Raw genomic sequence first — 53,560 nt, 5'->3', positions numbered from 1 at the left:
GCGTTCAGCGACCCCGCCCGCGCAGCCATTCGAGCGCCAGCAGAAGGCTGGTCGTGAACACGATCAGCAGCGTCGCGACAGCGGCAATGGTGGGCGAGATGTTCTCGCGAATGCCGGTGAACATCTGGCGCGGCAGCGTGACCTGGTCGGGCCCGGCCAGGAAGAGCGTGACCACCACCTCGTCGAACGAGGTGGCAAAGGCGAACAGCGCACCCGAGATCACGCCCGGCGCGATGACGGGCAGCGTGATGCGCATGAAGGTCCTGAACGGTGTTTCGCCCAGGCTCAGGGAGGCACGCACCAGGTTGTGGTTGAAGCCCGCCAGTGTCGCCAGCACGGTGGTCAGCACGAAGGGGGCGCCCAGCGCGGCATGCACGACGATCAGGCCCAAGTAGCTGTCGGCCAGGCCGATGGGCGCAAAGTAGAGGTACGTCGCCACGCCCACCACCACGATCGGGATCACCATCGGCGAGATCAGCACGCTCATGAGCAGGCCCTTGAAGGCGAAGTTCGCGCGCGAAAGGCCCACCGCAGCCAGCGTCCCCAGCACGGTGGCGAGCACCGTCGCGGCAGGCGCGACGATGAAGCTGTTGCGTGCTGCGCGCGCCCATTCCGGCGCTTCGAGCAGGTTGCGGTACCACTTGAGCGACCAGCCGCGGATCGGGTAGGCCAGGAAGGAGCTGTCGGAAAAGGACAGCGGGATCACGACAAGGATCGGCGTCAGCAGGAAGGCGAGCACCGCCACGCAGCCGGCGCGCACTGCCCACCAGCCGAGCTTGTCGGCGAAGGTGGCGTAGGCGGGGAATTCGGGAAGCTTCGGCATACCTGTCTTTCGTGCGCTCAGCCCAGGCTCAGGTCGGCCTTGGCGATGCGGCGGTACACGGCATAGAGCACCAGCGTGGCAGCGAGCAGCAGTGCGCCGAGCGCGCAGGCCATGCCCCAGTTGACCTCGACATTGGTGTAGCGCGCGATGTAGTAGCTCAGCATCTGGTCGTCGGCCCCACCCAGGAGTGCCGGTGTCACGTAGTAGCCGATCGCCAGAATGAAGACCAGCAGCGCGCCGGCGCCGATGCCCGGGTAGGTCTGGGGCACGTAGATGCGGAAGAAGGCCGCCAGCGGCGGGCTGCCCAGCGAGACGGCCGCGCGCAGATAGGTCGGCGGCACGCTTTTCATGACGCTGTACAGCGGCAGGATCATGAAGGGCAGCAGGATGTGCACCATCGAGATGATCACGCCGGTGCGATTGAACAGCAGCGCCAGCGGGTGGTCGGTCAGCCCGATGCCCATGAGGCCGCGGTTGACCAGTCCCTCGGACTGCAGCAGCACGATCCAGGCGGCCACACGCACCAGGATGGAGGTCCAGAAGGGCACCAGCACCAGGATCATCAGCATGTTGGCCTTGCGCGCCGAGAGCGTCGACAGCCACCACGCGAGCGGATAGGCGAGCAGCAGGCAGAAGAAGGTGACCACGGCGCTGATCTCGAAGGTGCGCAAGAGGATGCCGCCGAAGGCGCGCTGGTCCGGCGGCATGCGCTCGACGCTGCCCGACGCGTCGCGCCGCAGGTCGACCGAGGCCAGCAGGTAGTCGGGCGTCCAGCGCGAGCCGTTCTTGGCGATGGCCTGCCAGTAGGGCGCCTCGCCCCATCGCGGGTCGATGCTCAGAAGACGCGCCTTGATTTCATCCGGCGTGCCGGCGATCGGCAGCGCGCGGTAGGCGCTCATCACGAGCGAGCGGGCGCCGGCGATCTCGGTATTGAGCCGGCGTGCGAGCGCCCCCGCATCGGCGCTGTCGGGCAGCTGGCCGAGGTCGGCCGCGATCGCGGCATAGGCCGGCGCTGCGGGCGCTTCGTGGCGATTCCAGCCGTCGAGCGCGCGCACCGTGCGGGGCAGGGCGTTGGCCACTTCCGGGTTTTCGACCGCGCGCTGCAGCAGCGCCACGATCGGCACCAGCAGCGTCAGCAGCAGGAACAGCAGCAGCGGCAGCGTGAGTGCGAACGCCCGCCACTTGCGGCGCGCCTCGGCGCGCGCCAGGGCGCGCCGAAGCTCTCGTGGCGGAGCCTCCGCAGGGAGGTGGGAGGCGAGCGTTGCCGCGTGCATGGCCGCTTACTGCGTCGCCCACGCGGCGAAGCGCTTCTCGAGCGCCTCGCCCTGGTCGGACCAGAAGGCGACGCTGAACTGGATGGCTTCCTTGGCATTGGCTGCCGAGGTCGGCAGGTCATCCAGCACCTTCCTGTCGAGCGACGCCAGCGCCTTGATGTTGGTCGGGCCGTAGGCGATGTTCTGCGCGTAGACGGCCTGCGCTGCGGGCTGCATGGCGAACTGGATGAACTTGAGCGAAGCCTCCTTGTTGGGCGCGCCCTTGGGAATGACCCAGTAGTCGAGGTCGTAGATACCGCCCGGCCAGAAGATCTTCAGCTTGCGGCCTTCGCGATTGGCGGCGTCGATGCGGCCGTTGAAGACTGTGGTCAGCACCACGTCGCCGGCGACCAGGAACTGCGGCGGTTGCGCGCCGGCTTCCCACCACTGGATGTTCGGCTTGAGTTCGGTGAGTTTCTTGAAAGCGCGGTCGGCACCGTCCTTGGTAGCCAGCACCTTGTAGACATCGGCCGGCTTCACGCCGTCGGCCATGAGCGCGAACTCGAGGTTGTAGCGCGCGCCCTTGCGCATGCCGCGCTTGCCCGGGATTTTTTTCACGTCCCAGAAATCGGCCCAGGAGGTGGGGGCCGTCTTCAGCTTCTCGCCGTCGTAGGCCATGACGGTGGACCACACGAACACGCCGACGCCGCATTCGGTAACGGCCGCCGGCAGAAAGTCCGCCTTGTTGCCGATCTTCGTGTAGTCGAGCTTCTCGAACAGGCCTTCGTCGCATCCGCGTGCCGCGTCGGGCGATTCGACCTCCACCACGTCCCAGGTGACCTTCCTGGTCTCGACCATGGCCTTGATCTTGGCCTGCTCTCCGTTGTATTCGACCGGAATGACCTTGGTGCCGGTCTTCTCGTAGGGCTCGTAGTAGGCCTTCTTCTGGGCATTGGCGTTGGCGCCGCCGAAATTGACGACGGTGATCTGCTGCTGCGCAAGTGCCGGCAAGGCGAGCGCGGCGGCGACGATGAGGGCGAGGCGGGTCTTTTTCATGGAAGAGCGATTCCTTGTGGGTTGGCGGTGACGAGAAAGGGGATGCGGAGGCGCTCAAGCCGCATAGATGCGCACATGGTCGACCGGAAATCTGAGCGAGACCCGATCGCCGCTTTGCGGTGGTGCGGCGCCCTGCAGGCCGCTGAGCGGCAGCTTGATCGTGGCGTCCGCCTGGTCGCCGCCGATGCTGCACAGCAGCCGCAGGTGGTCGCCGAAGTAGATGACGCGAGCCACCTCGGCCGCGAGCACGTCGGGGCCCGATGGCTCGCCCTGCCGCTGCAGGACCACGCGCTCCGGGCGGATGCAGGCCTCGACCTTGGCGCCCGAGGCCGCGCCGCTCACGTTCAGGCCGGCCAGCACCCGGCCGTTGGGCAGCGCCATTTCGGCGCGGCTGCCGGCACTGCGCAGCACGCCCTTGAGCACTGTGTTGTCGCCGACGAAGCCGGCCACGAAGCGGTTGGCGGGCGCCTCGTAGAGCTGCTCCACCGAGTCGAGCTGCTGGATCACGCCCTCGTTGAACACCGCGACGCGGTCGCTCATGGTGAGGGCCTCGCCCTGGTCGTGCGTCACGTAGACGAAGGTGACGCCGAGCTGGCGATGCAGTTCCTTCAGCTCGATCTGCATGTGCTCGCGCAACTGCTTGTCGAGTGCGCCGAGCGGCTCGTCCATCAGCACCAGCTGCGGCTCGAACACCAGGGCCCGCGCCAGCGCCACGCGCTGCTGCTGGCCGCCGGAAAGCTGCGCGGGCAGGCGGTCGCCCATGCCGCGCAGCTGCACCATCTCGAGCGCGCGCTGCACCCGGCGCTGCTGCTCGTCCTTCGGCACCTTGCGCACCGTGAGCGGATAGGCCACGTTCTGGCCCACGCTCAGGTGCGGGAACAAGGCGTAGTTCTGGAACACCATGCCGAAGTGCCGCTTGTGCGGCGGCGTCCCGGTGATCTGCCGGCCATCGAGCAGGATGTCGCCGGAAGTCGGCGACTCGAAGCCCGCCAGCATCATCAGCGTGGTGGTCTTGCCCGACCCGGAGGGCCCGAGCAGGCTCAGGAACTCGCCGCGGTGGATGTCCAGATCGAGCTGGCGCACCACCAGGTGTTCGCCGTCGTAGGTTTTCCGGACGCGCTGGAAGCGCACCAGAGGTTCTTGGGTCATGGCGGTGTTCAAGGATGATTCGATCAACGCAGCGCGGCGAAGCTGTCCGCCAGGATCGCCAGGCCTTCGTCCACTAGCAAGTCGGATGCCGTGAGCGGCACCAGCACGCGAATCACGTTGCCGTAGCTGCCGCACGACAGCAGGATCAGCCCGCGCCGTGCCGCCTCCGCGACGACCTTGCGGGTCAGGGCGGCGTCGGGATGGCAGGTGTCGCCGTGCTCGAACAGCTCGATGGCGACCATCGCGCCGAGTCCGCGCACGTCGCCGATCGCCGGCACCTCGGCCGCGATGCGGTGCAGGCCGGCTTTCAGGCGCTCGCCCAGGGTTTTGCTGCGCGCCAGGAGCTGCTCGTCGTCGAACACCTTGAGCACCGCAAGCGCCGCGGCGCAGCCGATCGGGCTGCCGGCGTAGGTGCCGCCCAAGCCGCCGGGCGCGGGCGCATCCATGACCTCGGCGCGGCCCACCACGCCGGAGATCGGGAAGCCGCCTGCCATCGACTTGGCGGTGGTGATCAGGTCGGGTGCCACCGGCCATTGCTCGCTGGCGAACCAGGTGCCGGTGCGGCCGGCGCCGGTCTGCACCTCGTCCGCGATGAGCAGGATGCCGTAGCGGTCGGCCAGCGCGCGCAGGCCTTCGATGAAATCGCCGGGCGCCACATAGAAGCCGCCTTCGCCCTGCACCGGCTCGAGGATGAAGGCCGCCACGCGTTCGGGCTCGATGTCGTTCTTGAACAGCAGCTCGATCGAGTGCAGGGCGTCGTCGACGCTCACGCCGTGCAGCGCGTTCGGATACAACGCATGGAACACCTCGCCCGGGAACGGTCCGAAGCCGAGCTTGTAGGGAGCCACCTTGCCGGTCAAGCCGAGCGTCATCATGGTGCGCCCGTGGTAGCCGCCGGTGAAGGCGATGATGCCCGGCCGCCGGGTGAAGGCGCGTGCGATCTTGACGGCGTTTTCCACCGCCTCGGCGCCGGTGCTCAGGAAGATCGACTTCTTCGCGAAATCGCCCGGCGCCAGCATGTTCAGGCGCTCGGCCAGCTCGACATAGGGCTCGTAGGCCAGCACCTGAAAGCAGGTGTGCGAATAGAGATCGAGCTGCGCCTTGACGGCTGCACCGATCTCCGGGTGGCAGTGCCCGGTGTTGAGCACCGCGATACCGCCGGCGAAATCGATGTAGCGGCGGCCCTCGACGTCCCAGATCTCTGCGTTGCTGCCGCGGCTGACGAAGATGTCATGGGCCTGGCCGACCCCGCGGGCGACGGCCGCGGTGCGGCGTGCCATGAGGGCGACGTTGCTGAGATGGGGTTCTCGCTGCATGGATACGACCTGTGCCTGGATGAGGAATGGCGGCACTCTAGGTCTCGCTAGCCGGCGCGGCCATGTACAGCCGGGGCGCTCGTCCGGCGGACTGTACTGGTCTTGTATCCTGTACATACTTTCCTCCATATGGTGCAGATCGGTCCACCGAGGCACACCCGATGCTCATTCTTCGCCCCGAACTTCCGACACCTCTGGTCAGCCAGATCGTGGAAGGGCTGCGCGCGCTGATCGGCACCCAGAAACTCAAGGCCGACGCCAAGCTGCCGTCGATCCGGGCCTTTGCCGCCGCTCATGGCGTCAGCGTCTTCACCGTGGTGGAGGCCTACGACCGGTTGGTCGCGCAGGGGCTGCTGGTGTCGCGCGCCAACGCGGGCTTCTTCGTCAAGCGACGCAGCGAGGAGGGCGTCGCCGGTGCGGCCGGCACGCCGCGCGCCGACCCGCGCTTCGACGCCCGGTGGTACCTGCAGCAGATCTTCGAGAACCGCAACCTTCAGCTCAAGCCGGGCTGCGGCTGGCTGCCGCACGACTGGCTGTTCGAGGACGGCATGCGCCGCAGCCTGCGCCACTTGTCCGCCGGCGGTACCGACATCGGCGGCTACGGCCTGCCCTTCGGGCACATGGCACTGCGCATGGCGGTGGCCGAATCGCTTTCGGAGCGCCAGATCGTGGTCGACGCAGCGCAGGTGCTGCTGACCCAGGGCTCCAGCCAGGCGCTGGACCTGGTGGCTCGCCGCCTGCTGAAGCCGGGCGAAGCGGTGCTGGTGGACGATCCCGGCTATCCCAACCTGATGTTCATGCTGCGCTTCCTGGGCGTCGAGCTCATCGGCGTGCCGCGCACGCCCACCGGCTACGACCTCCCGGCACTGGAGGCGCTGCTGGCAGCGCACCGGCCCAAGGCCTTTTTCACGCAGCCGCGGCTGCAAAGCCCGACTTGCTCCCAGGCCTCCCTGCCGCAACTCGTGCGCTTGCTGGAACTTGCCCAGGCGCACGATTGCGTGCTCGTCGAGAACGACATCTACGCCGACATGGACGCCTCGATGCGCCCCTCGCTGGCCAGCCTGGGCCAGTTGCGCCAGGTCGTCTACGTCGGCAGCTACTCGAAAACCATCTCGCCGAACATCCGTGTCGGCTATGTCGTTGCCAAGCCCGAGTTGCTCGAGGACCTGGCGCAACTCAAGATGATTTCCGGCCTGACCTCCTCGGACATCACTGAACGCCTGGCCTTCGGCACTGTCACGGACGGACGCTGGCGCAAGCATCTCAAGTCCCTGCGCGACCGATTGGGGCAGGCGCAGGCCGGCGTGGCACGCAGGCTGGACGCGCTCGGCTTCGAGCTGTTCCACGAGGCCTCGGCGGGGATGTATCTGTGGGCCAGGCACCCGGACATCGTCGACAGTGCCGAACTTTCCACGCGCGCGGCCGCCGAGGGCATCATGTTGGGCCCCGGCCAGCTGTTCCTGGTCAATCCGCGTCCGACCGGCTGGCTGCGATTCAATGTCGCGTTCAGCGAAGACGAGCGGCTCTGGCGTTTTCTGAGCCGCAGCATCGAACAGCAGCAGAGCGGCGAGTTGACCCAGCACGTGGAAGATTGAACGCTGGCGCCGCGGTCCGGGCCGTGCGTCTTCCGGAGGTGTTCATCCAGGACCGGTCTGCATCGCACGCGCGCTCCCGCGCTCAGGCCGGAGGGCGGTTCATCTGGCAAGTCGTGGGCTGCGTGCTCTCGGCCGGGCTCCACACGGCCTCGGAGCGAAAGCCGTAGCCGGTGTTCTCGGCGTCATGCTTGACGCCCGGGCTGCCTTTCTTGGCCCATACGCCAAGATAGATCGGCGCTTGCAACTGGTGGTCGGTCGAGCGCATCTCGACCTCGCCCAACGGGCTCGGGTACTTCATGCCTTCGAGCGCGTAGGCGACCTTCTTGGGATCGGTCGATTTCGCCTTCTGCATCGCCGCGCGCAGCATGTTCATCGCGTTCCAGTGGGCAGCGAAGATGAAGTCCTCGCCCGACTTTTGCTTGTAGGCGACGGCAATCTTCTCCAACGCCGGTGTTGGCGCATTGCTGCCCCAGTTCCAGATCACGCTCACCTTGTCGGCACCCCAGGGGCCCAACTGCGCCGGCACGCCCGGATTGTTGGCATTCATCGTGTAGAAGTTGATGTTCAGGCCAAAGTCGCGCGCCGCCTTCAGGAACAGCCCGAGATCGCTGCCCCAGTTCGAAGTAATGACCGTGTCCGCGCCCGACGACGCGATCTTCGCCACGTAGGGCGCGAAGTCACGCGTTGTGGCGATCGGTACGTAGTCCTCGCCGACCACCTCGATGTCCGGCCGCTTCTTCGCCAGGTAGGCGCGCGAGGCCTTGGCCACCTGCTGGCCGTGCGTGTAGTTCTGGTTGAACAGGAACACCTTCTTCACCTCCGGCTTCGTCTTCAGGTAGGTCGTCAGGGCTTCGATCTTCATCTCGCTCGACGGGTAGAACCGGAAGTGCCAGAAGCTGCAGCGGTCGTTCGTGAGGCCCGGGTCCATCGCCGAGTAGTTCAGATACACCATTGCGCCGTTCACGTCGCGCTGAGCCTGCTTGTTGATGGCATCCACCAGGGCGAAGGCGACGCCCGAGCCGCCGCCCTGCGTCACGTAGCGAATGTTCTGGTCGAACGCCGCCTTGAGCACGTTCGTGCTCTCCTGCGGCGTGCCCTTGCCGTCGAAGGGAACCACTTCAAACTTGGGATCAGCCGCGCCCGCCGTGGAATTGAGCTGGCTCACCACCTCGCGCAGCTGGTTCAGCGAGCCTTGGCCACTGAGCGCGAAAGGTCCCGACAACACATCGATGAAGGCGATCTTCACCGTCTCCGCAGCGTGGGCCGCGAGACCGGGCGAGAGGGCGATGGCGCAAAGGGATGCGCGCGCGGCGCGCAAGAACCCGAACCTGTGCATGGATGTCTCCGGTCGGTGGTTTGTGCCACGCACTCTAGGCCCGGCACGGCGCCCGCCGAGTCACGGACGGGACAGCCGAGCCTGACGTGCGGACAGGCAGCTGCGCCATGACCGGCCATGGGCCGCCCATCGCATCAGCGACGTGCCAGCGTGTACAAGCCCACGTCCACGCGCCCGGCTCGAAAGCCGGCTTCGCAATAGCAAAGGTAGTACTCCCAGCCGGCGGAACGCATGGTCGAAGCCTTGTGCTTCGATCGCGGGCCAGGCGCGGAGAAAGCGACGGCGCCACTCGACCAGCGTGAGCGCATAGCTCTCGCCGAAAGTCTGCACCGTTTCCATCGTCAATCCGGCCCGGTCGGCCTGCGTCTTCAACGCTGAAGGGCATGGCAGCATGCCGCCCGGAAAGATGAAGTGCTGGATGAAGTCGGTGTGGGTCCGATAGTGCTCGAAATGTGCATCGGCGATCGTGATCACCTGCACCAGGGCGTGGCCGCCGGGCTTCAGGCGGCCGTGCAGGGTGCCGAAGTAGGTGGGCCAATAGTGCTCGCCCACGGCTTCGAGCATCTCGATGGACACGATGCGGTCGTAGCTGCCTTGCACGTCGCGGTAGTCCTGCAGGCGCAGCTCGATCCGTGCCTCGAGGCCCTTGTCGGCGACGCGTCGGCGTGCGTGCGCGAGCTGCTCGGCGGACAAGGTCAGCGCGGTCACGCGAGTGCCGTCCCCACTGGCCAGTGCCAGCGCCAGTGCGCCCCAACCGCAGCCGATCTCCAGCACCGATGCAGGCGACTTCAGATCGAGCAGTTCCACGATGCGCTCCAGCTTGTGCGCCTGCGCCTCTTCGAGCGACTCGTCGCCGGAAACATGGAGGGCGCTCGAATAGATCAGTTCGGGGTCCAGCCACAGGGCATAGAAGTCGTTGCCGAGGTCATAGTGGAAGGAGATGTTCTCACGGCTTCCGCGGCGGGTATTGCGGCGCGCGAAGTGCAGCAGGCGGCCGAGCCAGCGCACCGGCCGAGAGGCGTCGAGTGCATGCCCCCACGCGGCCTCGTTGCGGATGCCGAATTCGAGCAAGGCCGGAAGATCGGAGCTCGACCAGTCTCCGTCGCGGTAGGACGCGGCCAAGCCGGTGTCGCCCTGCAGCAGCAAGCGCGCAAGCGGACGCCAACGGTGCAGGACGATCGAGGCCAGCGGGCCGGCGAGCGCGCCGCGACCCTCGGTGCGCTCGCCGTCAGGCAGCTCGACCACGAGGGTGCCGCAATGAACGCCTTGCAGCAGACGCTGAACAAAGCGGCGAAATGGCCAGCTGGCCCACGACGCGCAGAGCGCTGCCAGGCTGCGGCCGGAACGACCTGTCGGCAGCAAGCGCTCCGGCGAGGCGTCGGAGGTCGAGGAAGTGCTGCTCATGGGTTCTTGCTCTTGATGATCGTCATGGCCTCGGAGGGTGCCGGCGGTCGCGGATGCAGGCGCACGCCCTTGGTCCACAGGCGCAAGGCCTCCCAATGGATCGCGGACACGACCTTCAGCGTGAGCAGCGGATGGGACAGGAAGGCGAGCGCCAACGACTTGTCGTCCAGCGCGCAGCGCCGGGCATCCAGACATGCGGTGAGCACCGGGCCGTCGGCGTCGCTGGCGGTGATCGCGATGCGCAGCCCGCCCCGATCCGGATGCGGCGCGTCGACATTGAAGCGGTAGTGCATGTCCAGCGCGAGGAAGGGCGACACGTGGAAGCGCTTGGCACACGACTGCACGACGGTCCGGTCCTCGTGCTGCGCGGCATCGACCTCGACCAGATAGCTGTGCCGCTCGCCAAAGGTGTTGTTCACTTCGTAGAGCAGCGCCTGCAGCGCGCCGTCGGGCCGGTGGCAGAAGTAGACGCTCAGCGGATTGAAGACATGGCCGAGGATGCGCGGCATGGTCAGCAGGCGGACGGCGCCGCCCGTCTCCAGACCTGCAGCGCAGAGCTGCGCATCCACGTGGGCGCGCAGGCCGTGCGCGGCGCCAGCGCCGTGGTCGCGCTCGTGCAGGCTGAAGAGGTTGAAACGATCGAGCGAGAACAGACGCAGCCGCCGCGCGAGATCGGGCAGTTCGTCGAGGTCCAGCAGCAGCGAGAACACGCGGTAGCGCAGGCGGTGGCGCGCGGGCCGCAGGCGCAGGTGCATCACGCTGCCGCGGTAGAGGGCGGAGCCGGGCTTCATGAAGCCATCGTCCGGGGCGCATGCAGGCGGATGCGGCCCGATTCGTCGGGGATGTGCCATGGCCGCCGCACGCCGCCCAGCGATTCGGCCACGGCCAATCCGGCCTGCAGGCCGTCCTCATGGAAGCCCGAGCCGAAGTAGGCGCCGCAGAACCAGAGCCGGCGCCGGCCCTGCAAGGACCAGAGCTCGTGCTGGGCTTGGATCGCCGCGGCATCGAAGATCGGATGCTCGTAGATCTCGGTGCGGATGAGCTGCTCGGCGCGCGGCTCGTGCATGGGATTGAGTGTCAGGAAGAGCGGCGCAGGGTCAGGCATGTGCTGCAGGCGGTTCATCCAGTAGCTCACGCACAGCGCGCCCGGGCTGCGCCGATCCGCCATGTAGTTCCAGCTCGACCAGACTGCGCGGCGCTGCGGCATCAGCGTCGGGTCGCGGTGCAGCACGGCGTGATTGCGGCTGTAGGCGAAGGCGCCCAGCACACGCGCCTCGTCGGCAGTGGCGTCGGGCAGCAGGCGCAGCGCCTGGTCGGCATGGGTGGCGATCACCACCTGGTCGAAGCGCTCGGGCGCCTGACGCCGCGCCGTGCGCACGAGTACCCCGTCGGTGCCGGCACGGACCTCGACGGCGGCGCTGTCGAGCCGCAGGGGCTGCCCGAGGCCGCCGGCCAGGCGCGCGACATACTGGCGGCTGCCGCCCTTGACGGTGCGCCAGGCCGGCCGGCGGGAGAGCTGCAGGAGTTGGTGGTTCTCGCAGAAGCGCACGAAGGCTTCGGTGGGATAGGCGCCGATTTGCGCGGCCGGCGTCGACCAGATCGCCGATGCCATCGGATACAGGTGATCCTCGCGAAACGCACGGCCATAGCCGCACCGGTTCAGGTATTCGTCCAGCGGCATCATGCCCATGCGTGCGGCATCGGCGGGCGCCTTGCGGTAGAAACGAACCAGGTCGCGCAGCATCGACCAGAAGCGGGGGCTCAGCAGATTGCCCGGTTGCGCGAAGAGCCCTCGCAGGTCGGTGCCGCTGTATTCCAGCGCGCCGCTGTCGAGGCTGACCGCGAAGGACATGTCGGAAGCCTCCGTCTCGACGCCGAGGTGGGCGAACAGGGCGCTCAGGTTCGGATACGCGGCCTCGTTGTAGACGATGAAGCCGGTATCGACCGGAAAGGCGCCGCCTGCGGCCGGCACTTGCACGGTGTTGCTGTGGCCGCCGGGCCGCCCGTCGGCTTCGAAAACGGTGACGCGGTGGCGCTGCGACAGCAGCCACGCCGCCGAGAGGCCTGCTATGCCGCTGCCGATCACCGCCACGTCGAGCGCCTGGCCGCCCTCGGGAGATCGCGGCGGCGAGGGGTGGTTGTGAGGGGTGGTGGTGACTGCCATCGAGCCCTTGTACGCAGCGGATAAGCGTTTGGATCTCATTTCGCTTGTTGCTGTGATCTAATCCGCGCGGCGGTGCGTAAGACCTGCATGACTACCGTCCGACAGCCAACGACATCGGCCTCGAAGCCCGCCGGGCTCCGGTCCCCGTGGCTGTCGATCGTGACAACGCAGCAGCGGCGGGGAGCCATGCCGACCAGCGAGGAATTGAACGGTTGGGTGCAGGCCGTGGCGCAGGCAGCCGACCGGCAGGCTTTTGCCGCCCTGTTCAAGCATTTCGCGCCGCGCGTAAAGGCATACCTCATGGCGTCCGGGACCGCCGAGGCCCTGGCCGAGGACCTGACCCAGGACGCCATGGTCATGGTCTGGCGCAAGGCCGCGATGTTCGATCCGGCGCGCGCCGGGCTCTCGACCTGGATCTTCGCCATCGCGCGCAACCTGCGCGTGGACCATTTCAGGTGCCAGGCCAACCGCACGGTCGACGGTGCCGATCACGAGAGCGATGAAATCCCCGACCCCACGCCGGCGCTCGACGACCAGGTGCTCGGGAGGGAGCGCGAAGCGAGCGTGCGCCGCGCGATGGCGCAGCTGTCGGCAGAGCAAGCGAACATCCTTCGCCTTTCTTTTTTCGAAGAGCGGCCGCATGCCCGCATCGCGCACGAGCTGGGCATTCCACTCGGCACCGTGAAGTCGCGCGTGCGTCTCGCCGTGAACCATTTGCGTCGGCTCCTCGACGGGTTCGAACCATGACGATCATCCAACACCATCCAGCCGACGATCTCCTGCTCGCCCTAGCGGCCGGCAGCCTGGCGGCCGGCCCTTCGCTGGTCGTGGCCAGCCACGTCGAGGCATGCGCGCAATGCCGCGGCCGCATGCAGGTGCTCGAGAACGCGGGCGGCGTGCTGCTCGAAGACCTGGCGCCGGCAACCCTGTCGCCGCAGGCACTGGCCCGGACGCTGGCGGCCATTGACGCGCTGCCGCTGGAAGCCGCCAGCCGGGAGAGGCCGGCCACATGCCTTCCCGCGGCGCCCGACGGCATGAGATGGCCGCGCGCGCTGCAGCAGTGCAGTGCGACGCGCTGGCATTGGCTCGCGCCCGGCATGCGCTGGAGCCGGGTCACGCTGACCGCCGATCCGCAGGCCAAGCTGTTCCTGCTGCGCATCGGCGCCGGCATGAAGCTGGCGTGGCACACGCACAGCGAGAACGAACTTACGCAGGTGCTGCACGGTTCCTTCCATGACGGGCGTGCCTTGTTCGGGCCGGGCGATTTCGATCAGGCCGACGGCGACATCCACCACCAGCCGGTGGTGCAGGCGAGCAGCGAATGCATCTGCCTGGCCTCGATCGAAGGAAAGATGCTGTTCGACGGCGCCGTCGCGCGCGCCCTCGGCGCACTCATCGGCATGTGAAGGCCAGGCCTCATCGCGGCGGCCCGCCGAAAGCCAATGCGATGCGGCATGCCGCGGCGGCCGAGACCGCGGTAACGAAACCGCCCCAGCAGAGATCGGCCAAAGTCACGCGCCACGGCCAGTTCTTGAGCGTGGCCTGGTTGGTGAGGTCGTAGGTCGCATAGGCCAACAGTCCCAGCAGTGCACCCATGGCGAGAGCCGCTTGCCACCGCCGCTCGGCCAGCGCAGGCGCTATGGCGAAGACAACGATGCCCGCGACGTAGATCAGGTAGAAGAGCACGGCCGGCCCGATGGCGAAGCGCTCGCGCATGAGGTGCCCGATCGCCGGGCGGTAAAGGCGCTCGGCCATGGTGCCGAGCCAGATGGCGTCGAGCGTCAGGAAGATCACGGCCGTGGCGGCGTAGGCCACGGCAAACTCGCGAATGGACATTGGAGCTCCTGAAATGAGTGCCTTGCGAAGGGGCGCCGAGCGATGCTGCGAGGGTGCCTTCTCATGGCGTGTTGCTGCGCGATGGACCGGGTATGAATGCGTTGGTGCGCGCCATGTAATCGCGGTACGCGGGGCGGTGTTCGCCGATGTTCTTTTCGAGCAGGTACGGGCTAGCGCGCCCACCAGCGCCTGGCCTCCTGCTGGCATGTCGAATCCTTTCTGCCGACACGAAAGCGTGCCGTCGTCCGTATACGCGGTGCCGACGCGCTTGGATCTGTGGCGCCCTGGCGCCGATCGTGCGGCGACGACGTCACGCAGCCCGGCGGCAGCGGCTTGGCCGGGCGAATACCCCAGCTTGCGCTGTGCTTCGCGCAGGCGCGCTCTTCGCCTTCGACCCGCAGGGGCAAGGAGATCGAGCCGCTCGGAAAACGGAGAACGGCGATGCCCCAACCCCACCGGGCAACAGCTCCATTCGGGGAGAAAGCAATCCGCTGCAGCGGCGGAGCACCCGAACAAGGCTTCAGCCCGCTTCCAGCTTGATGTTCGCGTCCTTGATGATCCTGCGGTACAGCGCGACCTGCTGCTTCCAGTAATGGGTGAACTCGTCGGGCGCCATGGGAGCCCCCTGCGCGCCGAACTCCTGGAGCCTGGCCGCCAGTTGCGGCGAGGCCGCCGCCTTGCGGATTTCCGCGGCAAGCTTGTCCACGACGGGCCTCGGCGTGCCGGGGGGCGCGAACACGCCGGTCCAGAACGGCAAGTCGTAACCCGGCAGCACTTCGGCCATGGCCGGCACGTGGGGCAGCACGGGACTGCGCTGCGGCGACGTGACCGCCAGCGGCCTGACCCGGCCGGCCTTGATGTGGCCCGACTGCGGCGGCACACCGTCGAACAGCATGTGAACCTGGCCGGACATCAGGTCGGGCATCACCGAAGCCGTTCCCTTGTAGGGGATGTGCAGGATGTGCACGTCGGCGAGCGGCTTGAACCACTCTGCCGCCAGGTGGGTGCCCGTGCCGACGCCGGCCGAGCCATAGCTGTACTTGGCCGGGTGGGCACGCAGCAGCGCCATGAACTCGCGCAGGTTGCTGACCGGAATCGAAGGATTCACCACCATCACGAGCGGAAAGTGCGCGGCCATCGAGACGGGCGTGAGCGCGTTCAGGGCGTCGAACGGCAGATTGGGCAGCGAGGCGGCATTCACCGCTGCAGTGGTGGCCTGGAAGATCAGCGTGTAGCCGTCGGGCGCAGCCCGGGCGAGCATCCCGGAGGCGATCGTGCCGCCGGCACCGCCCACGTTGTCGACCACGAACGGCTGTCCCATCTGCTCGGACAGCCGCTGTGCGAACATGCGGGCCAGCAGGTCGATGCCGCCGCCGGGGGTTGACGGGACGAGCAGGCGCACCGGCTTGGCGGGATAGGGCTCCTGCGCGAGAACCGCCGCGGCCGGCGCGCAGCCGGCGGCCACGAGGGCATGGGTGAACTGGCGACGTTTCATGATGTCGGTCACGGGTTGGATTCAGAGTCCACGAAATGGACCGTCGTTGGCAACCCCGATCTTCACGTTCTGAATCTGGAACACCAACGCTTCGGCTCTTTGTTCCATTACTTGGACCTCTTGTGGGCGACCGTCCGGCCCGCAGCGGCGCGGAAGCGCCGCACGCTCCCGGTGCCCGTGCCGCTTTCGGCAGTTGCGATCCGTTGCTCGACGTGGTTGGCATGGAGGCGAAGGACCCGCACGATCTCCGGCATGCGAGCCGGTGGCATGCGGTCGGTGATGGCCGCGGTACCGATACCGGCAATGGGCCGGCCCGCGCTGTCGCGGATCACGACGGCGACGCCGCTCACGCCTTTGAGCATGAGGCCTTCGCTCAGCGCATAGCCGTCGCGGCGGGCCCGCTCCACGGCGGCCCGGATCTGCCGCAGCCCCGCGTTGGGAAAGCGGGCCAGGTTCCCCTTGACGGCGTCCAGTACGACCTCTGCCTCGTCCGGGGCCAGCGCTGCCAGCAGAGCCACCCCGGTGGCCCCGACGCCGAGCGGCCGGCGGGTTCCCACTTCCACCGTGAAGGCCTTCACCGGATAGCTGCCGGCCTGCCGGTCGATGCAGACCGCCTCGGTGCCGCTGCGGATCGAGAGAAAACCGGTGTCGCCGGTCTTCGCCGCAACCGCCGCCAGGTCCTCCGCGGCGAGCTCCTTGAGGTCGTACACCGTACGGTTGGCCGACCACCCCAGCACCGCCAGCTCCTGGCCCAGGCGATAGCGCCGGCTGTCCTCCAGTTGTTCGACCATCCCCTGCTGCTTCAGCGTGTCGAGGATGCGGTGCACGGTCGGCTTGGTCAGGCCGGAAGTCAGCTGCAAATCGACCAAGCGGCAGCCTTCAGTGCCGCCTGTGGCCAGGAGGCGGATCAGTCCGATTGCGCGCTCGAGTGTCTGGGTGCTCATCAGTGGGTCCAAGTTACGGAACAGAATCCTGCCATTCTGCCGGCTTCGGCCTGCCTTGCGCCAATGATCTCTAACCAGCCAAACAGGTCCGTATCGTGGAACATGGAGGAAAAAGCTTGTAGTGCGAAAGATGCTCACTAGCATACGAACGCCGAGGCGGAGGTCGCAGCGGTTGGCCGCAGACCCGGAATGCCACCGCCCCCGCTTGGCGCAAAGGTCCTTGCGGCGCTCGTATCAACAATTTCAGGAGATAACTCATGGACTCCATCAAGCGGTCCGCCTTCTTCATCGAACCCGCCACCTACCCGCGCCCGCTCGAGGTGGTCGGCCTGCAGGTGAAGGTCCTCGCCTCGGGCAAGAACACGGGCGGATACGAAATCTTCCTGCAGGACGGCGTCGAAGGCAGTGGCGCGCCGCCGCACCATCATCCGTGGGACGAGTCGTTCTACGTGGTGAGCGGCGACGTCAACTTCGGTTTCGACGACGAGGAACATGTCGCCCGAGCCGGTACGCTCGTGCACTTGCCCGCCGGCACGGTTCACTGGTTCCGCATCTGCAAGGGCGGTGCTCAAATGATCTCCATGACCGGCCGCGAAGCCGCCTCGGCGATGTTCGAGCACATCGATCGCGAGATCTCGCCCACCGCCCCTGACATCAAGCGACTCGTGGCCATCTCGGCCGAGCATCAATCGCTGATCCACGTGCCGGGCTGAGCCGCCACGATCCCCGGCGACGGGGATGCTCTGGCCGTCAATCCGGTGGCCAGCGACCTGCATGGCCCCGCTGCCGGCGCAGCTGTGACACGGTCATGGCGTATCGCGTTGAGTCACCTCGGCGCCCTTGGCGTTCTTGACCAGCTCGATGGCGGCCAGGCAGTCCGTGGCGTTGTAGTACTTCTCGACGCTCTCCGCGACCTTGCGGCGATCTTCCCCGTAAAGGGTCCAGCGCCAGAGGTTCGAGCTTTCTTCGCGGTAGTAGATGAATTTCATGGGATCGTTGCTCCTTGGGATCAGCGCGGGGTCTCGCCCTGCATCGTTCGTTGCATCGACGGACGCAGGGCGAATCTGTCGTACCACTTGGCCAGGCGGGGCGCCGGATTGCGCCAGTCGTCCTCCGGGAAGCGGAAGTCGGATGTGGCGCAGGCGCACGCCACCGCGATCTGCCCCAGATCCGGCTCATCTCGAAAGTCGCCGCAGATCTGGTCGAGGTATTCGTAGCAGCGGTCCTGGCGGTCCATCATCTTGCGCACGAAGCTGCCCGAAAACTCCTGCGGGTTGGGCGACCCCTCGCGCTTGCGCAGCATCTCCGCGCGCCGCAGCACCTGGGCCTCCATCACGCCATTGGTGGCGATGGAGACCACGGAAAGGATGTCCCAGCGGCTCCTGCCGGATCGGGGGCACAGCCGGAAGTCGCCGAGCTCGTCGTTCAGGTACTCGCAGATCGTGGAGGAGTCGGTCAAGCGGATTCCGTCTTCCGTCAGGAGGGCCGGAATCCTGGCGATCGGGGACGCGTCGAGAAAGTCTTCGCCGTAGGGGGTCGTCTCGGTGCCCCAGTTGTGCGGCCAGACGGTCGGAACCAGCTCGAAGCGATCTTCCAGGCCGAGTTCGATGATGGTGACGCGGCACTTGCGCGTGAAGTGGGAGGCAGGTGTGATGAAAAGCTTGTTCATAGGAATCAGTGGCCGAAGTACAGCCGCAGAGCGGTCTCGGAGATTTGCCGCCGCTGCAGAGGATCGGGGACAGCGTCGATGAAGGACTGGACCGCTTCTGCGTAGGCGTAGCCCTCGTGCGCGGCGACGAAGGGCCAGTCGCTGCCCCAGATCACTCGCTCGGTTCCCAGTGCAGCAAGCAGCGCGGCGCCGATCTCGGGGCCCATCGCTCCGAGGCGGTGCCAGGCCGCCATCTTGACCCACGTGCGTCCGTTGTCCGCGGCGCGTACCGCTGCCTGATAGCCAGGGCACCGGGTGCCGAGGTTGGCGTCCGGGAATCCGAAGTGGTCGACGACCACTTTCGCCGGGGAGTCCGCCAGCGCCTCCAGCACCGGGCCGAGACGCTCGCCGCCCAACAGGATCTCGACGTGCATATCCAGATCCGCAAGGCGCGCCAGGAACAGCCGGTATTCGGCGCCACGCACGTCCGGCAGATCGTTCTGCATGAACCAGACCCACCGTACGCCGACCACCCCGTCGTCTCGCATCCGGGAGAGGATGCACGGATCGATGGTCGGCGCAACGATGACCGTACCGCGCAGCCGCGGTGACGCCCGCAGGGACCTGAGCGTGTACTCGTTGTACTCCCCGAACATGCTGGCTGCTGCGATCACTCCGAACGGAATGTGGTGCGCGTCCAGCGTCGACAGGAAGTCCTCGACCGGGGCGGGCTTCTCCACCCGGCGCCACGCATCCTTCGCCAAGGGCATGGCGGTGGTATAGATATGGGCGTGCGTGTCCACCAGCGGCAGCTCCGCCACACCCGTGACATCGAACATGCGTTCAGTCCTTTTCGATCATTGTTGCGGGATGAACTTGTACACGTGGGTGCGCTGGGCCAGCTCGGGCACGGGCACACCTGCGCGGATGTCCGCGTAGCGCTTGGCCTCGCCGGCCGCGATCTCGTGGGCGCGCTTGAGCACCGCGTGCACCGCATCGCGAGGGACAAAGCAGACGGCGCCCTCGTCGGCCACCACCAGGTCGCCAGGTCGCACCTGCACGCCGAGAATGGTCACGGTTCCGTTCACGGCCACTGTCTCCAGGCGCCACTTGCCGGTGATCGAGCTGGGCCCGCGCGACCAGATGGGGAACTTGTGCTCGCGTGCGTGCTGGACGTCCCGGATGCTGCCGTCGATGATCGCGCCGACCTCTCCCTGGCGTTGTGCAATGGTGACGGAGAGCCCGCCCATGTTGGAGATGCCCGCCACGCCCTCGATCACCAGGACATCGCCCGGCTCGGCCAGGTTGTGGGCTTCGATCTCCGCCATCTTCGAGACCCGCTCCTTCGCGCCGCGGTAGGCGTTGTCCCGCTGTTCGACATTGCGAAGGGTGAGGGCAGGCCCGACCATCCTGGCTGAGGAGAAGTTGGGCGGCAGGTTGCAGCCGGGCACGACGGTGTCGATTCCCAGTTCGTCCAGCGCGTCGGAGACCGTGCCGGTGAGGTCCTCCAGCTGATGGAAGCCGTCGATGATCTCCCGCTCGTAGCGCGGGATGCTCAGCTGCAGGATCGCTTCGCGCGCTATCTTTCCCAGGGCTTGCTTCGTCATGTTGTTTCCTTGGCTTGTCATGAGAGGACGGCTTTGAACAGGCGCATGAAGTTGCCTTGCGCGATGCCTTCGACCTGGACGCGGGTCAAGTCCTGCGCGAGCAGGGACTCGAGCAGTTCCTGCTGCTGCTGCAGGCTGTCCACCGGAAAGCGCCATGGCCAGGTGCCGTACACCTCGGGCTTGAGCAGGAACTCCTGATACCGCTGTGCCGGCTGGTCGGTGATGAAGTCCGAGCCGATGCCCACGTGCTCGGCGCCGATGCGCGCAGAGCAGTAGGCGATATGGGCGATCACGTCCTTGACGGCCGGCGCTCCTTCCTTGGGCATCCGAACCAAGGGCGGCAGATAGGTGATGCCGATCACGCCGCCGTTGGTCTTCAGCGCATCGAGAAGCGCATCGGACTTGTTGCGCATGTTGGGGCAGACCGTGAAGGCATTGGCGTGCGTGACGGCGACGGGTTGCCTGGACAGCTTCGTCGCCTCGATGCCCGAGCGGTCGCCCACGTGCGACAGATCGATCACGATGCCGAGCTCGTTCAAGGCCACCACCAGCTCACGCCCCAATGACGACAGGCCGGCGTCGGCAGGTTCCGCGCATCCGTCGCCGTAGAGGTTGCGGATGTTGTGTGCGATCTGGATCACTCGCACGCCGGCGTCATGGAACAGGCGCAGCAGGTTCAGATCGCGCTCGACACCAGGAACGTTCTGGTAACCCAGAACCACCGCGAGCTTCTTGTCGGCGCGCGCGCGCTCGAAGTCGTCGGCCGACTCCACCAGCCTGACCAAGCCGTCGAGCGCGCGCAGGTGCGAACGGTAGTTGGCCAGCTGGTTCAGCGAGTGGCGCAGGTCGGGGACGGGGTTGATGCCCTGGAAGTTGTTGAGTGTGACGTGAATGGCTTCTACGCCATTCACCAGGCAACTCTCGGCATACGGAGCCGTCAGGCGCGACCCATTGAGGAGATCGAAGATTTTGAACATGGATAGGGTGGGTTAGGGCTCGGGTCGTCGATCCACAAAAATGGACCATCCCGACGACTCGAATGATCTGCGACACCTCGATTGCCAAACAAACCAACGCCGAAAGGTTCCGTTATTTGGACCTTTGATCTTCTTGCCCTGGGAAGATGCTCCGCTCGGGAGCTGCTTGTTCAAAGCAATCCCACATCGGCGCTCGTAGTCCAATATACGGAACGAAATCCAATCAGCTTGGTAGAAGACTGCCGGCTGACGGAAAGTACTCGCCACCCCTAAGTCCGAATGTTGGAATGAATCCTGAACAAACCGAAGTGGCGCGATACCCGATGCAGATCGGAGGCAAGGCGCACAACCCGTGCGGCGGCGAGTGGCTGGCCTCGCTGAATCCGGCAACGCAAGAGCCCTGGGCGATGATTCCGCGCGGTGGCGCGGAGGATGCCGAAGTGGCGGCGGCGGCCGCGCATGAGGCGCTGCGCGGCGCATGGGCGAAGCTGACGCCCACCCAACGCGGCGCCCTGATGCTCCGCTTGGCGGATCTCCTGGAGCGGGACACGGAGTTGCTCGCGCAGCTGGACGCGCGCGACAATGGCAAGCCCATCTCCGAGCTGCGCAAGCAGTACGCCTACCTTCCTCAGCATTGGCGCTACTTCGCGGGATTGGCCGACAAGCTCGAAGCCGAAGTCATCCCGGTCGACCGCCATGGGGTGTTCAACTTCACGCGCCATGAGCCGGTGGGAGTGGTCCTCGCCATCACCCCCTGGAATTCCCCGCTTGTCATCGCCTCGTGGAAGCTTGCGCCTGCCCTTGCCGGCGGCTGCACGACCATCGTCAAGCCTTCCGAGCATGCGTCCATCTCCACGCTGCACTTTGCCAAGCTGGTGACCGAGGCCGGGTTTCCGGCAGGCGTGGTGAATGTGGTGACCGGCTACGGGCACGAGGTCGGCGAGGCGCTGGTCGCGCACGAGTGGGTCGCGAAAGTCACCTTCACCGGCGGCGAGACCGGCGGGCGTGCCGTCTCGAGCCTCGCTGCGAGGCACCTCAAGCCCACGGTGATGGAGCTTGGCGGGAAGTCGCCGGTCATCGTCTTCGACGATGCGGACCTGGACCGGGCGGTGGCTACAGTGGCCGCCGGCATTTTTTCTTCCAGCGGTCAGTCCTGTGTCGCCGGATCGCGGCTCCTGCTGCAGGCCGGCATCGACGACGAGTTCGTCCGGCGGCTCATCGACAGGGCGCGCGCCATCGTCGTGGGCGACCCGCTTGCCGCCGAGACGACGATGGGACCGATCACGACCCGCGCCCAGTTCGAAACGATCCAGACGCACCTGATCGATGCGCACGCGCAGGGAGCAACCCAAGCGTTCCAGGGCGAGCTCCCTTCGAGCTCATGCGCAGGCCTGTTTGTGCCACCCACGATCTTCACCGGCGTCAGCCGGTCGATGCGAGTGTGGCGCGAGGAGGTCTTCGGGCCCGTGCTCGCCGTGATGCGCTTCGAGACCGAGGCCGAAGCGGTCGAGATCGCCAATGACTCCCCCTTCGGACTGGCGGCCGGATTGTGGACCCGCGATCTGGACCGCGCGCTGCGGCTGCACAAGGAGCTCGAGGCAGGTACGGTCTGGATCAACAGCTACCGCGGGGTGAGCAGCATGACCCCGCTGGGCGGCTTCAAGAAATCCGGTTTCGGCCGCGAGAACGGACGGGAGGCAGTCCGCGAGTTCCTGCAGACCAAGAGCGTGTGGGTGGAGTACCAATGAACGACGCAAATCAGCTTCGCGGCGCATCGATCCTGAACGCCCTCAAGGCCGCAGGGATCGAGTACGTCATTTCCGTTCCCGACCTGACCACCTCCGAGGGCGTACTACGCCCGCTGGCCAAGGACACGCAGCTCGAGCTGGTTCGGGTATGCCGCGAGGAGGAGGCCATCGGCATCTGCGCCGGGCTGCTGGCCGGAGGCAAGCGCGCGGCCATCTTGATCCAGTACACGGGATTCATGGCGTCCATGAACGCGATACGCGCCATCGCGATGGAGTACCGCCAGTCGATCTGCATGTTGGTGGGCCTGCTGTTCGCGGATGCCCCCGAGGATCCGCAGCAGTCCTCCAACTACGGCGTCAATCGAATGATTCCGCTGATCGAAGCGCTGGGCATGCCCTATCGACTGGCGAGGAACGACGACGAAGCCACCGCCATCGGGCCGGCCCTCACGCGAGCCTTCGAACAGAGCGAACCCCTCACCGTACTCATCACCCGCTATCCCAGTGCCTAAGCCATGAAACGTGACGCGTGCTTCCGGCTGCTCGCCGGCCTTTTGCCCCACGACATCGTGGTGTCCACCTACTCGTCCGCCTTCGAGTGGCTCGCCATCCGCCCCCACCCGCTGAACTACGTGGCCGTGGGTGCGATGGGGCTGGCCTCGTCCCATGCGCTCGGCTTGGCATTGGCCATGCCGCAGCGGCGGATCGTGGTGCTCGATGGCGATGGCAGCTTGCTGATGAACCTCGGAACGCTGGTCACCGTCGCGGCGGCCGCGCCGGAGAACCTCATCCACTTCGTATCGCGCAACGGAAACTACGAGGCCAACGGCGGGCACCCCATCCCGGCACAGGGCATTCTCGACTTCGCCGGCATCGCGCGCAGTGCCGGATACCGGCATGTCGAATCGTTCTCCGCGCTGCCTGCTTTCGCGGCCAGGGCCGAAGCGCTGTTGAACGCGCGCGGCCCGACGTTCGTCGAGCTTCATCTCGAAGCGGGCGATGCCTCACCCGCGCCTGACTATGCGCACATTCACGGCGAACGCGCTCGGCGCGAATTTGCCTTGGCCCTGGCGAAGGGCCAACCGGCCCCGGCCTGCTGCTGAACATCCTGTCAGCCATCAGGACGAGAGCGAACAACCGGTCCGCAATGGTGTCCGGGAACACAAAGGAGACAAGACATGGAAGCTCCCTTGGAAGCGGCGGCGGCCCCACCCCCGCCACTGCTCGAGGTGCGGCAGGTCAGCGTGCGATTCGGCGGCGTGCAGGCGCTCGCCGACGTGAGCCTGGCGCTGCAGCCGGGTGAGATCTGCGGGCTGATCGGCCCGAACGGCGCCGGAAAGACGACGCTGTTCAACTGCATCACGCGCCTGTACGCCATCGCGGGCGGCAGCATCCGCTTCGAGGGGCGCGCCATCGATGCGCTGCATCCGCGCCAGGTGATCGCGGCCGGCATCGCGCGCACCTTTCAGAACGTCGGCCTGTACCCCGGCATGACTGTGCTGGAGAACGTGATGCTGGGCGCACACCACCACGCCCGCCAGGGCCTGTTCGCCAGCCTGTGCCAGCCGCGCCGCACGGCACGCGCGGAACGGGAACTGGCCGAGCGCTGCCACGCCATCCTGGCAGAGCTGGACCTGCAGGCGAAAGCTTCGGAGCTGGCCGGCGTTCTGCCGTATCCCACCCAGAAGCGGGTGGAGATCGCGCGGGCGCTCGCCTCCGAACCGCGCCTGCTGCTGCTGGACGAACCCGCCGGCGGCCTGACGCACGGCGAGGTGGCGCAGTTCGGCGACCTGGTGCGGCGCATCTGCGCGAGCCACCGTCTCACCGTGCTGCTGGTGGAGCACCACATGGGTCTGGTGATGAACCTGTGCCGGCGCCTCGTCGTCATGAACGTCGGGCGCAACCTGGCCCAAGGAGACCCGGCGAGCGTGCGCGCCAATCCGGAAGTGGTGGCGGCGTACCTGGGGAGAGCGGCATGAGCCGCAGGGCCGCTCCCAAGGCTCATAGCCCCGCAGTGCGGAGGGCCATCCAATGAGCCTGCTCCAGGTTCGCGACCTGCACGCGGGCTACGGCGCCACCCAGGTGCTGCGCGGCATCAGCCTCGAAGTACATGCCGGCGAGATCGTCGCGCTGCTGGGTGCCAACGGTGCCGGCAAGACCACGACCCTGCGCGCGCTGTCGGGGCTGCTGCCCGCGCGCGGGCAGGTGCTGTTCGACGGCGTCGACATCGGCGCGATTCACCCGGCGCGCCGCGTCGCGCTCGGCCTGGCGCACGTGCCCCAGGGGCGAGGCACCTTCGGCGACTTCACCGTCGAGGACAACCTGGCGCTGGGTGCCTACACCGTGGCATCACGCCGCCAGATCGCCGCCGACATGGCGCGCTGGTTCGAGGTGTTCCCGCGGTTGCGCGAGCGGCGGCAGCAGCGCGCCGCCTGGCTGAGCGGCGGCGAGCAGCAGATGCTGGCGATCGCCCGCGCCCTGATGTCCAGGCCGCGCCTGCTGATGTGCGACGAGCCCTCGCTCGGGCTCGCGCCTGCCGTCACGCAGGAGATGTTCCGCGTGTTCGAGCGCATCAACCGCGAGCACGGCAGCACGCTCCTCATCGTGGAGCAGAACGCCGACCTCACGCTGCGCCTGGCGCAGCGTGCCTACGTGATGGAAACCGGCGAGATCACGCTGCAGGGCGAAAGCCCGCAGCTGCTGGCCTCGCCCGCCATCCAGCAGTCCTACCTGGGAGCCTGATCATGCAATTGCTCGTGCAACAGATCGTCGACGGCCTGGCCGCCGGCGCCATCTATGCGGCACTCGCGCTCGCGCTGGTGCTGATCTTCGGTGCCACGCGCATCGTCAACTTCGGACAGAGCGAGATGGCGACCTTCTGCGCCTTCCTGGCCTGGCAGCTGTGCGAATGGGGCATGCCCGTCGCGCTGGCTCTGTCGGTTTCGGCGGTGCTGGCCTTCGTGCTCGGCGCGGCGGTGTTCCAGCTGGTGGTGCGTCCGGTGTCGCGCGCCTCGGCAGAAACCGTGGTGGTGGTGACGCTCGGCCTGTTCCTGGCATTCCAGGCGCTGTGCCTATGGCTGTGGGGCTCCGACCAGCGCACCTTTCCTGCCTTGTTCCCGGCCGGTGGCTGGACCGTGGCCGGCGTGCGCCTGACCGCCAACAACCTGGGTGTGATGGGAGTGCTGTGCGCGCTGGCGCTATCGCTCGCCGCGCTGTTCCGGTTCAGCCGCCTGGGCCTCGGGCTGCGCGCTGCGGCGGCCGATGCCGACAAGAGCACGATCGTCGGCATCCGGGTGGATGCGATGCTGATGCTCGGCTGGGGTCTGGCCAGCGTGGTCGGCTTCATCGCGGCCGTGCTCGTTGCGCCGCGCCTGTTCCTGAGCCCGATCATGATGGCACCGGTGCTGGTGTATGCGCTGGCGGCGGCCACGCTCGGCGGCTGGACCAGCGCGATCGGCGCCGTGGTGGGCGGCCTCGTGATCGGTGTCGCCGAGAGCGTGGGCGCGACCTTCCTGCCCTTCATCGGCTCGGAGCTGCGCCTGTTGATCCCGCTGGCGCTCACGCTGGCGGTGCTGCTGCTGCGGCCGCAGGGGCTGTTCGGCCAACAGACGGCGGTGCGGGTATGAGCCGCACCGCCGCTCCGAAGGCTCATGACCCCGCAGCGTGCGGAGCGGAGGCCGGTCCGAGGCTTGCCTTGCCATCGACAGCCGCTGCGCGCTTCGACCGGCCGCAATCCGCTCGCATCGCCATCACGCGCCATGCCGGGTCCGTTCCGCTCGCGCTCGCATTGCTCGTCGCCGCGCTGCTGCCCCTGATGCTGCCGAATTTCCTGCTGATGCAGGTGAGCACGGCGCTGGCCGTTGCGCTCGCCATCCTCGGGCTCAACCTGCTGCTCGGCTTCGCCGGCCAGGTGTGCCTGGCACAGGGCGCGCTGTTCGCCTGCGGCGCCTACACCACCGCCATCCTGGTCGCGCAGGGCGGGTGGCCGGCGCTCGCCACGCTGCCCGCGGCGGCCGCCGTCGCCGCGCTGGCCGGCATCGTGATCGGCCTGCCGGCGTTGCGGCTGGGCGGGCTGCAGCTGGCCATCGTCACGTTCGGCGTCGCGGTGCTCACGCCGCAGGTGATCCTGAAGTTCGACCGCCTCACGCGCGGCGTGACCGGCATCACCTTCGATCCGCCGGCGCCGCCGGCGTGGCTGCCGGTAAGGCCCGACCTGTGGCTGTATGCACTGTGCGTGGCTGCGGCCGCAGCGTGTGCCGTGCTCGCGCTGCGCATGACGCGCGACGACAGCGGCCGCGCCCTGCGGGCCCTGCGCGACAACCCGCTGGTCGCCACTTCGCTCGGGGTGGACCTGGTGCGGGCGCGGCTGGCCGCCTTCGCCATCAGCTCCGCTTTTGCCGGGCTGGGCGGCGGGTTGTTCGCCATTCTCAATGGCTACGTGAGTCCGCAGTCCTTTCTGGCCGGGCGCTCCATCGAGATCCTGATCGGTGCCATCGTCGGTGGCATCGGCAGCGTGAGCGGTGCCTTCCTCGGCGCACTGTTCGTGGTGTTCGTGCCGGAATGGACCGCCGAACTCAGCCCGGCGCTGGGCGGCCTGATCTATGGCGCCTGCCTGATCGCGATGATGCTGCTCGCCCGCGACGGCCTGGTCGGTCTGGCACGGCGCATCGCACCCACCGTGTTCTCTCTCGCCCGCAAGGTTCTTTCCACCGGGACGGCCGCTGTCGCGCCGGCTTCCCACGACAACCAGGAGACATCCCCATGACCGCCCCTTTCCCCGTGAACCGCCGTGGCGTGCTGCGCATTGCAGCTGCCCTGTTCAGCCTGGCCGCCGCCGCGGCGCAGGCGGGCGATCCCGGCATCACCGACAAGACCGTCCGCATCGGCATCTCGGCGCCGCTCACCGGCCCGGTCGCCGCCGTCGGCGCGTTGTCGGAAGGCATACGCACCAAGGTCGCAGCGGTCAACGCCGCCGGCGGCGTGAAGATGGGCGACGGCAAGACGCGCACCATCGAATTGGTGATCCAGGACGACGCGATCGATCCGCAGCGCACGCTGGCCAACGTACGCAAAATGGTGGAGCAGACCGAGGTGTTCGCGCTGGCGGGCGTCTCCGGCACGCCGAACAACCAGGCGATCGGCCGCTACGTCGAGCAGAAGAAGGTGCCCAACCTCTTCATGTACTCGGGCGTGCAGGAGCTGGCGGAAGGACCCGACTGGATGATCGGCCTGGTGCCCTCGTTCACCACCGAGGCCGCGGTCTTCGCCGAGTACCTGAAATCGAGCAAGCCGGACGCCAAGGTGGCGCTGCTGTTCCTCAACACCGAGACCGGGCAGACCTTCAAGGCCGCCTTCGCGAACGCGCTGAAGGGCTCGCGCCTGCAGATCGCAGCCGAACAGGCAGTGACGCCGGTCGATCCCACCATCGACACCCAGATGAGCAATCTCAAGGCCTCCGGCGCCGACACGCTGGTCATCATCGCCCCGCCGCGCCAGGGTGCACAGGCCGTGAAATTCGCGGCGGAAAGCGGTTGGAAGCCGGTGACGCTCCTGTCGTACATCGCGTCCTCGGTTGCGGCCCTCAAGCCTGCGGGGCTGGCCAATGCCAAGGGGCTGGTCACCAGCCAGTTCGTCAAGCCGGTGGAGGCGCCCGCGTTCGCCGACGATGCAAGCGTCAAGCGCTATCTGGCCGACCACGCGGCGGCCAAACCGCGCTTCGACAAGACCGACTCGCAGGGGCAGGCCGGCTACCTGACGGGGGAGGCGCTCGTGCGCATGCTGGAGCTGATGCGCCAGCCGACGCGCCAGGCCTTGCTGGACGCCGCGCGCAACATGGACAAGGTGGAACTCGGCATGCTGCTGCCGGGCATCACGCTCAGCACGCGCGCGGGCGCCGACCCCTATCCCATCGAGAGCCTGCAGCTGATGCGCTTCGACGGCGAGAACTACCAGCCGCTGGGCAAGCTGGTTTCCTTCGAAGGCCGCACGCCCAAGCACTGAGTCCGCCCGGGCACTCCGCCGGCAGTCGCTATATTCGAACCTCCGGACACGTCCATGGGCTCGCTCTCGACACCTGTGGACGTTCTCGATCTGTCGGAGCAGAAAATTTGCGAGGAAAAGGCATGACCCAGCCAAACACTGCGGAGTCGACCAACGCGACGCCCCTGGAAGAGGCGCTTGCGAAGAACGTGGATGCCACCGAGGAGGTAAAGCGGGCAGCTGACGAATTGACGATCGTCCGGGCCGTTCTCGACAAGGTTCCTCACGGAACTCCACCCGAGGACATCGAGCTGGCAGCCGAACGCGCGGAAGAGCTCGAAGAAAATCTTTCCTCGGCCGCTGAAAAGCTCGAGGAAGTGAACGATACGCTGGAAGAGGAATTGAAGGCGCGCGGAACGACGAACGGCTGAGGGCCGGAGGATGTCTGCCTGCCCGCCTACAAGGCAGCAGGTTGGGAGCCCCCATCATCGCGCGCAATGAGGCGGCGCATGGCAACCCAAACATTCCTGGTTGAAGACAGCGCGACGATTCGGGCGAATCTGGTCCCCGCGATGCGCGATCTCGCAGATGTCGAGGTCATCGCATGGGCGGAAACGGAGAGCGAAGCCGTTGCCTGGCTTGCGGCGCACACGGGTGACTTGCATCTCGCGGTCGTGGACCTCCTGCTGAGAGAAGGTTCGGGGCTGGGTGTGGCCAAGCACTTTAGAGCGGCACGCGCTCAGCTCCCCGTTGTGATCCTCACGAACTACGCGACTGCGAGCACTCGCGAACGGGCCCTGGCGGCCGGGGCATCCGCGATCTTCGACAAGTCCGCGGAACTGGAGGAGTTCTTTGCCTACTGCACGGCGCTGCAGCGCTAGGGGCGCGGTACGCAACTTTCGACAATGGGGGCATCCTCCAGGAATGCCATTCGAATACCTGCTCTTGGAAGGAGAGATGCCGCAGTTGTGCATCTTCAACTGCGCTCGGTGTACTGGAAGGGCTCGAAGCCCAAGCGTTCGGCCGGCGTGGACTGCGGCTCTTCGGCGGCGTCCAGGAGGTCAGGACGTTCTTCTGGATGCTCTTCCTCGATCGGAATGCATGGGTTGTCTTGCTTCATGGTTCTGTCTGGGCCTCTCGAGCAGAGCAACACGAAAGAGAATAAGGCAACATGGATCGGGCATTGAACCCGTTATGCGGTACGCAACTCGCTGACGCTGCTATAAGCCTCAGCCCTACTCGGGCATGCTGACCATCGCCAACAATACAAGGCTCCAACAAGGAAAACGTCATGCTGAAGTGGGCCATCATCTTCGCCATCGTTTCGGTCGTCGCAGGTGTCTTCGGCTTTACCGGGATCAGCGCCGGTGCGGCAAAGATCGCGAAGATCCTGTTCTTCATCTTCCTGATCGTCGCCATCGTGTTCGTGGTGTTGGCGGTCCTCGGTATCGGCGCCATGGCGTCGTAAGCGGGGCGGTTCCGGGCTCCATCGTGAGTCGGCGGCAACTGCACGCCCCACCCATGATCGATGGGCTACGTGTAGACGCGACATGACCGGTGCCTCGGGTTCGCCTCCCGTCCGGAAGCGCTCGACGCGCTGGTTGCGTTGGCCGCTGATGTTCCTGGGCCTGCTCGCACTCTTGATGCTCGGCCCGGTGGGTGTGCTGGCGTTCGGCGACCTGGACTTGGACACGCCCTGGTACATGATGAGTCGTGAGAGCACCCGACAGGCGCCTGACCCTGCGACCGAACGCGGTGCGGTCGTGCAGGTCTACGGCGCTCGCATCGTGCGATGGCGCGGCGCCTTCGGCATCCATCCCTGGATCGCGGTCAAGCGTGAAGGCGCGGAACGCTACACCACCTACCACATCGTCGGCTGGCGAGCCCGGCGCGGTGGCGATGCGCTGGTCACCAGCGAAGTCGACCACCCGGACCTTCAATGGTTCGGCGCCAATCCGCAGGTGCTGGCAGAGCATCGAGGTGCCCGGGCAGAAGCCATGATCGACCAGATCGAATCTGCAGTGGCGGCCTACCCTTGGCGCTCGTCTTACCGCCTCTGGCCGGGCCCCAACAGCAACACGTTCGTGGCCTGGGTGGCCCGACAGGTACCCGAGCTGCGACTCGACCTGCCACCCACCGCCATCGGCAAGGACTACCTCGGTTTGACCACCTTCATCGACCGCGCACCCAGCGGCACCGGCTGGCAACTGTCCTTGCTGGGCTTGGCGGGCGTGACGGTTGCAAGCGACGAGGGCGTGGAAGTGAATCTGCTGGGGCTGGGCTTCGGCATCGACCTGGACGACAGGTCCTTGCGCGTGCCAGGTTTTGGCCGGCTGCCTTGACGCACGGACCCGCGGACGACGCGGGAGTGCGAAGACGCATGGCTGGGGCCGCAGGCCATCCGCCGCCTGAAGCAACGCGCGCCGAGCGTGGCCTTCGTCCTGAAGGATGGGACGGCTAACCGATCCGATCAGCCGACGCGGCGAGCGACTCGGGCATGGGCCCGACATATCGCCCACGCGGGCGGATGACCTGCGTTACGCTCAATTGCTCGAGACTGTGCGCCAACAAGCCGACACTGCGCGCCGTCGAGAAGAGGCCGAATGCCGCATCTGCGGGAAGTCGATGGTGCGCAACCATCGCCGCCAAGGCGACGTCGATGTTGGGCTGCAGGCCGGTCAGCTTCCTCACCTGTGCGATGAAGCGCGAGATCACTTTGGGAGGTTCGAACAATGCCAGCAATGCGGCGGCCCGCGGATCTCCGTCCGGATAGAGGTGATGGCCGAACCCTGCCAGCGACAGGCCGTTCGACAGGTAGTGGGCCAGCACCTCGTCCTCACCCAGTCGCTCCACCTCGTTGAACAGCGCTCGCACGCGCCCCGAGGCATCGCCATGCAAAGGGCCCGAAAGGGTGGTCAAACCGGCGAGCAGGCATGCCGGCAGCGACGCACCCGTCGAAGCGGCAATGCGCGCAACGAAGGCTGAGCTGGTCAGTTCGTGATCGGCCAGCAGCACCATGGCCATCCGCAGCAGATCAGCCACCTCGGAAGGTTGCTTCCATCCTTTCGCAAAGCGCAAATGCAGCGGTTCGTGGCCTGTGCTGGCACCGAAAGCGTTGGCCAGCTGGCCCACCAGACTCTGGCCCTCGGCATGCAGTACCCGTATCAAACGGCCACCCGTGGAATGTCCGACCGCCGCCAGGCCGGCAAGCGCGGCAAAGGCCGCGGCTCGGCCAGGCTTGCCCGAGCGCACGGGTTTCAAGCACGAGAAATCGATCGCGCCCTCGGCACCCCACAGGAGTCGAGCCGCATCTTCCAATGTGGCGCTGCGGGCCATGCTCACGGCGTCCCGGCCCCGGTAGTACGGCCGTCCGCGGAAGAACGCGCAAAGGGCTGTCGGGATGCTGGGCTCCGACCCGAACAAGGTATTCGTGGCCAGCGTCTGGTGCTTGCGGCCCGCTTGTTTGCGCTTGGCCAAACCAGCCACGTCCTCGGCGCGGTACAGGCTGCGCCGCGAATCGGCGGGGTCAGGCATGACTTCCACCTTGCCGCGGCTCACGTAGGCGTAGAGCGTCTGGGCTTGCACGCCGAGGAGGCTGCACGCCTCGTTCATTGAAATCCAGGAAGCCATCGCACGTTGCAAAGCGTTTTTATATTGATTTTATATATCAAGATTGACTTGATTGTCAATTGATCAATAGCATACGTCCAGATCGCGGCGAACAGCTCGGCGCTCCACACAGGCAACAGCGACATGAAACCCCAAGTCCTTCAACTCAATCCGATCCTGATCCCGGCAATCAACGAAAAGCTCGCGTCGCTTTACGCCGTGCACAAGCACTTCGAAATGGCCGATCCGCAGGCCTGGGTGCGTGAGCATGGGCCGTCGATCGATGCCGTGATAACCGGCGGGCACACCGGCATTTCGCGCTCGATGCTGGAGCAGCTGCCCGGCCTCAAGGTGGTCGCCGTCAATGGCGTCGGCACCGACGCCGTGGATCTGGCGTACTGCCGGGATCGCGGCCTGCCGGTCACCGCGACCGTGGGAGCGCTGACGGAAGACGTGGCCGACCTGGCCATCGGCTTGCTGATCGCCGTTTGCCGAAACCTGTGTGCGGTCGACCGTTTCGTGCGGGACGGCCAGTGGGAGCTCGATCCGCAGCCGGGCGCCATTCCGCTCGCCCGCCGCTTCAGCGGCATGCGTGTCGGCATCGTGGGGATGGGCAGGGTGGGCCGCGCCGTCGCCGTCCGGACGGCCGCCTTCGGTTGCCCCATCCGCTACACCGACCTGCGTGCCATGGAAGATGTCCCGTACCGTTTCATTCCGCGCCTCGTCGACCTGGCGTCCGAGTCGGACGCGCTGGTGCTGTGCGCAGCGGCGGACCGGGCCGAAGGGATCGTCGACGCGGCCGTGCTCGACGCGCTGGGACCGCACGGCTTCCTGGTCAACGTCGCCCGCGGCCGGCTCGTCAACGAAGCCGACCTGACGCGAGCGCTGGCCGCGGGCCGCATTGCCGGTGCGGGCCTGGACGTGTTCGTCGACGAACCGCGCGTGCCGCTGGCGCTGCGCCAGTCCGACCGCGTGACCCTGCAGGCCCACCGCGCCAGCGCCACCTGGGAGACCCGCACCGCGATGGCCGAGATGGTGCTGGCCGGCGTTGCCCAGGCCCTGGCCGGCGAGCGTCCGGCCATGAGCCTGACCACTTGAGCGGCCGCAGTCGGCGCAGCGATCCCACCAAACCCAAAAAGGAGACACCCTTGCTCATCCGACGCCTCGCCATCCCGATCGCCCTGGTTTTCGGCCTCTGCGCCATCCACGCACCGGGGGTCGCGCAGACATTCCCTTCGCGCACCGTGACCTTGGTGGTTCCATTCCCGCCGGGCGGCGGGACGGACACCGGCGCGCGCATCATTGCCGAGCAGTTGAGCCGGCGCTGGAGCCAGCCCGTGGTGGTCGAGAACAAGGGTGGTGCCGCGGGGCAGATCGGCGCCGACTTCGTTGCCAAGTCCAAGCCGGACGGCTACACGCTGCTGCTGGGCAACATTGGTACGCAGGCGATCAATCCCTTGCTGTATCCCAGGTTGCCCTACGACGCCGACAAGGCCTTTGCGCCGGTCTCCCTGGTCGCCGAGCTGCCGCTGGCCATGATGGTCAATCCGTCGGTCCCCGCGAACACGGCGGCCGACTTCATCGCGCTGGCCAAGGCCAAGCCGGGCCAGATGAGCTACAGCAGTTCGGGCGCCGGTGGAGCGCCGCATCTGGCGGCCGAAATGTTCAAGGAACAGACGGGTACCTTCATCCTCCATGTGCCCTACCGCGGCGGGGGCCCGGCCATTGCCGACTTGCTCGCGGGCCATGTGCAGCTGTCGTTCATGACGGTGCTGGAGGCCTCCGGCCACATCAAGGCGGGCAAGCTGCGGGCGCTGGCCGTGACCGGCGACAAGCGAGTGCCGGCGTTTCCGGACGTCCCCACGCTCGCGGAAGGCGTGGTTCCCGGCTTCAACGCGATCTCCTGGATCGGACTGCTGGCCCCGGCCGGCACGCCGCAGGACGTCGTCGACAAGATCGCCGCCGACTTGCGCACCGTGCTTTCCGACGAATCGGTCAAGGCGCGCTTCGTGGGCCTGGGCGGCGTGCCGCGCGCCACCTCACCGCAGGAATTGGCCCGGCTGATCGCGAACGACAAGGGCCGCTACGCCCAGATCATCCGCAGCCGCAAGATCACCGTCGAGTGAGCGCGACAAGACTGTCCTTCACGACGACAGCCCCTACCCTGAAAAAGGAGACCTCCATGCAACTCACGTTCCTCATCAAGATCCTTGCCGTCTGGGCGGCGCTGGCCGCGCTGCCGACGTTGGCATCGGCGCAGGCGGCCTATCCGACCCGCGCCATCAAGATCATCGTGCCCGCGCCGCCGGGCGGCGCCATCGACATGATCGCTCGAGTCGTCGGCGACAAGCTCGCGATGTCGGTGGGGCAACCCGTGATCGTCGACAACCGGCCCGGCGCATCCAACAACCTCGGCACCGACGTCCTCGCCAAGTCGGCGCCTGACGGCTACACGATCGGCATCGTGGGTGGCAGCCACAACATCAACAAGTTCCTGTTCCGCAACCTCGGCTGGGATCCCGAAAAGAGCTTCGAGCCCATCGTCTACACCCACGAGGTGCCACTCGTCTTCGCCATCTACCCGCAGCTTCCCGTCAAGACGCTGCCTGAGTTCGTGACGTGGCTGAAGGCCCATCCCGACGAGGCCAAGGTGGCGACATCCGGCCGCGGCAGCGCGCAGGAAATGGCGGCCGAGATGTTCCGCATGGCGAGCGGCGCGCAGTTGCTGCTGGTCCCCTACAAGGGCTCATCCGCTGCGCACCCGGATCTGCTGGCCGGACGTACCGTGCTCTTCATCGACACCATCAGTGCCATATTGCCGCAGGTGAAGGCCGGCCATGCGCGGGCCGTCGCGGTGTCGACGCGCAAGCGGACAAGGTCGCTGCCCGACGTGCCGACCGCGGACGAACAAGGATTGAAGGGCTACGACGCAAACACCAATGGCGGGTTCCTGGCACCGGCCGGCACGCCCGCACCCATCGTCGCGAAGCTGAATGCCGAGATCAACGCGGCGCTGAAGCTGCCCGATGTGCGGGCGAAGCTGGAGGCTGCCGGCATCGAGATTCAGGGCGGAACGCCGCAGGCGTACGCTGCGCTGATCAAGTCGGACCTCGTCAAGTGGGGCAGGGTAGTCGAGCAGGCGGGCATCCAGGCGGAGTGAGCCCAAGCGGTGGTGTGCGCAGCGGCGTGTCCTCTATGCCGGTCCTCGGAAACGCAGCAGCGCGCGCTCGAGTTCCCCTTCCAGCGACGCCATGATCTGCGCGGCCGAGGTGCTTTCGCGTGCCATGCGCAGCCCCTGGCCGGCCAGCAGTGGCGCCCATGTTGCATCGTCATTTGCGATCGCTGCGCGATAGAGGTCCTCCGCCGCCAGGGCCTGGTAGGGCCAGCCAAGGCTCGCGGCGCTCGCATCCTCGAGCGTCGCGACGACATCGTTGCGCAGGGCGCGAGCTGCGCGGCCGGTCAAGGCGCGCGTCATCACCGTGTCTGTTTCGCGAGCCTTCAGGAGCCGTTCCCGATAGGCTGGGAAGACGCCGCTCTCGGTCGCGAGCAGGAAGCGCGTGCCGAGCTGGGCTGCGTGGGCGCCGAGCACCAGGGCGGCCAGCACGCCGCGCCCATCCATGATGCCGCCTGCCGCGACGACCGGCACCCGCAGCGCATCGACCATCTGCGGCACGAGCGCCAGCGTGCCGACCAGCGGCGGCTCCGCCCCGGAGCGCGCATCGAGGCTCGAGCGATGGCCGCCGGCCTCGCTGCCTTGCGCCACGACGGCATCGACGCCCGAGGCTTCGAGGCGCAGCGCATCATCCACGGTCGTGGCCATCGCCATCGCCAGAGCGCCGGCGGCATGCACCCGGTCGACCCAGGGCCCCGGGTCACCCATGGCAAAGCTCACCACCGGCACTCGGGCCGCGCAGACCAGGTCGAACTGCGCCGCCATCTGAGATGGCGGGAGATGCAGCGCATCCACACCCGGCGGCAGGCCCAGGCGCGAGCGGCCCACATCGAGGATGCGCTGGACCGCCGCCACGCCGGCGGGCTCCGGATCTGGTGGCGCCAGCAGGAAGTTCACGCCGAAGGGTCGCGCGGTCAGACGCCGCACCGCTTCGATCTGTTCGTCGAGTTGTGCTGCCGACACCCTTGCCGCAGGCAGCATGCCCAGGCCGCCAGCCTCGCACACGGCGGCGACCAGCGCCGGGGTGGTCCAGCCGCCGGCCATGGGCGCCTGGATGATGGGGAGGTCGATTCCCAGGAGAGAACACAGCTGCGTCTTCAAACGCGCATCACCTCGAACGCTGTTGGCTGGCATAGTGCCCTCCGAGCCTGATGGGAGCCCCGGTTTAAGAGTCTTCGGAAGGATGCCACAACCGACCCGCACGACTCAACGGGCCCGTTTGCCTGGGTCGACAATGGTGGCATCGAGAAGAGCTCTCCCGTGCGCCGGCCGCAGCTGCGGTCGAAGTACTTGCTTGTTTACAGTTCGGCGCGCTTGCGCCTATTCGATAATTCGACTATCGTCGAATCATGGAACAAAATGAGGTGGTCCGATCCCTGGCTGCGCTGGCCCAACCCGTGCGACTGCAGGCTTTTCGCTGCCTGGTGGTCGCCGGCCCCGAGGGACTGACGCCCGGTGCCCTTGTGGACGCGATAGGCGTTCCCGCCACCAGCCTGTCGTTCCATCTCAAGGAGTTGACGCATGCGGGCCTCGTATCGCAGGAGCGGCAGGGGCGCAACCTCATCTACCGCGCGGCCTTCGATCAGATGAACGGCTTGCTTGGTTACCTCACAGAAAACTGCTGTCAAGGCGAGGCGTGCCTCACCGCCGATGGCACCCAGGTTTGTTCGCGCTGAAGGAGATCACTCATGAAGCGCGCTTCCACCGCCCGGTGACGCCGTCGGCCGGGTTCCATATCCACACTGCACCTTTCCACCCATGACCGACACCATTCACAACGTGCTCTTCATTTGCACAGGCAACTCGGCGCGCTCCATCATTGCCGAGGGGCTGCTGAACCAGCTCGGCAGCAACCGATTCAAGGCGTTCTCTGCCGGCAGTCATCCGAGGGGTGCCGTGCATCCGCTTGCGATCGAAACGCTGCGCACCCTGCGCATCGATGACCGCGGCTACAGCAGCAAGAGCTGGGGCGAGTTCGCCAAGGATGGCGTCGCACCCATGGATTTCGTCATCACCGTCTGCGACCAGGCTGCGGGGGAGGTCTGCCCGGTGTGGCCTGGCCAGCCCATCACCGCCCATTGGGGCGTGCCTGACCCTGCAGCGGTCGAAGACACGGAGGAAGGAAAAAAGCGTGCATTCATGGACACCGCCGTGACGCTCAAGCGCCGCATCGAGTTCATGCTGTCGCTGCCGATGGCGAAGCTGGAGCGCATGGCGATCCAGCATGAAGTGCGCGAGATCGGAAAGCTGAAGTGACCGGGTCGTCGACGTCATGGAGGAGCTGGTCAAGTCCACTCTCATGACGGTCCAGGAGCTGTTCGGACAGTGAGACCCATGAACGACAATTGGGTCTGCACTTCATAGGGGCTCGTGACGATGACTTGGAAACAGGATCGGCTGGCAAACGCCAGGCCTTTTTCGCCAGAGCTGCGCCTTGCATGTTCGTGAAATCAGGCTTGATGATCGTCTCACTGGCAGCGGCCTTTGCTGCGTTCGCGCAACCGGACAATCAGTTGAGTGCTTCCGATTGCGAAGTCGAGGAGGCCGCGCTGGAGCGGGACATCGATCTTGCGCGCTCCAAAGGTCAGATGCTCCGGCGCCGAGAACTTGCCGAAGCATTGAGCTCGCTCAAAGCCCGCTGCCAGACCCTTGCCCCGGCGCAGTCCCGCGCGGTCCGCATCCAGAAGCTGGAGCAAGAGATCCGTGAGCTGCGACTCGAACTCGAACGCGCAGAGGAGTTGCTGCGCAAGCTGAAGGCCGAGGGGCCGTGACGGCTCGCGTCGTCGGACGGCAGAACTCGCCCTGAGCGAGCCGCTCAAGTCCCGACGTCGTCAAGCTGTTCCCGGGCGTCGCATCCTTGTTGGTGCCGTTCAGCAGCACCCATCCAAGTGACGGGAGGGGACCTGGCAATGGTTTGCTTCCGGATGCTCTCCCTCAGGTCGTTCCATGGTGGCGGAGCGCCTGCGCCGGCGCAGTCCTGGTGAACCCTGCGCGAGACCATCCAGTTTCAAATATTGAAACTGGGTTTTGAGAATGCTGCGGGCCGTCCTAGAGTGCAGCGCATGATTCGCCAACTCCGGCACCAGTCCGACGTCACCGCGCTGCGCGAGGGCGACCCCAATTTCGCGGGGACCCTGGCCAAGGGCCTGATGATCCTGCAGACCTTCCTGCTTGATCCACGTCCCTATGCCAACAGCGAACTGGCGACGCTGCTCGGCCTTCCGCGTCCGACGGTCTCCCGGCTGTGCCGCACGCTGCTCGAGATGGGCTACCTGGACCGCGACGAGCGCATCGACCGCTATTTCATCGGCCCGGCCGCGGTCGCCCTCGGGTATCCCTACATCGTCTCGATTCCCTTGCGTTCTCAAGCGCGCCCGCTCATGCAGGCCTTGGCGAACCAGGTGCGCGGCGCGGCATCGATCGGCGTGGCAGTCGGCCTGGACGTGGTGTATGTCGAAACCTGCGCGTACCAGCGCGGCACCCTTGCGCGTCCGGACGTGGGCGCACTGCGCAGCGTGGCCAGCAGCGCCATGGGGCGGGCCTGGCTGCACTCACTGGGTGAGAAGGAACGCAGCGCCGTGCTGCGCCAACTCAAGTCGCAGAGGCCCGAAGAAATGGCGCGGTGCGCCGCGGGCATCGAGGAATCGCTGCTGCTGCAGACCCGCCACGGCTTTGCGATCAATCGCGGCGATGCTGGCATGGGCGTGCTGGGCGTGGCGGTGACCTCGCGCCTGCGACAAGGCACGCGCGCCTTGCTCTTCAACTGCGCAATGCCGGGCAGCCAGACGGACGCGAAAACGCTGATCTCGAGTGTCGGACCCCGCCTGGTGGAACTGGTGCGCCAATGCGAACGCAATGCCGGGGTTGCCTGATCTGCCTTCTTCATCCCTCTGGACTCTCTCCGATTACCCATGCAACTCGATGCGCTTTTCTCCCCGCGCAGCGTCGCCATCGTCGGCGCTTCGCAGAACCCGCAGAAGGTCGGCGGCATGCCGCTCCAACTGCTGCAACGGCTCGGCTACGACGGACCCCTCTACCCGGTCAACCCGGCCGCGAGCGAGGTGCAGGGCCTGACCGCCTTCGCCTCGATCGACGCGCTGCCGGCGCAGATCGACCTGGCCATCGTCGCGCTGCCCGCCATTGGCGTGGAGGGCGCGATCGAGCAGTTGATCGCGCAACGAGCGCGTGCGGCCATCGTGCTGAGTTCCGGCTTCGCCGAGATGGGCGACGCAGGCGCCGCGACCCAGACGCGCATCGCCGAGCGCGCGCGGGCTTCCGGGCTCGCGCTGCTCGGGCCCAACTGCCTGGGCGTGATGAACATCCGCCGCAAGCTCTTCGCCACCTTCTCGCCGGCGCCGCTGGCCGGCGTGCCGCAGCCGGGCGACGTCGCGATCGTGAGCCAGAGTGGCGCCTTCGGCGCCTACGCCTTCTCGCTGGCCCGCAAGGGCGGGCTCGGCCTGAGCCATTGGGTGACCACCGGCAACGAGGCCGCCGTGTCGGTGGCCGACGTGATCGACTGGCTGGCCGACGACGCCGACACGCGCGTGATCCTCGCCTACATCGAAGGCGCGCGCGATGGCGCTGCGCTGCAGCGCGCGCTGGCCAAGGCGCGCGCCGCCGGCAAGCCGGTGATCGTGACAAAGGTGGGCCGCACCGAGGCCGGCGCACGCGCCGCGATGTCGCACACCGCCAGCCTCTCGGGCGAGGACGCGGTGTACCAGGCCGTGTTCGACGCCACCGGCGCGATCCGCGCGCGCACGGTCGAAGAGATGTTCCGGCTCGGCCAGGCCTTTGCCACGGGCGGCTTGCCGGCCGGGCGACGCCTCGGCATCGTGACGGTCTCCGGCGGCGTCGGCACCCTGATGGCCGACAGCGCTTCCGATCTCGGCCTGGAGCTGCCCGCGCTGCCCGAGAGCGTGGCCGCGCCGCTGCGTGAACGCATCCCGTTCTGCGCCACGCAGAACCCCATCGACGTCACCGGCCAGGTCACGGCCGACCTCCCGGTGCTGGGCCTCGCGGCGCGCGGCGCGGCCACCAGCGGCGCCTACGACGCGCTGGTGCTGTTCGTGGCCGCCGCGCTCGCCTCGCCGGTGCTGGCGCCCTCGATCGTGGCGATGGTGCGCGAGACGGTGGCCGCCGCGCCACAGGTACCCACGGCCCTGTGCGGCATCGCCGACGAGGCCACGCGCCAGGCCTTGCTCGCCTGCGGCTGCCTGGTGTTCGAGGAGCCGACGCACGCGGTGGAGGTGCTGGCCGCGAAGGCGAAGTGGGCCGAGCACCGCATCGAGGCCCCGCCCCCTCGTCCCGCGCCGCTCGAGGTGGCCCCTGCCGTCCTGAACGAGGCCGATGCCCTGCGCTTCTTCGCCGGGATCGGTGTTCCCGCCGCGCCGCACCACCGGGTCCATTCGCCGGACGACGCCGTCGCGGCCTGGCAGTCGTTGGGCGGACAGGCGGTGATGAAGATCGTCTCGGCCGACCTGCTGCACAAGAGCGACGTGGGCGGCGTGCGCGTCGGGCTGCGCAGCGAACAGGAGATCCGCGAGGCCTACGACGGCATCCTCACGGAGGTCGCGCGACGGGCGCCGCAGGCGCGGCAGCAGGGTTTGCTGGTCGCCCGCAAGCTCTCGCCGCTGGCCGAGCTGATGCTCGGCGCCCGACACGACCCGGTGTTCGGCACGGTCATCGTGCTGGGCCTGGGCGGCGTGGAGGTCGAACTGCATCCGCGCACCGCCGTGCTGACCGCGCCCACCACGGCCGCACGGGTGCGCACGCAGCTCGACGCGCTGGGCGTGTCGAAGCTGCTGGGCGGCTGGCGCGGCCGGCCCAAGGGCGATGTCGACGTGCTGGTCGATGGGGTCTTGCGCTTCGCTGCGCTGGCCGCGGCGCTCGGACCGCGCCTGGGCACGCTCGAGATCAACCCGCTGATGGTCACCGCCGATGGCATCGCGGCCGCCGATGCGGTGGTGAGCTTCGTCGATCCGAGCTGAAGCGAAACCCATCCAACCGGACAAGGACATCACCATGAGCACATTCCTCCGCCGCCGCGCGCTGCTGCTGCACGCCAGCGCCACCCTGCTGGCGACCATGCAATGGCCGCTGGCCCGCGCCGCACTGGGCAACAAGCCGATCCGTCTGGTCGTCCCCTTTCCGGCCGGCGGCGGCACCGACGTGATGGGACGCCTGCTGGCCCAGGCGCTCGGGCAGGAGCTGGGCGCCACGGTCATCGTCGACAACGTGCCCGGCGCCACCGGCACCCTGGGCACCGCCCAAGTGGCGCGCGCCGCACCGGACGGCCACACGCTGGTGCTGGGCATCAGCGCCACGCACGCCATCGCACCGGCACTGTTCAAGGACCTGAAATACCGTCCCGACGACTTCAGCGCGATCGCCCGCGTGGCGCACGGCGGCAATGTGCTGGTGGCGAACCCCGCCTACGCGGCGAACAGCGCGCCCGAGATGGTGGCCCTGGTCCAGCGCAGGCGCGAGCCGCTCCTGTACGGTTCCTGGGGCAATGGCTCGGGGGGGCACCTGGCGATGGAAAGCCTGCGCCTCGCCACCGGCATCCAGACGGTCCATGTGCCTTACAAGGGCGTGGCGCCGCTGTTGCAGGACCTGGTCGGTGGGCAGATCCAGGTGGCCATGGCCGATGTGGCGGGCGCGCTGCCGCTGCTGCGCGCCGGCCGCATCAAGGCACTCGCGGTGACCGGGGCCCGGCGTTCCTCGGCCCGCCCGGACGTGCCGACGCTGGTCGAGGGCGGTTTCGCCTTCGACACCGAAAGCTGGTTCGCCCTGTTCGCGCCGGCGCGCATGCCGGCCGACACCATGCAGCAACTGGCGCAAGCCGCGGGCCGTGCGCTGCGGCGCCCCGAGGTGATCGAGAAGGTGAAGAGCCTCGGCATGGAGGCCGATCCGATCTCGCGTGAGGCCTTCGAGCAGCAATGGCACCGGGACATCGCCACATGGGCCCGCGCGGTACAGGCGAGCGGCCTGAAAGCCGAGTAGTTCCGACATCCACTCATTCATTCCGGAGACAAGACCGATGAGCCATGCATTCCTGAACAGCGCATTCACCACGCCCCAGGCGGCCTGGGTCGCGCACTGCGCGGTGCCCGCGGTGGTGGCCGGCTATCCGCTGCTCGAATCCGTGCGCACCTGCCATGTGCAGACCACGCCCGGCACCGCAGCCTACGGCCGCGCGCCCTTCAACCACTTCGGCCACAGTGCCGAGCGCTGGACCGACCGCGACCGCGACATCGTGACGCCGGCCAACGACCTGCTCTACAGCAACGCCTGGATCGACCTGCGCCGCGGACCGGTGGTGATCACGGTGCCGCCGCAGACCGGGCGCTACTTCGTTTTGGAACTGCTCGACACCTACACCAACAACTTCCACAACATCGGCACGCGCAACGTGCCGGCGCAAGGCGGCCGCTTCGCACTCCTGGGCCCGGACGGCACGCACGCCGCGCCGCAGGGCACCACGCCGATCCAGTGCCCGACTGCGCTGGTGTGGGTGCTGGGGCGGGTGCTGGTGGACGCGGATGCCGATGTCGTGGCCGCACGCGGCGTCCAGGCCGGCTTCGCCATCGACGCACCGGCGGCCGCCGATGCGCCCGCGAGCGTGGCGCAATGGCAAACGAGCGGCGACGATCCCGCACTCGCCTTCTTCGCCAACCTGGCGCGCGCGCTGCGCGACTTCCCGCCCCCGGCGTCGCAGCAAGGCGCCTTCGACCTGCTGCGCGGGGCGCACGTGAAGCTCGATGCCGACGGCGGACTGGGCGACCTGCGTCCGGCGACGCTCGAGGGGCTGCGCACGGCCTACGCCTCGGCGATGAAGATCATCGACGGCGCATCGCGCCCTGCGTCGAAGGCCCCGTGGCGCTACTCGACGCGGCTGGGCCGCTATGGCGACGACCTGCTGCTGCGCGCAGCCACGGCCTGGAAGGGCCTGGGCGCGCTGGCCGGTGACGAGGCGATCTACGCGACCACCGACTACGACGACCACGGCGAAGAGCTCGACGGCGACCGGCTTTACCGCCTCCATTTCGAGGATGGCGGCCGGATCCCGGCAGGCGCGTTCTGGTCGATCTCGCTCTATGGCGCGGACCGCTACTTCGCGGCCAACGCGATCGGCCGCCACGCGCTGGGCAATCGCAGCCCGCTCGAACGCCATCCCGACGGCAGCCTGACCCTGTATGTGTCGCGCCGGCGCCCGCCGGGACCCGAGGAGAACTGGCTGCCTGCACCGAGCGGCGCCTTCTACCTGATCCTGCGTGTGTATCACCCGCAGCCCGCATTCCTGAGCGGCGCGTACCGCATGCCGAAGCTGGAGCGCGTGGCATGAAGCGCGAGGCCCTGGCGGTGACGCACGAGGCCGTGCTGCGCACCCTGCCGCTCTTCGAGATGGCGCGCATGCGTGCCGCCACCGCGCCTCGCCGGCATCCGCTGCACGGCTTTGCCGGTCCGGACGCCGCATCGACGCTGCGCTGGCTCAACACGTTCACGCACTCGAAGCGCCTCCTCACGCCACAGGATCGCGAGGTGGTCACGCCCAACAACGACACGCTCTACACCAACGCCTGGCTGGATCTCACCGAGGGGCCCCTGGTGATCGACGTGCCCGACATGGGCGAGCGCTACTGGACGCTGGGCTTCCTCGACATGTGGACCAACCCTTTCGCCTATGCGGGACGCCGAACGACGGGGAATCGCGCGCAACGCCTGTTCGTTCATGGGCCGCGATGGACCGGCACGCTGCCCGAGAGCATGGTCGAGGTGGCCGCACCGGGCGATGACGTGTGGATCATCGGCCGCATCCTGGTGGACGACGACGCGGCCGACCTGGCACGCGTCGCCCGGTTGCAGCAGCAGTTCTCTATCCTGCGAGCCACCGACCTGCAACCCGCCGCACACGTGGCCGACACGGGGATGGACGGACGCAAGACCGACACGCCCGAAGCGCAGACGTACCGCACCGTGGTCGACGCCGTCCGGGCGCGCAACCCCGCGCCGCCGGCGGACCATGACACGCACTCGCTGTGGCATCAGGCGCTGGGCCAGCCTAGACCGCACCTGCAGCGGGCGCTGGCCGAGGTCTGCCAGGCCCTTCGCGAGGATGCGCAGCCCTCCGACGTCGGCGGCGGATGGAACATGCCGATCGCCATCCGCACCGACTGGGGCACGCAGTTCGCACTGCGCGCCCGGGTGGCGCGCAACATGATCGGCGCGCTGGGCATCGAGGAGGCGATGTACCCGGTGGCCGAAGTGGACGACCAAGGCCGGCCGCTCGACGGGGCGCACCGCTACACGCTCACCTTCCCGCCGGGCAATGCACCGCAGGTGGATGCCTTCTGGTCGCTCACCCTGTACCGCAAATCCGATTGCCTGCTGGCGGACAACCCGATCGACCGCTACTCGATCGGCGACCGCACGCACGGCCTGCAGTGGGACGCGGACGGCGGCCTGCGCATCGCCATCCAGCATGCCGCGCCATCCGAGCCGCGCGAGCGGGCCAACTGGCTTCCCGCGCCGGACGAGCCCTTCTATCTCACGCTGCGCCTCTACCAGCCGCGCCCCGCGCACCTGGCATTCCACTACGCCTATCCGCCTATCGTGCGGCTGGCCGACTGAAGGTAACGACACACAAGGAGACAGAGCCATGAACGACAGCACACGCCGCAGCTTTTTCTTTCACGCAGGCGCCCTGGCCTCGGCCGTGTGGGCCGGAGGCGGCATCGCGCATGCGCAGCCGGGACGCGTCTGGCCCGACAAGCCGGTGCGCGTGATCTCGCCCTATGGCGCAGGCGGGTCCAACGACATCTCGGCACGCATCCTCACCGAGGAACTGGGCAAGCGCCTGGGGCAGCCCTTCGTGGTCGAGAACAAGCCCGGCGCCGGCACCCGCGTGGGCAATGAGTTGGTGGCGCGTGCCGCGCCCGACGGCTACACCCTGCTGTACGTGGCAGCTCCCTATGCGGTGGTCGAGAGCCTCTATGGCAAGCTGAGCTATGACCCCCGCAAGGACCTGCGCGCAGTGAGCCTGGCCGCGGTGGCGCCGGTGTTCCTGATCGTCAATGCCGACTCACCCTTCAAGACACCCGCCGATCTCGTGGCCCATGGAAAAGCCAACAAGGAACGCGGCCTCACCTTTGCATCGCCCGGGAGCGGCTCGGGCCCGCATCTGGCGGCCGAGCTGTTCTTCAAGGAGGCGGGCGTCAAGGGACTGAATGTGCACTTCCGTGGCGACGCCACCTCGTACACCGAGCTGCTGGCCGGCCGGGTCGACGCCACCCTCACCGCCATCACTTCGGCGCTGCCGCACATTCAGAGCGGCAAGCTGCGCGTGCTGGGCGTCGCCTCGGAGCAACGCTCGCCCGTCTATCCGTCTGCGCCCACCTTGCGAGAGCAGGGCTTCCCCAACGTGGTCGGCTATGGCTGGTTCGGCTTCATGGTGCCGGCGGCGACGCCGCAGCCGATCGTGGAGCGGCTGTCGAGCGAAGTGAAGGCGATCCTCGCGGAGCCGGCCGTGAGCCAGAAACTGGCCGGCCTGGGCCTCCAGGCGATGGGCACCGCCCCGGCCGAGTTTGCCGCCTTCATCGACAAGGAAATGACGCGCTGGGACGCCGTGGTCAAGCAGGTCGGCATCAAGGGTGAGTAGCACGATGCACGCGGCGCACGGCCTTCTGCGGGCCGCGTCCCTGTTCGAGACACCTCGGCAGACAGCCTCTTCATTCTGCCGCTACGGCGCGGGCAGCACGCTGAAAGAAGGAGTCCGAAGCTGCGTAGCCGCCGCCCGATGAGCGAACCCGCGATTTGCGCGTCGTGCTGCCGTGCATGAGGCCTACAACCTGAACGACCGCGCAATCTCGACCACCGCTTGCTTGTCGAACGCATTGATCTCGTCGATCAGCTCGTTGCTGAACAGGCGGTTCGGATCGCCCAGCTCCTCGGCCAGCTTGGGGTTCTTGCTGCTCTCGGCAGCCATTTCAATGTTGGACTTCCACTCGGCCAGCGAGGAAGCCCCCATGCGCTGGTCCGAATCGTCCGGCCGGCGCAGCCAGCTGTTCTTGCGATCCTTCAGGATGAAGGCCAGCTCCTTGCGCGCCTCTGCCTCGCTGCGGCCCTTGGGCCGGCTCTCGGGGTACACGGCCCAGTGCAGGTCGATGCCGGCGTCGAGGTTGGCGTGCGCGAAGATGGTGGACTTGGCGATGCCGCGGAACAGCGCCACCAGGTTCTTGCGCTCCTCCTTCAGCAGCTTGCGCGGCACGCAGATCCAGCCCGATCCGAGCTGCGCGAACTTCGGCGTGAGCGGCACATAGCGCAGTGGAGTGCCGACAAGCTCGATGCGGGCGGCCGCGGTGTCGAAGCTCACCATTGCATCGACGCGGTCGTTGTCGATCGCCGCGCCGGCCGGTGCGCCGTCGCCGATGGCGATGTATTCGCACTTGTCGTCCTTCATCCCCAGTTCGGCGAGCATGGTCTTGGTGACCACGATCCCGCTGTCTCCCTGGCTGCGCACGCCGACGCGCTTGCCCGCCAGGTCCGCCGCAGATCTGATCGGGCTGCCTGGCTTCACCACGATGACGTTGGCATTGCGCGGCAGCCATTTGTAGACGCTCACCAGGTCCAGCGTCGGGTCCTTGGCCATCGCCGGCAGCAGGATGCCGGGCACGGCGGGCCCGAAGTCCACGTGGCCCGCGCGCAGGTTTTGCAGCGCCTGCGTCATGCTCGACATGTTGACGTACTCCACGTCTACGCCGCCGGGCTTGTAGAAGTTCAGCTTGGGATGCTGACCCGAGGTCACGAAGCACTGCTGCGGGTCATTGACCGCCGCGGTGTTCGCCACCTTCATCATGCGCAGGTTCTGCGCCAGTGCCGGCAGCCCGCCGGCGAGTCCGAGGGCACCCAGGCCCAGGCCGAAATCACGTCGTGTCAACATGGTCCACTCCTTGCCGGCACCCGCCGGCCGCGTTGAAAGAAAACAGCTCGTGCGGATCTAGACGTTCACGGTGCGCTGCGAGGTGTCGGCCGGCATCCAGTGCAGCACCCGCCGCTGCACGCGACGCAGCAGCGCGGTCAGCGCAATGCCGATCACCGAGAGAACGACGCACACCGCGAAGCTGCCGCCGGTGTCCGCTTGCGCCTCCATCTGCAGGATCAGCACGCCCAGGCCGGCCTGGGCCCCGACGAATTCCCCCACCACCGCGCCCACCACACTGAAGGCCGCGGCCATGTTCAAGCCCGCGAAGATGTAGGGCAGGGCGCTCGGGAACTTGGCCTTGCGGAAGATCTGCCAGGGCGTGGCGGACAAGGAGCGAAGCAGGTCGACGCGATCCGGGTCCACTGCCTTGAAGCCCGCGATGCTGGTCACCAGCACCGGGAAGAAGGTCAGCAAGCAGATGATCATCACCTTGGAGCTGATCCCGAAGCCGAGCCAGACCACGATGATCGGGGCCACCGCTACCTTGGGCACGCTTTGCAGCGCAGCCACATAGGGTTCCAGCAGCGCCTCCAGCTTCGGCATCTGCGAGACCACGATGCCGATCGCCAGGCCGATGCCACCGCCGATGAGAAAGCCCAGCAGGATCTCGGCCAGCGTGATGCCGCCGTGGTACCAGAAGCCGTCCTTCGCCAACGGCCCCGTGGCCAGGCCGCGCCAGAGCGCGACCCCGATGTCGCTGACCGGCGGGACAAGGTGCTTGGGCACCTTGAACAGCCGCACGGCCGCCTCCCATGAGCCGAGCAGCGTGATCAAAAGCAGGATCGATTGCACGCGGGTCGATGCCAGCGGGTTGGCGCGGCGGACTCGCGGGGCCTTTGCCGGCTCGGCGGCGGAATCATCGTGCTGCGCAGCATCTGTGGCGAACATGGCCGTGGTCATGGCAGCACCCTTTCAGTCGAACGAAGCGGCATGCGAGAAGCGCTCGCGGATGGAGGCGGTGGCGGACGCGAACGCCGGGGCCGACATCACTTCCATCGTTCGCGGCCGCGCCAGGTCGATGGGCAGCACACGCTCCAGCGTGCCCGGGCGAGGCGACATCACCAACACCTTGTCACCCAGGAACACAGCCTCGGGAATGGAGTGCGTGATCAGCACCACCGTCTTGCCGCTTTCCATCCAGATGCGCTGCAGCTCGAGGTTCATGCGCTCCCGCGTCATCGCGTCCAGCGCACCGAAGGGCTCGTCCATCAGCAGGATCTTGGGGTCGTGCAGCAGTGCCCGCGCGATCGAGGCGCGCTGCTGCATGCCGCCGCTCAGCTGGCGCGGCAGCTTGTGCTCGAAACCGTCGAGGCGGACCATGTGCAGCAACTGCAGGGCCCGTTCGCGCGCCTGACGCATGTCCAGGCCGATCACCTCGGCCGGCAGCATGACGTTCTCGAGGATGGTGCGCCAGGGCAGCAGTATGGAATTCTGAAACACGACCCCCACGTCTCGCCGTGTGCCATGGATCGGCTGTCCGTCGAGCAGCACGCTGCCGACCTCGTAGCCGAGCAGGCCTGCCAGGATGCGCAGCAGGGTGCTCTTGCCGCAGCCGCTCGGGCCGACGATGGTGACGAAGCTGCCCTGCTCGATGCTGCAGTCGATCTGATCGAGCGCGAGCACGCCATCATGGCCTCCGCCGAAGCGCTTGGACAGGCCTTCGATGCGGATGTAGTCGGATGATCTTGCGGGTGCAGTCTGCAGCATCGTGTTCATGGCTTGACTCCAGCGGGATTCAGGAAGCGAAGGATGTGGTGGGCGAGCACTTCCGGCGCCTGTATTGCCGTCACATGCCCGATGGCCGGCAGCAGCACGGCATCCGCACCGCGGATGCGGCCCGCCATGGACAGCGTCACCGTCGGCGGCACCACGCGGTCCAGTTCGCCCGCCAGCACGAGCGTCGGCGCCACGATGTCCGCGACCCCGTTGTCCAGCGTCGTCGTCACGGTGGCCGCTCGCCGCTCGAACCGAGCCGACGCCGGCCGGGCGTTCGCAAAAACGCGCCGCAGCTCCGGGCGCTGGCGCAGGAAGTCCTCGGGAAAGAACCACGTGGCCAGTTCCTCGGCCGTTTCCGGCAGTCCCTGCCGCAGTTCGGCCAGGCGGCGTGCGTCGGGAACGAGCTCCTCATACGGCCGCGGCAGCGGCCAGGTACTGGCGAGGACCAGGCGATCGATCGAGCGCGGATGCAGCAGTGCCAGGGCTTGCGCCACTCTGCCGCCGAAGGACGAGCCGAACACGTGCGCGCGCTTGAATCCGAGCGCCCTGATCAACTGGTGCGCGTCGTTGGCCAGGTCGGCCAGCGTCGCCGCGCGTTCCGGCCCCTCGGTGTCGCCGCAATCGCGCTGATCGTAGGAGATCACGCTGAAGTGCTTCGCGAGGTGCGGCACCAGCGCGGCGAACATCTGCCGCGATGCTTCCGCGCCATGCATCAGCACCAGGGCCGGGCCGTGGCCTGCGCGTTCGAAGGCGACACGCACCTCACCGGCCTGCACGAAGTCGGTCATGCCGCGGCTCCCTTTTCCTGATCCATCCAGAAGGTCATCTCGATCTTCAGGCCCCGGGGATCACGCAGGAACAGCTGATGGATCTGCCAGCCGGGGATGGGAGCCTCGGTGAAAGGCACGCCCAGCGCATCGAGGTGTTCGCGCATCTCCATCAATCCGTGCGAGCGAAACGAGATGTGATCGATGTGGCCGGTGACCGGCTCCACCGCCGTGTCCGGTTTCGACAAATGCGCATACAGGTGCACGATGGGCTGGTCCTCCGCATAGAGCCAAGCACCGGGCGCCGGGATCTCCGGCCGCGCCCCGGCCTGCAAGCGCATCACACGCGTGTAGAAGTCCACCAGTGGCGGCAGCTCGTCCGGCGTGCAGCGGATCGTGTAGTGGTGCAGTGCGGTGACGGGCATGGCGTCAGTCCAGCAGCTTGGCGAGAGCGGCAGACAACTCGGCCGCGGGATCCGGCGGCGTCCACGGCATCCGGAAGGCCACATGCCCGTCCGGCCGCACGAGCACCGCGCCGCGCAGGCCGAGCAGCAGGCCGTCCTTCTCGTGCGAGTCATTCAATTGGTGCGCCTGCACGGTGCGCCGCGTCCTGCCGGAAACGGCACGCGCCGCCTCCATCCAGTCATCGGCCTTCGGGCCGGCGACCAGCACGAACTCCTGGTCGAACCAGTCCAGCGTGGTGTGCCGCCGTGCCAAGTCCAGCCACAAATGCGGGAACCGTGCGCCTGGGCGGTCGGTGGGTTCGTACCAGCGCGGCCGCATCAGGTGCCTGCCGGTGCCGTCGGGGATCACCGCACCGTCCTCATAGCAAAAGCCCAGCGATTGGCCGATGCTGTGGATGTGGTTGTCGCTGTCGCGAATCCAGAAGCCGATGCGCTCCGGATTGCCGGAACGCAAGGCCTCGTCGCATTGGGCGAAGCGCGCGGCGTTGTGCAGGCTGAAGTCGGCATTCGATTCAGCGACGGGGCGGCGCTCGCGCTCGTAGCTGTCCAGCAGGCGTGCGCTGGCGCGTCCACTGAGCACGAAGGCCAGCTTCCACGCCAGGTTGTGCGCGTCCTGAATGCCGGAGTTCATGCCGTAGCCCCCGTTCGGCGGGAAGCGGTGCGCCGAGTCGCCCACCAGGAGCACGCGCCCCTTGCGGAAGCTCGCCGCCACCTGGCGGCTCATGCGCCACACCGAGCGGTTGATCACCTTCACGTCCAGGTCGGGGACGCCGGCGACGGTGCGGGCGAGCCGCACGACTTCGTCGTCGGAACGCTCGCCGATGCGCTCGTCCACCTCGCGTCCCACCGGCAGCAGGCTCAGCCACCGGTCCTTGCCGTTGGTGTTGAGCACCGTCGTGATGGGGTAGGGCGAATCCTTCGCATACACGCGCCAGCCGGCGCAGATGGCGGCGTCGCGCACGTGCGAGAGGTCGGCCTGCCAGAACTCGTTGGCCATCACGGCCAGCGCGGCCGGGCCGCGCATCTCGATGTCGGCCTGCCGGCGCACCGAACTGGCGGCGCCGTCCGCGGCGATCAGGTACTGGGCTTGCCAGGTGGCGGTCTCGCCGGTATCCACCTTGCGGCCGGTCACCGCAATGCCGCCGGCGCCCTCGTCGTAGTGCAGGAACTCGTGGCCGAACAGGAAGCGGCCCACCTCGCTCTTGCGCGCGTGGTCCAGCAGTTCCCTCTCCACCGTGTCCTGCGACTGGATGATCTTCCAGCACGGCGAGTGGCCCACGTTCGGCTCGGGGTTGGTGCGGCCCCACTCGTGGCCGGTCATGGATTCGCAGAAGGTGAAGAAATCGGAGCCGTCCGGCAGCGCGTGGCGCTTCATCTTGCCCGTCGATGCCCCACTGGCGGAAGATCTCCATCGTGCGCGTGTAGGTGCCTCGGGCCTTCGGATGGTCCGTGGTCGTCGCGCTGCGTTCGAGCAGCACGAAGTCGACACCGAAGCGCTGCAGCAGGATCGCCATCGACAGGCCCACCGGGCCGCCGCCGACGATCACGACAGGAATTTTGCTTTGCATGGTCAAGCCTCCATGGGTGAGCTGAGGCGCGCGCCCCTGAAGCGGTACGCCAGGCCGGGCGCGGCGGGCACCCAGCGCGCCGCGGCCAGGGCCAGCAGGCGGATGCCCAGGACTTCCTCCGGCAGCCAACAGGGTCGGGTGCCGAAGACGTTGAAGGTGGCGTAGCAGAGATCGCCCTGGAGCAGGGGCACGTTGATCACGCTCTGGAGGCCGTGCATGCGCATCTGCTCGAAATCATCGAAATGGCGCGCCAGCGCCTCTTCCCCCTCGCCGACGAATACGCGACCCTGCAGGAACAGGCACTCGGTCCACGGCCCGGGCGTCTTGCGCTTGACGCCGTCCACCGGGTAGTGCTGCGCCTCGGACGAATAGAAGCGGCGTAGCCGGATCTCGTCGACCGGGTCGCTCTCCGTCGTCACGTTCTGCTGGATGCTGAAGATGCTGTCGCCGGCAATCCGGCCCCGATACAGATCGACCTGGCGCAGAGCGGCGCTGGCGCTGCGCGCCTCGTCGAGCACGTCCAGGAGGCCGGCCGCAAGGGCCGTGAGCTTCGATGCGATGGCTGCGTCCATGAAGAAAGTCTAGGCGGCGCAGTTCACTGAAGTGCATTAAATTCTGATGGCCCGATAACCCAGGAGTTATGGCTTGCCGACTGCCCGCGACCCCGCCGCCGAGCTGCAGCACGCGCTGCTCTCCCGCCTGAAGCTGCGCCAGCTCTCGCTGCTGCAGGCCATCGACCGCCATCGCACGCTGGGCCGCGTGGCTGCCGAGATGCGCTTGAGCCAGCCCGCCATCACCAAGGCACTGCGCGAGGCGGAAGACATCTTCGGCAGCACCCTCTTCGAGCGGACCAGCCGTGGGCTGGTCCCCACGCCGTCGGGCGAGGCGGTGCTGCACTACGCGCGGCGCTGGCTCGCGGAACTGGAGTCCACCACGCGCGTGCTCACCTCACTGGAGGCAGGCCGCAGCGGACGCCTGCGGCTGGGCCTGACGCAGCAGGTGCCGCAGCAGTTGCTGTCCGCCGCGCTCACTCACTTGCTGGATCGCACCCCGCGCATGGCGGTGATGACGCGCGAGGGCACGACGGACGAGCTCGTCGCGGGCCTGGTCGCGCGCGAGCTCGATTGCGCGATCGGCCGCTCCTACGACGGAGATGCAACGGGCCTGGTGCAGGAGGCGATCTACCAGCAGGAGCCGTGCCTGGTGGTGGCCGCGAAGAGCGTCAAGCGGCTGTCGCGCGGGCCGCTGGACTGGTCGCGGCTGGCGCAGCTCGACTGGATCCTGCCGCCGCCGAACACGCCCATGCGCAGAACCTACAACGCGATCTTCGTGGGCGCCGGCGTGCAGCCCCCCGTGCCGATGCTGGAGACGACGTCGATGCGCAGCATGGAGACGGTGCTGCGTACCGAGCCGAACGCCATCGCCATCCTGGCTCGTGACGTGGTGATGGAGATGGAGCAGGCGGGGCACCTGGCGGCGCTCCCCCATCGCTTGAGCTGGAGCCTGCCGCCCGTCAGCTTCTTCACTCTGAAGGAGCTGGCGGGGCATCCGATGGTGCAATCGTTGAGGGCGGCCGTGGGAGAGACTGCGCGGGGAATGCAGCGCAAAGGCGAGGGGCGGGCAATGGGCTGAGGATGAGCCCAGGAACCATCGAGCCAGGCCGTCGTGAGCGGGAACGGTTCAGCGCTGCGTCGTTGTAATGGCACTGACACCGCGACACTCTCCAATGCAGGGCACCCCACATCCACAACAGGAGTTTTCATGTCGTTCAGATCCCGCCGCGGCTTCCTGCGCGGCTCGACATCGGTCGCGGCCCTCTCGTTCATCGGCACCATGCAGGCGCTGCAGGCCCGCAACGCCAATGCCGCCACCGGCAGTACCGGCCTCGTCGCCAGCCCCTATGGCCCGGTCGCACCGGCGCTCGACGAAGCCACGGGCCTGCCGCTGCTGCAGT

At 67.5% G+C, this 53,560-nt stretch carries 57 protein-coding genes and 1 pseudogene (1 of these 58 cut by a window edge); 30 read left to right on the top strand and 28 right to left on the bottom strand.

All coding sequences use genetic code 11. The features are described 5' to 3' along the window. Positions 1-4 precede the first annotated feature (4 nt). The 5 genes from AC3A6Y_RS21660 to gabT are packed head-to-tail and all read right to left on the bottom strand — an operon-like array spanning position 5 to position 5,597. Positions 5-823 carry an ABC transporter permease gene (locus AC3A6Y_RS21660; protein WP_487870280.1) on the bottom strand — a complete coding sequence of 273 codons (819 nt, stop codon included), beginning with the start codon at positions 821-823 and terminating at the stop codon, positions 5-7. A gap of 17 nt (positions 824-840) precedes the next feature. Continuing rightward, positions 841-2,097: an ABC transporter permease gene (locus AC3A6Y_RS21655; RefSeq protein ID WP_487870279.1), complete on the bottom strand. Its 1,257-nt coding sequence runs from the start codon at positions 2,095-2,097 to the stop codon at positions 841-843. Between the two features lie 6 nt (positions 2,098-2,103). Next, positions 2,104-3,132 carry an ABC transporter substrate-binding protein gene (locus tag AC3A6Y_RS21650; protein ID WP_487870278.1) on the bottom strand — a complete coding sequence of 343 codons (1,029 nt, stop codon included), beginning with the start codon at positions 3,130-3,132 and terminating at the stop codon, positions 2,104-2,106. A gap of 54 nt (positions 3,133-3,186) precedes the next feature. After that, complete coding sequence (locus tag AC3A6Y_RS21645; protein ID WP_487870277.1) at positions 3,187-4,281, bottom strand: ABC transporter ATP-binding protein; 1,095 nt, start codon at positions 4,279-4,281, stop codon at positions 3,187-3,189. A 23-nt stretch (positions 4,282-4,304) separates the two neighbouring features. Next, the gene (gabT, locus tag AC3A6Y_RS21640; protein WP_487870276.1) at positions 4,305-5,597 is read right to left on the bottom strand and encodes a 4-aminobutyrate--2-oxoglutarate transaminase; all 1,293 of its coding nucleotides are present in this window, start codon (positions 5,595-5,597) and stop codon (positions 4,305-4,307) included. A gap of 161 nt (positions 5,598-5,758) precedes the next feature. Between gabT and AC3A6Y_RS21635 the strand changes: the two genes are divergently transcribed. Further along, positions 5,759-7,192, top strand: coding sequence for an aminotransferase-like domain-containing protein (locus AC3A6Y_RS21635; RefSeq protein ID WP_487870275.1), 1,434 nt, complete (start codon positions 5,759-5,761; stop codon positions 7,190-7,192). Positions 7,193-7,274: 82 nt separating this feature from the next. Here AC3A6Y_RS21635 and AC3A6Y_RS21630 read toward each other — a convergent pair whose 3' ends face one another. The 4 genes from AC3A6Y_RS21630 to AC3A6Y_RS21615 are packed head-to-tail and all read right to left on the bottom strand — an operon-like array spanning position 7,275 to position 12,096. Then, the gene (locus tag AC3A6Y_RS21630) at positions 7,275-8,528 is read right to left on the bottom strand and encodes a branched-chain amino acid ABC transporter substrate-binding protein (protein WP_487870274.1); all 1,254 of its coding nucleotides are present in this window, start codon (positions 8,526-8,528) and stop codon (positions 7,275-7,277) included. A 60-nt stretch (positions 8,529-8,588) separates the two neighbouring features. Then, on the bottom strand, positions 8,589-9,932 hold the full coding sequence (locus tag AC3A6Y_RS21625; RefSeq protein WP_487870273.1) for a class I SAM-dependent methyltransferase: 1,344 nt from the start codon (positions 9,930-9,932) through the stop codon (positions 8,589-8,591). Further along, positions 9,929-10,723, bottom strand: coding sequence for a DUF1365 domain-containing protein (locus tag AC3A6Y_RS21620; protein WP_487870272.1), 795 nt, complete (start codon positions 10,721-10,723; stop codon positions 9,929-9,931). Before AC3A6Y_RS21620 ends, AC3A6Y_RS21625 begins: the two co-directional genes overlap by 4 nt. After that, entirely contained in the window at positions 10,720-12,096 is a 1,377-nt protein-coding gene (locus AC3A6Y_RS21615; RefSeq protein ID WP_487870271.1) for an NAD(P)/FAD-dependent oxidoreductase, read from the bottom strand. Before AC3A6Y_RS21615 ends, AC3A6Y_RS21620 begins: the two co-directional genes overlap by 4 nt. A 186-nt stretch (positions 12,097-12,282) precedes the next feature. On the opposite strand from AC3A6Y_RS21615, the gene AC3A6Y_RS21610 reads away from it, so the two are divergent. Together AC3A6Y_RS21610 and AC3A6Y_RS21605 are read left to right on the top strand one after the other, a co-directional pair. Beyond that, on the top strand, positions 12,283-12,843 hold the full coding sequence (locus AC3A6Y_RS21610) for a sigma-70 family RNA polymerase sigma factor (RefSeq protein WP_487870270.1): 561 nt from the start codon (positions 12,283-12,285) through the stop codon (positions 12,841-12,843). Then, positions 12,840-13,502, top strand: coding sequence for a ChrR family anti-sigma-E factor (locus tag AC3A6Y_RS21605; protein ID WP_487870269.1), 663 nt, complete (start codon positions 12,840-12,842; stop codon positions 13,500-13,502). The genes AC3A6Y_RS21610 and AC3A6Y_RS21605 overlap by 4 nt, the downstream gene beginning before the upstream one ends. Positions 13,503-13,512: 10 nt before the next feature. On the opposite strand, the gene AC3A6Y_RS21600 is transcribed toward AC3A6Y_RS21605, so the two are convergent. From AC3A6Y_RS21600 to AC3A6Y_RS21590, 3 genes are all read right to left on the bottom strand, one after another. Next, a complete protein-coding gene (locus tag AC3A6Y_RS21600; RefSeq protein WP_487870268.1) occupies positions 13,513-13,932 on the bottom strand; it encodes a DUF2177 family protein in 420 nt (139 codons plus the stop codon). A 520-nt stretch (positions 13,933-14,452) separates the two neighbouring features. Then, complete coding sequence (locus AC3A6Y_RS21595) at positions 14,453-15,439, bottom strand: Bug family tripartite tricarboxylate transporter substrate binding protein (RefSeq protein ID WP_487870267.1); 987 nt, start codon at positions 15,437-15,439, stop codon at positions 14,453-14,455. A 95-nt stretch (positions 15,440-15,534) separates the two neighbouring features. Further along, complete coding sequence (locus AC3A6Y_RS21590; protein ID WP_487870266.1) at positions 15,535-16,371, bottom strand: IclR family transcriptional regulator; 837 nt, start codon at positions 16,369-16,371, stop codon at positions 15,535-15,537. A 257-nt stretch (positions 16,372-16,628) separates the two neighbouring features. Between AC3A6Y_RS21590 and AC3A6Y_RS21585 the strand changes: the two genes are divergently transcribed. Then, the gene (locus AC3A6Y_RS21585) at positions 16,629-17,084 is read left to right on the top strand and encodes a cupin domain-containing protein (RefSeq protein WP_487870265.1); all 456 of its coding nucleotides are present in this window, start codon (positions 16,629-16,631) and stop codon (positions 17,082-17,084) included. A 93-nt stretch (positions 17,085-17,177) separates the two neighbouring features. Here the strand turns inward: AC3A6Y_RS21585 and AC3A6Y_RS21580 are convergent, their stop codons facing one another. Genes AC3A6Y_RS21580 through AC3A6Y_RS21560 form a run of 5 tightly spaced genes read right to left on the bottom strand, consistent with a single transcriptional unit; the run spans position 17,178 to position 20,603 of the window. Beyond that, entirely contained in the window at positions 17,178-17,360 is a 183-nt protein-coding gene (locus AC3A6Y_RS21580; RefSeq protein WP_487870264.1) for a DUF1508 domain-containing protein, read from the bottom strand. A 20-nt stretch (positions 17,361-17,380) separates the two neighbouring features. Next, on the bottom strand, positions 17,381-18,040 hold the full coding sequence (locus AC3A6Y_RS21575) for a glutathione S-transferase family protein (RefSeq protein WP_487870263.1): 660 nt from the start codon (positions 18,038-18,040) through the stop codon (positions 17,381-17,383). 5 nt (positions 18,041-18,045) lie between these two features. After that, positions 18,046-18,858, bottom strand: a complete 813-nt coding sequence (locus AC3A6Y_RS21570) for an amidohydrolase family protein (protein WP_487870262.1) — start codon at positions 18,856-18,858, stop codon at positions 18,046-18,048. 18 nt (positions 18,859-18,876) lie between these two features. After that, positions 18,877-19,626: an RraA family protein gene (locus tag AC3A6Y_RS21565; RefSeq protein WP_487870261.1), complete on the bottom strand. Its 750-nt coding sequence runs from the start codon at positions 19,624-19,626 to the stop codon at positions 18,877-18,879. A 17-nt stretch (positions 19,627-19,643) separates the two neighbouring features. Next, positions 19,644-20,603 (bottom strand): dipeptidase, encoded by a 960-nt coding sequence (locus tag AC3A6Y_RS21560; protein ID WP_487870260.1) that lies wholly within the window; start codon positions 20,601-20,603, stop codon positions 19,644-19,646. Positions 20,604-20,890: 287 nt separating this feature from the next. Between AC3A6Y_RS21560 and AC3A6Y_RS21555 the strand changes: the two genes are divergently transcribed. The 10 genes from AC3A6Y_RS21555 (at position 20,891) to AC3A6Y_RS21510 (ending at position 29,211) form a co-directional block, all read left to right on the top strand. Further along, positions 20,891-22,351, top strand: a complete 1,461-nt coding sequence (locus AC3A6Y_RS21555; protein ID WP_487870514.1) for an aldehyde dehydrogenase — start codon at positions 20,891-20,893, stop codon at positions 22,349-22,351. Beyond that, a complete protein-coding gene (locus AC3A6Y_RS21550; protein WP_487870259.1) occupies positions 22,348-22,863 on the top strand; it encodes a thiamine pyrophosphate-binding protein in 516 nt (171 codons plus the stop codon). The genes AC3A6Y_RS21555 and AC3A6Y_RS21550 overlap by 4 nt, the downstream gene beginning before the upstream one ends. 3 nt (positions 22,864-22,866) lie before the next feature. Further along, a complete protein-coding gene (locus AC3A6Y_RS21545; protein WP_487870258.1) occupies positions 22,867-23,454 on the top strand; it encodes a thiamine pyrophosphate-dependent enzyme in 588 nt (195 codons plus the stop codon). A gap of 75 nt (positions 23,455-23,529) precedes the next feature. Beyond that, complete coding sequence (locus tag AC3A6Y_RS21540; RefSeq protein ID WP_487870257.1) at positions 23,530-24,330, top strand: ABC transporter ATP-binding protein; 801 nt, start codon at positions 23,530-23,532, stop codon at positions 24,328-24,330. 52 nt (positions 24,331-24,382) lie between these two features. Then, on the top strand, positions 24,383-25,093 hold the full coding sequence (locus tag AC3A6Y_RS21535; RefSeq protein WP_487870256.1) for an ABC transporter ATP-binding protein: 711 nt from the start codon (positions 24,383-24,385) through the stop codon (positions 25,091-25,093). A 2-nt stretch (positions 25,094-25,095) separates the two neighbouring features. Beyond that, positions 25,096-25,977, top strand: a complete 882-nt coding sequence (locus AC3A6Y_RS21530; RefSeq protein ID WP_487870255.1) for a branched-chain amino acid ABC transporter permease — start codon at positions 25,096-25,098, stop codon at positions 25,975-25,977. A 68-nt stretch (positions 25,978-26,045) separates the two neighbouring features. Continuing rightward, on the top strand, positions 26,046-27,116 hold the full coding sequence (locus AC3A6Y_RS21525; RefSeq protein WP_487870254.1) for a branched-chain amino acid ABC transporter permease: 1,071 nt from the start codon (positions 26,046-26,048) through the stop codon (positions 27,114-27,116). Next, positions 27,113-28,351, top strand: a complete 1,239-nt coding sequence (locus AC3A6Y_RS21520) for an ABC transporter substrate-binding protein (protein WP_487870253.1) — start codon at positions 27,113-27,115, stop codon at positions 28,349-28,351. The genes AC3A6Y_RS21525 and AC3A6Y_RS21520 overlap by 4 nt, the downstream gene beginning before the upstream one ends. 122 nt (positions 28,352-28,473) lie before the next feature. Then, the gene (locus tag AC3A6Y_RS21515) at positions 28,474-28,761 is read left to right on the top strand and encodes a hypothetical protein (RefSeq protein ID WP_487870252.1); all 288 of its coding nucleotides are present in this window, start codon (positions 28,474-28,476) and stop codon (positions 28,759-28,761) included. A gap of 78 nt (positions 28,762-28,839) precedes the next feature. Further along, the gene (locus AC3A6Y_RS21510; RefSeq protein WP_487870251.1) at positions 28,840-29,211 is read left to right on the top strand and encodes a response regulator; all 372 of its coding nucleotides are present in this window, start codon (positions 28,840-28,842) and stop codon (positions 29,209-29,211) included. 95 nt (positions 29,212-29,306) lie between these two features. Here AC3A6Y_RS21510 and AC3A6Y_RS21505 read toward each other — a convergent pair whose 3' ends face one another. After that, a complete protein-coding gene (locus tag AC3A6Y_RS21505; protein WP_487870250.1) occupies positions 29,307-29,450 on the bottom strand; it encodes a hypothetical protein in 144 nt (47 codons plus the stop codon). 171 nt (positions 29,451-29,621) lie between these two features. Between AC3A6Y_RS21505 and AC3A6Y_RS21500 the strand changes: the two genes are divergently transcribed. Both AC3A6Y_RS21500 and AC3A6Y_RS21495 read left to right on the top strand, forming a co-directional pair. Next, on the top strand, positions 29,622-29,798 hold the full coding sequence (locus tag AC3A6Y_RS21500; RefSeq protein ID WP_487870249.1) for a DUF1328 domain-containing protein: 177 nt from the start codon (positions 29,622-29,624) through the stop codon (positions 29,796-29,798). A gap of 82 nt (positions 29,799-29,880) precedes the next feature. Then, a complete protein-coding gene (locus AC3A6Y_RS21495; RefSeq protein ID WP_487870248.1) occupies positions 29,881-30,672 on the top strand; it encodes a DUF3750 domain-containing protein in 792 nt (263 codons plus the stop codon). Between the two features lie 115 nt (positions 30,673-30,787). On the opposite strand, the gene AC3A6Y_RS21490 is transcribed toward AC3A6Y_RS21495, so the two are convergent. After that, positions 30,788-31,960, bottom strand: coding sequence for a citrate/2-methylcitrate synthase (locus tag AC3A6Y_RS21490; RefSeq protein WP_487870513.1), 1,173 nt, complete (start codon positions 31,958-31,960; stop codon positions 30,788-30,790). 123 nt (positions 31,961-32,083) lie between these two features. Between AC3A6Y_RS21490 and AC3A6Y_RS21485 the strand changes: the two genes are divergently transcribed. The 3 genes from AC3A6Y_RS21485 to AC3A6Y_RS21475 are packed head-to-tail and all read left to right on the top strand — an operon-like array spanning position 32,084 to position 35,099. Next, a complete protein-coding gene (locus tag AC3A6Y_RS21485) occupies positions 32,084-33,037 on the top strand; it encodes a 2-hydroxyacid dehydrogenase (protein ID WP_487870247.1) in 954 nt (317 codons plus the stop codon). Positions 33,038-33,087: 50 nt separating this feature from the next. Then, positions 33,088-34,065, top strand: coding sequence for a Bug family tripartite tricarboxylate transporter substrate binding protein (locus AC3A6Y_RS21480; RefSeq protein ID WP_487870246.1), 978 nt, complete (start codon positions 33,088-33,090; stop codon positions 34,063-34,065). Positions 34,066-34,121: 56 nt separating this feature from the next. Further along, a complete protein-coding gene (locus tag AC3A6Y_RS21475) occupies positions 34,122-35,099 on the top strand; it encodes a Bug family tripartite tricarboxylate transporter substrate binding protein (protein ID WP_487870245.1) in 978 nt (325 codons plus the stop codon). Between the two features lie 33 nt (positions 35,100-35,132). Here AC3A6Y_RS21475 and AC3A6Y_RS21470 read toward each other — a convergent pair whose 3' ends face one another. Further along, positions 35,133-36,212: an NAD(P)H-dependent flavin oxidoreductase gene (locus AC3A6Y_RS21470; protein WP_487870244.1), complete on the bottom strand. Its 1,080-nt coding sequence runs from the start codon at positions 36,210-36,212 to the stop codon at positions 35,133-35,135. A 248-nt stretch (positions 36,213-36,460) separates the two neighbouring features. Here AC3A6Y_RS21470 and AC3A6Y_RS21465 point away from each other — a divergent pair, with 248 nt between their 5' ends. From AC3A6Y_RS21465 to AC3A6Y_RS21425, 9 genes are all read left to right on the top strand, one after another. Further along, positions 36,461-36,787 (top strand): ArsR/SmtB family transcription factor, encoded by a 327-nt coding sequence (locus AC3A6Y_RS21465; RefSeq protein WP_487870243.1) that lies wholly within the window; start codon positions 36,461-36,463, stop codon positions 36,785-36,787. 82 nt (positions 36,788-36,869) lie between these two features. Continuing rightward, positions 36,870-37,367 carry an arsenate reductase ArsC gene (locus AC3A6Y_RS21460; RefSeq protein ID WP_487870242.1) on the top strand — a complete coding sequence of 166 codons (498 nt, stop codon included), beginning with the start codon at positions 36,870-36,872 and terminating at the stop codon, positions 37,365-37,367. 182 nt (positions 37,368-37,549) lie between these two features. After that, positions 37,550-37,882: a DUF1090 family protein gene (locus tag AC3A6Y_RS21455; protein WP_487870241.1), complete on the top strand. Its 333-nt coding sequence runs from the start codon at positions 37,550-37,552 to the stop codon at positions 37,880-37,882. A gap of 291 nt (positions 37,883-38,173) precedes the next feature. Then, entirely contained in the window at positions 38,174-38,983 is an 810-nt protein-coding gene (locus tag AC3A6Y_RS21450) for an IclR family transcriptional regulator (RefSeq protein WP_487870240.1), read from the top strand. A 39-nt stretch (positions 38,984-39,022) separates the two neighbouring features. Next, on the top strand, positions 39,023-41,098 hold the full coding sequence (locus AC3A6Y_RS21445) for an acetate--CoA ligase family protein (RefSeq protein ID WP_487870239.1): 2,076 nt from the start codon (positions 39,023-39,025) through the stop codon (positions 41,096-41,098). 34 nt (positions 41,099-41,132) lie between these two features. After that, positions 41,133-42,113, top strand: a complete 981-nt coding sequence (locus AC3A6Y_RS21440) for a Bug family tripartite tricarboxylate transporter substrate binding protein (protein ID WP_487870238.1) — start codon at positions 41,133-41,135, stop codon at positions 42,111-42,113. 37 nt (positions 42,114-42,150) lie between these two features. Then, positions 42,151-43,455 (top strand): DUF1254 domain-containing protein, encoded by a 1,305-nt coding sequence (locus tag AC3A6Y_RS21435; protein ID WP_487870237.1) that lies wholly within the window; start codon positions 42,151-42,153, stop codon positions 43,453-43,455. After that, positions 43,452-44,741, top strand: coding sequence for a DUF1254 domain-containing protein (locus tag AC3A6Y_RS21430; protein WP_487870236.1), 1,290 nt, complete (start codon positions 43,452-43,454; stop codon positions 44,739-44,741). The genes AC3A6Y_RS21435 and AC3A6Y_RS21430 overlap by 4 nt, the downstream gene beginning before the upstream one ends. A gap of 28 nt (positions 44,742-44,769) precedes the next feature. Continuing rightward, on the top strand, positions 44,770-45,768 hold the full coding sequence (locus AC3A6Y_RS21425) for a Bug family tripartite tricarboxylate transporter substrate binding protein (protein ID WP_487870235.1): 999 nt from the start codon (positions 44,770-44,772) through the stop codon (positions 45,766-45,768). A 183-nt stretch (positions 45,769-45,951) separates the two neighbouring features. Here the strand turns inward: AC3A6Y_RS21425 and AC3A6Y_RS21420 are convergent, their stop codons facing one another. The 8 genes and pseudogenes from AC3A6Y_RS21420 to AC3A6Y_RS21385 form a co-directional block, all read right to left on the bottom strand. Continuing rightward, positions 45,952-47,049, bottom strand: a complete 1,098-nt coding sequence (locus tag AC3A6Y_RS21420; RefSeq protein WP_487870234.1) for an ABC transporter substrate-binding protein — start codon at positions 47,047-47,049, stop codon at positions 45,952-45,954. 57 nt (positions 47,050-47,106) lie between these two features. After that, a complete protein-coding gene (locus tag AC3A6Y_RS21415) occupies positions 47,107-47,991 on the bottom strand; it encodes an ABC transporter permease (protein ID WP_487870233.1) in 885 nt (294 codons plus the stop codon). Positions 47,992-48,003: 12 nt separating this feature from the next. Further along, entirely contained in the window at positions 48,004-48,807 is an 804-nt protein-coding gene (locus tag AC3A6Y_RS21410) for an ABC transporter ATP-binding protein (protein WP_487870232.1), read from the bottom strand. Next, entirely contained in the window at positions 48,804-49,595 is a 792-nt protein-coding gene (locus tag AC3A6Y_RS21405; RefSeq protein ID WP_487870231.1) for an alpha/beta fold hydrolase, read from the bottom strand. Before AC3A6Y_RS21405 ends, AC3A6Y_RS21410 begins: the two co-directional genes overlap by 4 nt. Further along, complete coding sequence (locus tag AC3A6Y_RS21400) at positions 49,592-49,999, bottom strand: VOC family protein (RefSeq protein ID WP_487870230.1); 408 nt, start codon at positions 49,997-49,999, stop codon at positions 49,592-49,594. Before AC3A6Y_RS21400 ends, AC3A6Y_RS21405 begins: the two co-directional genes overlap by 4 nt. A 4-nt stretch (positions 50,000-50,003) precedes the next feature. Then, positions 50,004-51,413, bottom strand: a complete 1,410-nt coding sequence (locus AC3A6Y_RS21395; RefSeq protein ID WP_487870229.1) for an FAD-dependent monooxygenase — start codon at positions 51,411-51,413, stop codon at positions 50,004-50,006. Positions 51,414-51,432: 19 nt separating this feature from the next. Next, positions 51,433-51,606: pseudogene (locus AC3A6Y_RS21390) on the bottom strand (FAD-dependent monooxygenase); the annotation flags it as partial. Between the two features lie 2 nt (positions 51,607-51,608). After that, positions 51,609-52,178 (bottom strand): GAF domain-containing protein, encoded by a 570-nt coding sequence (locus AC3A6Y_RS21385; RefSeq protein ID WP_487870228.1) that lies wholly within the window; start codon positions 52,176-52,178, stop codon positions 51,609-51,611. A 73-nt stretch (positions 52,179-52,251) separates the two neighbouring features. Here AC3A6Y_RS21385 and AC3A6Y_RS21380 point away from each other — a divergent pair, with 73 nt between their 5' ends. Both AC3A6Y_RS21380 and AC3A6Y_RS21375 read left to right on the top strand, forming a co-directional pair. Further along, on the top strand, positions 52,252-53,238 hold the full coding sequence (locus AC3A6Y_RS21380) for a LysR family transcriptional regulator (protein WP_487870227.1): 987 nt from the start codon (positions 52,252-52,254) through the stop codon (positions 53,236-53,238). A gap of 129 nt (positions 53,239-53,367) precedes the next feature. Next, positions 53,368-53,560, top strand: partial view of a PhoX family protein gene (locus AC3A6Y_RS21375; RefSeq protein ID WP_487870226.1) — the start only. 1,307 nt of this gene lie beyond the right edge of the window; the window shows 193 of its 1,500 coding nt (coding positions 1-193); it begins with the start codon at positions 53,368-53,370; its stop codon lies off the right edge, out of view.

The sequence above is a fragment of the Variovorax sp. Soil_C_17 genome (assembly GCF_057657265.1).
The sequence above is the reverse complement of the archived record's forward strand: the minus strand, read 5'-3'. Positions and strand labels throughout refer to the sequence as shown.

What these genes read in the sequence shown, in the direction of transcription:
- AC3A6Y_RS21660 (WP_487870280.1), bottom strand. Translation starts at nt 823, where the DNA reads ATGCCGAAGCTTCCCGAATTCCCCGCCTACGCCACCTTCGCCGACAAG.
- AC3A6Y_RS21655 (WP_487870279.1), bottom strand. Translation starts at nt 2,097, where the DNA reads ATGCACGCGGCAACGCTCGCCTCCCACCTCCCTGCGGAGGCTCCGCCA.
- AC3A6Y_RS21650 (WP_487870278.1), bottom strand. Translation starts at nt 3,132, where the DNA reads ATGAAAAAGACCCGCCTCGCCCTCATCGTCGCCGCCGCGCTCGCCTTG.
- AC3A6Y_RS21645 (WP_487870277.1), bottom strand. Translation starts at nt 4,281, where the DNA reads ATGACCCAAGAACCTCTGGTGCGCTTCCAGCGCGTCCGGAAAACCTAC.
- gabT (WP_487870276.1), bottom strand. Translation starts at nt 5,597, where the DNA reads ATGCAGCGAGAACCCCATCTCAGCAACGTCGCCCTCATGGCACGCCGC.
- AC3A6Y_RS21635 (WP_487870275.1), top strand. Translation starts at nt 5,759, where the DNA reads ATGCTCATTCTTCGCCCCGAACTTCCGACACCTCTGGTCAGCCAGATC.
- AC3A6Y_RS21630 (WP_487870274.1), bottom strand. Translation starts at nt 8,528, where the DNA reads ATGCACAGGTTCGGGTTCTTGCGCGCCGCGCGCGCATCCCTTTGCGCC.
- AC3A6Y_RS21625 (WP_487870273.1), bottom strand. Translation starts at nt 9,932, where the DNA reads ATGAGCAGCACTTCCTCGACCTCCGACGCCTCGCCGGAGCGCTTGCTG.
- AC3A6Y_RS21620 (WP_487870272.1), bottom strand. Translation starts at nt 10,723, where the DNA reads ATGAAGCCCGGCTCCGCCCTCTACCGCGGCAGCGTGATGCACCTGCGC.
- AC3A6Y_RS21615 (WP_487870271.1), bottom strand. Translation starts at nt 12,096, where the DNA reads ATGGCAGTCACCACCACCCCTCACAACCACCCCTCGCCGCCGCGATCT.
- AC3A6Y_RS21610 (WP_487870270.1), top strand. Translation starts at nt 12,283, where the DNA reads ATGCCGACCAGCGAGGAATTGAACGGTTGGGTGCAGGCCGTGGCGCAG.
- AC3A6Y_RS21605 (WP_487870269.1), top strand. Translation starts at nt 12,840, where the DNA reads ATGACGATCATCCAACACCATCCAGCCGACGATCTCCTGCTCGCCCTA.
- AC3A6Y_RS21600 (WP_487870268.1), bottom strand. Translation starts at nt 13,932, where the DNA reads ATGTCCATTCGCGAGTTTGCCGTGGCCTACGCCGCCACGGCCGTGATC.
- AC3A6Y_RS21590 (WP_487870266.1), bottom strand. Translation starts at nt 16,371, where the DNA reads ATGAGCACCCAGACACTCGAGCGCGCAATCGGACTGATCCGCCTCCTG.
- AC3A6Y_RS21585 (WP_487870265.1), top strand. Translation starts at nt 16,629, where the DNA reads ATGGACTCCATCAAGCGGTCCGCCTTCTTCATCGAACCCGCCACCTAC.
- AC3A6Y_RS21580 (WP_487870264.1), bottom strand. Translation starts at nt 17,360, where the DNA reads ATGAAATTCATCTACTACCGCGAAGAAAGCTCGAACCTCTGGCGCTGG.
- AC3A6Y_RS21575 (WP_487870263.1), bottom strand. Translation starts at nt 18,040, where the DNA reads ATGAACAAGCTTTTCATCACACCTGCCTCCCACTTCACGCGCAAGTGC.
- AC3A6Y_RS21570 (WP_487870262.1), bottom strand. Translation starts at nt 18,858, where the DNA reads ATGTTCGATGTCACGGGTGTGGCGGAGCTGCCGCTGGTGGACACGCAC.
- AC3A6Y_RS21565 (WP_487870261.1), bottom strand. Translation starts at nt 19,626, where the DNA reads ATGACGAAGCAAGCCCTGGGAAAGATAGCGCGCGAAGCGATCCTGCAG.
- AC3A6Y_RS21560 (WP_487870260.1), bottom strand. Translation starts at nt 20,603, where the DNA reads ATGTTCAAAATCTTCGATCTCCTCAATGGGTCGCGCCTGACGGCTCCG.
- AC3A6Y_RS21555 (WP_487870514.1), top strand. Translation starts at nt 20,891, where the DNA reads ATGAATCCTGAACAAACCGAAGTGGCGCGATACCCGATGCAGATCGGA.
- AC3A6Y_RS21550 (WP_487870259.1), top strand. Translation starts at nt 22,348, where the DNA reads ATGAACGACGCAAATCAGCTTCGCGGCGCATCGATCCTGAACGCCCTC.
- AC3A6Y_RS21545 (WP_487870258.1), top strand. Translation starts at nt 22,867, where the DNA reads ATGAAACGTGACGCGTGCTTCCGGCTGCTCGCCGGCCTTTTGCCCCAC.
- AC3A6Y_RS21540 (WP_487870257.1), top strand. Translation starts at nt 23,530, where the DNA reads ATGGAAGCTCCCTTGGAAGCGGCGGCGGCCCCACCCCCGCCACTGCTC.
- AC3A6Y_RS21535 (WP_487870256.1), top strand. Translation starts at nt 24,383, where the DNA reads ATGAGCCTGCTCCAGGTTCGCGACCTGCACGCGGGCTACGGCGCCACC.
- AC3A6Y_RS21530 (WP_487870255.1), top strand. Translation starts at nt 25,096, where the DNA reads ATGCAATTGCTCGTGCAACAGATCGTCGACGGCCTGGCCGCCGGCGCC.
- AC3A6Y_RS21520 (WP_487870253.1), top strand. Translation starts at nt 27,113, where the DNA reads ATGACCGCCCCTTTCCCCGTGAACCGCCGTGGCGTGCTGCGCATTGCA.
- AC3A6Y_RS21515 (WP_487870252.1), top strand. Translation starts at nt 28,474, where the DNA reads ATGACCCAGCCAAACACTGCGGAGTCGACCAACGCGACGCCCCTGGAA.
- AC3A6Y_RS21510 (WP_487870251.1), top strand. Translation starts at nt 28,840, where the DNA reads ATGGCAACCCAAACATTCCTGGTTGAAGACAGCGCGACGATTCGGGCG.
- AC3A6Y_RS21505 (WP_487870250.1), bottom strand. Translation starts at nt 29,450, where the DNA reads ATGAAGCAAGACAACCCATGCATTCCGATCGAGGAAGAGCATCCAGAA.
- AC3A6Y_RS21500 (WP_487870249.1), top strand. Translation starts at nt 29,622, where the DNA reads ATGCTGAAGTGGGCCATCATCTTCGCCATCGTTTCGGTCGTCGCAGGT.
- AC3A6Y_RS21495 (WP_487870248.1), top strand. Translation starts at nt 29,881, where the DNA reads ATGACCGGTGCCTCGGGTTCGCCTCCCGTCCGGAAGCGCTCGACGCGC.
- AC3A6Y_RS21490 (WP_487870513.1), bottom strand. Translation starts at nt 31,960, where the DNA reads ATGGCTTCCTGGATTTCAATGAACGAGGCGTGCAGCCTCCTCGGCGTG.
- AC3A6Y_RS21485 (WP_487870247.1), top strand. Translation starts at nt 32,084, where the DNA reads ATGAAACCCCAAGTCCTTCAACTCAATCCGATCCTGATCCCGGCAATC.
- AC3A6Y_RS21475 (WP_487870245.1), top strand. Translation starts at nt 34,122, where the DNA reads ATGCAACTCACGTTCCTCATCAAGATCCTTGCCGTCTGGGCGGCGCTG.
- AC3A6Y_RS21465 (WP_487870243.1), top strand. Translation starts at nt 36,461, where the DNA reads ATGGAACAAAATGAGGTGGTCCGATCCCTGGCTGCGCTGGCCCAACCC.
- AC3A6Y_RS21460 (WP_487870242.1), top strand. Translation starts at nt 36,870, where the DNA reads ATGACCGACACCATTCACAACGTGCTCTTCATTTGCACAGGCAACTCG.
- AC3A6Y_RS21455 (WP_487870241.1), top strand. Translation starts at nt 37,550, where the DNA reads ATGTTCGTGAAATCAGGCTTGATGATCGTCTCACTGGCAGCGGCCTTT.
- AC3A6Y_RS21450 (WP_487870240.1), top strand. Translation starts at nt 38,174, where the DNA reads ATGATTCGCCAACTCCGGCACCAGTCCGACGTCACCGCGCTGCGCGAG.
- AC3A6Y_RS21445 (WP_487870239.1), top strand. Translation starts at nt 39,023, where the DNA reads ATGCAACTCGATGCGCTTTTCTCCCCGCGCAGCGTCGCCATCGTCGGC.
- AC3A6Y_RS21440 (WP_487870238.1), top strand. Translation starts at nt 41,133, where the DNA reads ATGAGCACATTCCTCCGCCGCCGCGCGCTGCTGCTGCACGCCAGCGCC.
- AC3A6Y_RS21435 (WP_487870237.1), top strand. Translation starts at nt 42,151, where the DNA reads ATGAGCCATGCATTCCTGAACAGCGCATTCACCACGCCCCAGGCGGCC.
- AC3A6Y_RS21430 (WP_487870236.1), top strand. Translation starts at nt 43,452, where the DNA reads ATGAAGCGCGAGGCCCTGGCGGTGACGCACGAGGCCGTGCTGCGCACC.
- AC3A6Y_RS21425 (WP_487870235.1), top strand. Translation starts at nt 44,770, where the DNA reads ATGAACGACAGCACACGCCGCAGCTTTTTCTTTCACGCAGGCGCCCTG.
- AC3A6Y_RS21420 (WP_487870234.1), bottom strand. Translation starts at nt 47,049, where the DNA reads ATGTTGACACGACGTGATTTCGGCCTGGGCCTGGGTGCCCTCGGACTC.
- AC3A6Y_RS21415 (WP_487870233.1), bottom strand. Translation starts at nt 47,991, where the DNA reads ATGACCACGGCCATGTTCGCCACAGATGCTGCGCAGCACGATGATTCC.
- AC3A6Y_RS21410 (WP_487870232.1), bottom strand. Translation starts at nt 48,807, where the DNA reads ATGAACACGATGCTGCAGACTGCACCCGCAAGATCATCCGACTACATC.
- AC3A6Y_RS21405 (WP_487870231.1), bottom strand. Translation starts at nt 49,595, where the DNA reads ATGACCGACTTCGTGCAGGCCGGTGAGGTGCGTGTCGCCTTCGAACGC.
- AC3A6Y_RS21400 (WP_487870230.1), bottom strand. Translation starts at nt 49,999, where the DNA reads ATGCCCGTCACCGCACTGCACCACTACACGATCCGCTGCACGCCGGAC.
- AC3A6Y_RS21395 (WP_487870229.1), bottom strand. Translation starts at nt 51,413, where the DNA reads ATGAAGCGCCACGCGCTGCCGGACGGCTCCGATTTCTTCACCTTCTGC.
- AC3A6Y_RS21385 (WP_487870228.1), bottom strand. Translation starts at nt 52,178, where the DNA reads ATGGACGCAGCCATCGCATCGAAGCTCACGGCCCTTGCGGCCGGCCTC.